This window comes from Streptomyces sp. ALB3 (assembly GCF_044385685.1).
Taxonomy (GTDB): Bacteria; Actinomycetota; Actinomycetes; order Streptomycetales; family Streptomycetaceae; genus Streptomyces.
Map to the genome: position 1 here is coordinate 1 of NZ_JBISCE010000006.1, position 57,671 is coordinate 57,671.

At 72.1% G+C, this 57,671-nt stretch carries 48 protein-coding genes and 1 pseudogene (1 of these 49 running past the window's edge); 35 read left to right on the forward strand and 14 right to left on the reverse strand.

Annotated elements, in window-relative coordinates:
- Together ACHFIV_RS06555 and ACHFIV_RS06560 are read left to right on the forward strand one after the other, a co-directional pair.
- Window positions 1-316, forward strand: a pseudogene (locus ACHFIV_RS06555) (iron ABC transporter permease); the annotation flags it as partial.
- Between the two features lie 2 nt (window positions 317-318).
- Window positions 319-1,344 carry an ABC transporter ATP-binding protein gene (locus tag ACHFIV_RS06560; protein WP_398964588.1) on the forward strand — a complete coding sequence of 342 codons (1,026 nt, stop codon included), beginning with the start codon at window positions 319-321 and terminating at the stop codon, window positions 1,342-1,344.
- A gap of 98 nt (window positions 1,345-1,442) precedes the next feature.
- Here the strand turns inward: ACHFIV_RS06560 and ACHFIV_RS06565 are convergent, their stop codons facing one another.
- The 5 genes from ACHFIV_RS06565 to ACHFIV_RS06585 form a co-directional block, all read right to left on the reverse strand.
- Window positions 1,443-2,561 (reverse strand): LOG family protein, encoded by a 1,119-nt coding sequence (locus ACHFIV_RS06565; RefSeq protein WP_398964590.1) that lies wholly within the window; start codon window positions 2,559-2,561, stop codon window positions 1,443-1,445.
- 34 nt (window positions 2,562-2,595) lie between these two features.
- On the reverse strand, window positions 2,596-3,759 hold the full coding sequence (locus ACHFIV_RS06570) for a hypothetical protein (RefSeq protein ID WP_398964592.1): 1,164 nt from the start codon (window positions 3,757-3,759) through the stop codon (window positions 2,596-2,598).
- Window positions 3,741-4,478: an ABC transporter ATP-binding protein gene (locus ACHFIV_RS06575; RefSeq protein ID WP_398964594.1), complete on the reverse strand. Its 738-nt coding sequence runs from the start codon at window positions 4,476-4,478 to the stop codon at window positions 3,741-3,743. The genes ACHFIV_RS06570 and ACHFIV_RS06575 overlap by 19 nt, the downstream gene beginning before the upstream one ends.
- 217 nt (window positions 4,479-4,695) lie before the next feature.
- Window positions 4,696-6,075, reverse strand: coding sequence for an aspartate aminotransferase family protein (locus tag ACHFIV_RS06580; protein WP_398964596.1), 1,380 nt, complete (start codon window positions 6,073-6,075; stop codon window positions 4,696-4,698).
- Window positions 6,060-6,551, reverse strand: a complete 492-nt coding sequence (locus ACHFIV_RS06585) for an Lrp/AsnC family transcriptional regulator (RefSeq protein WP_398964597.1) — start codon at window positions 6,549-6,551, stop codon at window positions 6,060-6,062. The genes ACHFIV_RS06580 and ACHFIV_RS06585 overlap by 16 nt, the downstream gene beginning before the upstream one ends.
- A gap of 177 nt (window positions 6,552-6,728) precedes the next feature.
- Between ACHFIV_RS06585 and ACHFIV_RS06590 the strand changes: the two genes are divergently transcribed.
- Together ACHFIV_RS06590 and ACHFIV_RS06595 are read left to right on the forward strand one after the other, a co-directional pair.
- On the forward strand, window positions 6,729-8,168 hold the full coding sequence (locus ACHFIV_RS06590) for a gamma-aminobutyraldehyde dehydrogenase (RefSeq protein WP_398964599.1): 1,440 nt from the start codon (window positions 6,729-6,731) through the stop codon (window positions 8,166-8,168).
- 256 nt (window positions 8,169-8,424) lie between these two features.
- On the forward strand, window positions 8,425-8,931 hold the full coding sequence (locus tag ACHFIV_RS06595) for a hypothetical protein (protein WP_398964601.1): 507 nt from the start codon (window positions 8,425-8,427) through the stop codon (window positions 8,929-8,931).
- Window positions 8,932-9,065: 134 nt separating this feature from the next.
- Here ACHFIV_RS06595 and ACHFIV_RS06600 read toward each other — a convergent pair whose 3' ends face one another.
- Genes ACHFIV_RS06600 through ACHFIV_RS06610 form a run of 3 tightly spaced genes read right to left on the reverse strand, consistent with a single transcriptional unit; the run spans window position 9,066 to window position 11,685 of the window.
- Window positions 9,066-9,872, reverse strand: a complete 807-nt coding sequence (locus ACHFIV_RS06600) for an SAM-dependent methyltransferase (protein WP_398964603.1) — start codon at window positions 9,870-9,872, stop codon at window positions 9,066-9,068.
- Window positions 9,873-9,923: 51 nt separating this feature from the next.
- Window positions 9,924-10,628, reverse strand: a complete 705-nt coding sequence (locus ACHFIV_RS06605) for a glycerophosphodiester phosphodiesterase (protein ID WP_398964605.1) — start codon at window positions 10,626-10,628, stop codon at window positions 9,924-9,926.
- Window positions 10,629-10,650: 22 nt separating this feature from the next.
- On the reverse strand, window positions 10,651-11,685 hold the full coding sequence (locus ACHFIV_RS06610; protein ID WP_398964606.1) for an adenosine deaminase: 1,035 nt from the start codon (window positions 11,683-11,685) through the stop codon (window positions 10,651-10,653).
- 119 nt (window positions 11,686-11,804) lie between these two features.
- Here ACHFIV_RS06610 and ACHFIV_RS06615 point away from each other — a divergent pair, with 119 nt between their 5' ends.
- Window positions 11,805-12,509, forward strand: coding sequence for a DUF4190 domain-containing protein (locus ACHFIV_RS06615; RefSeq protein ID WP_398964608.1), 705 nt, complete (start codon window positions 11,805-11,807; stop codon window positions 12,507-12,509).
- A 68-nt stretch (window positions 12,510-12,577) separates the two neighbouring features.
- Here ACHFIV_RS06615 and ACHFIV_RS06620 read toward each other — a convergent pair whose 3' ends face one another.
- Window positions 12,578-13,132: an NADAR family protein gene (locus ACHFIV_RS06620; RefSeq protein ID WP_398964610.1), complete on the reverse strand. Its 555-nt coding sequence runs from the start codon at window positions 13,130-13,132 to the stop codon at window positions 12,578-12,580.
- 203 nt (window positions 13,133-13,335) lie between these two features.
- Here ACHFIV_RS06620 and ACHFIV_RS06625 point away from each other — a divergent pair, with 203 nt between their 5' ends.
- The 8 genes from ACHFIV_RS06625 to ACHFIV_RS06660 all read left to right on the forward strand — a co-directional run bounded on the left by ACHFIV_RS06625 (window position 13,336) and on the right by ACHFIV_RS06660 (window position 23,071).
- Window positions 13,336-14,850, forward strand: coding sequence for a gamma-aminobutyraldehyde dehydrogenase (locus ACHFIV_RS06625; RefSeq protein ID WP_398964612.1), 1,515 nt, complete (start codon window positions 13,336-13,338; stop codon window positions 14,848-14,850).
- A 48-nt stretch (window positions 14,851-14,898) separates the two neighbouring features.
- A complete protein-coding gene (locus ACHFIV_RS06630; protein WP_398964614.1) occupies window positions 14,899-16,146 on the forward strand; it encodes a spermidine/putrescine ABC transporter substrate-binding protein in 1,248 nt (415 codons plus the stop codon).
- 49 nt (window positions 16,147-16,195) lie between these two features.
- A complete protein-coding gene (locus ACHFIV_RS06635; protein ID WP_398964616.1) occupies window positions 16,196-17,347 on the forward strand; it encodes an ABC transporter ATP-binding protein in 1,152 nt (383 codons plus the stop codon).
- Entirely contained in the window at window positions 17,344-18,267 is a 924-nt protein-coding gene (locus ACHFIV_RS06640; RefSeq protein WP_398964618.1) for an ABC transporter permease, read from the forward strand. Before ACHFIV_RS06635 ends, ACHFIV_RS06640 begins: the two co-directional genes overlap by 4 nt.
- Window positions 18,267-19,070 carry an ABC transporter permease gene (locus ACHFIV_RS06645; RefSeq protein WP_398964620.1) on the forward strand — a complete coding sequence of 268 codons (804 nt, stop codon included), beginning with the start codon at window positions 18,267-18,269 and terminating at the stop codon, window positions 19,068-19,070. Before ACHFIV_RS06640 ends, ACHFIV_RS06645 begins: the two co-directional genes overlap by 1 nt.
- A 21-nt stretch (window positions 19,071-19,091) precedes the next feature.
- Window positions 19,092-20,507, forward strand: a complete 1,416-nt coding sequence (locus ACHFIV_RS06650) for an NAD(P)/FAD-dependent oxidoreductase (RefSeq protein WP_398964622.1) — start codon at window positions 19,092-19,094, stop codon at window positions 20,505-20,507.
- Window positions 20,508-20,699: 192 nt separating this feature from the next.
- Window positions 20,700-21,149, forward strand: coding sequence for a hypothetical protein (locus ACHFIV_RS06655; RefSeq protein ID WP_398964624.1), 450 nt, complete (start codon window positions 20,700-20,702; stop codon window positions 21,147-21,149).
- Between the two features lie 83 nt (window positions 21,150-21,232).
- Window positions 21,233-23,071 (forward strand): chitinase, encoded by a 1,839-nt coding sequence (locus ACHFIV_RS06660; RefSeq protein WP_398964626.1) that lies wholly within the window; start codon window positions 21,233-21,235, stop codon window positions 23,069-23,071.
- Here ACHFIV_RS06660 and ACHFIV_RS06665 read toward each other — a convergent pair.
- Window positions 23,056-23,592 (reverse strand): phosphatase PAP2 family protein, encoded by a 537-nt coding sequence (locus tag ACHFIV_RS06665; protein WP_398964628.1) that lies wholly within the window; start codon window positions 23,590-23,592, stop codon window positions 23,056-23,058. The genes ACHFIV_RS06660 and ACHFIV_RS06665 overlap by 16 nt on opposite strands.
- Before the next feature lie 409 nt (window positions 23,593-24,001).
- On the reverse strand, window positions 24,002-25,342 hold the full coding sequence (gene gabT / locus ACHFIV_RS06670) for a 4-aminobutyrate--2-oxoglutarate transaminase (RefSeq protein WP_398964630.1): 1,341 nt from the start codon (window positions 25,340-25,342) through the stop codon (window positions 24,002-24,004).
- A 244-nt stretch (window positions 25,343-25,586) separates the two neighbouring features.
- On the opposite strand from gabT, the gene ACHFIV_RS06675 reads away from it, so the two are divergent.
- The 13 genes from ACHFIV_RS06675 to ACHFIV_RS06735 all read left to right on the forward strand — a co-directional run bounded on the left by ACHFIV_RS06675 (window position 25,587) and on the right by ACHFIV_RS06735 (window position 43,909).
- Window positions 25,587-27,956 (forward strand): ATP/GTP-binding protein, encoded by a 2,370-nt coding sequence (locus ACHFIV_RS06675; protein WP_398964632.1) that lies wholly within the window; start codon window positions 25,587-25,589, stop codon window positions 27,954-27,956.
- Between the two features lie 147 nt (window positions 27,957-28,103).
- On the forward strand, window positions 28,104-29,681 hold the full coding sequence (locus tag ACHFIV_RS06680) for a PucR family transcriptional regulator (protein ID WP_398964633.1): 1,578 nt from the start codon (window positions 28,104-28,106) through the stop codon (window positions 29,679-29,681).
- 155 nt (window positions 29,682-29,836) lie between these two features.
- Complete coding sequence (locus tag ACHFIV_RS06685) at window positions 29,837-31,282, forward strand: aldehyde dehydrogenase family protein (protein ID WP_398964635.1); 1,446 nt, start codon at window positions 29,837-29,839, stop codon at window positions 31,280-31,282.
- 256 nt (window positions 31,283-31,538) lie between these two features.
- Entirely contained in the window at window positions 31,539-31,763 is a 225-nt protein-coding gene (locus ACHFIV_RS06690; protein ID WP_398964636.1) for a hypothetical protein, read from the forward strand.
- Window positions 31,764-32,277: 514 nt separating this feature from the next.
- Entirely contained in the window at window positions 32,278-34,224 is a 1,947-nt protein-coding gene (locus ACHFIV_RS06695) for an acyl-CoA dehydrogenase family protein (protein ID WP_398964638.1), read from the forward strand.
- A 79-nt stretch (window positions 34,225-34,303) separates the two neighbouring features.
- Complete coding sequence (gene aroA / locus ACHFIV_RS06700) at window positions 34,304-35,545, forward strand: 3-phosphoshikimate 1-carboxyvinyltransferase (RefSeq protein ID WP_398964640.1); 1,242 nt, start codon at window positions 34,304-34,306, stop codon at window positions 35,543-35,545.
- 232 nt (window positions 35,546-35,777) lie between these two features.
- Window positions 35,778-36,548 (forward strand): hypothetical protein, encoded by a 771-nt coding sequence (locus tag ACHFIV_RS06705; RefSeq protein WP_398964642.1) that lies wholly within the window; start codon window positions 35,778-35,780, stop codon window positions 36,546-36,548.
- A gap of 61 nt (window positions 36,549-36,609) precedes the next feature.
- On the forward strand, window positions 36,610-37,863 hold the full coding sequence (dxr, locus tag ACHFIV_RS06710) for a 1-deoxy-D-xylulose-5-phosphate reductoisomerase (RefSeq protein ID WP_398964644.1): 1,254 nt from the start codon (window positions 36,610-36,612) through the stop codon (window positions 37,861-37,863).
- Window positions 37,860-39,170, forward strand: coding sequence for a M50 family metallopeptidase (locus ACHFIV_RS06715; protein WP_398964645.1), 1,311 nt, complete (start codon window positions 37,860-37,862; stop codon window positions 39,168-39,170). Before dxr ends, ACHFIV_RS06715 begins: the two co-directional genes overlap by 4 nt.
- 181 nt (window positions 39,171-39,351) lie before the next feature.
- Complete coding sequence (gene ispG / locus ACHFIV_RS06720; RefSeq protein WP_398964647.1) at window positions 39,352-40,509, forward strand: flavodoxin-dependent (E)-4-hydroxy-3-methylbut-2-enyl-diphosphate synthase; 1,158 nt, start codon at window positions 39,352-39,354, stop codon at window positions 40,507-40,509.
- Window positions 40,510-40,648: 139 nt separating this feature from the next.
- Window positions 40,649-41,494 carry a GNAT family N-acetyltransferase gene (locus ACHFIV_RS06725; protein WP_398964649.1) on the forward strand — a complete coding sequence of 282 codons (846 nt, stop codon included), beginning with the start codon at window positions 40,649-40,651 and terminating at the stop codon, window positions 41,492-41,494.
- Window positions 41,495-41,524: 30 nt separating this feature from the next.
- The gene (locus ACHFIV_RS06730; RefSeq protein ID WP_398964651.1) at window positions 41,525-42,100 is read left to right on the forward strand and encodes a GNAT family N-acetyltransferase; all 576 of its coding nucleotides are present in this window, start codon (window positions 41,525-41,527) and stop codon (window positions 42,098-42,100) included.
- 108 nt (window positions 42,101-42,208) lie between these two features.
- Window positions 42,209-43,909: a proline--tRNA ligase gene (locus ACHFIV_RS06735; protein WP_398964653.1), complete on the forward strand. Its 1,701-nt coding sequence runs from the start codon at window positions 42,209-42,211 to the stop codon at window positions 43,907-43,909.
- Window positions 43,910-43,975: 66 nt separating this feature from the next.
- Here ACHFIV_RS06735 and ACHFIV_RS06740 read toward each other — a convergent pair whose 3' ends face one another.
- The 3 genes from ACHFIV_RS06740 to ACHFIV_RS06750 are packed head-to-tail and all read right to left on the reverse strand — an operon-like array spanning window position 43,976 to window position 45,936.
- A complete protein-coding gene (locus ACHFIV_RS06740) occupies window positions 43,976-44,890 on the reverse strand; it encodes an aminoglycoside phosphotransferase family protein (RefSeq protein WP_398964655.1) in 915 nt (304 codons plus the stop codon).
- A 36-nt stretch (window positions 44,891-44,926) separates the two neighbouring features.
- Window positions 44,927-45,421: a ferritin-like domain-containing protein gene (locus tag ACHFIV_RS06745; protein WP_398964657.1), complete on the reverse strand. Its 495-nt coding sequence runs from the start codon at window positions 45,419-45,421 to the stop codon at window positions 44,927-44,929.
- Complete coding sequence (locus ACHFIV_RS06750; RefSeq protein ID WP_398964658.1) at window positions 45,418-45,936, reverse strand: hypothetical protein; 519 nt, start codon at window positions 45,934-45,936, stop codon at window positions 45,418-45,420. Before ACHFIV_RS06750 ends, ACHFIV_RS06745 begins: the two co-directional genes overlap by 4 nt.
- A 171-nt stretch (window positions 45,937-46,107) precedes the next feature.
- Between ACHFIV_RS06750 and rimP the strand changes: the two genes are divergently transcribed.
- From rimP to ACHFIV_RS06795, 9 genes are all read left to right on the forward strand, one after another.
- Window positions 46,108-46,605, forward strand: coding sequence for a ribosome maturation factor RimP (gene rimP, locus ACHFIV_RS06755; protein ID WP_398964659.1), 498 nt, complete (start codon window positions 46,108-46,110; stop codon window positions 46,603-46,605).
- A 2-nt stretch (window positions 46,606-46,607) separates the two neighbouring features.
- Window positions 46,608-47,648, forward strand: a complete 1,041-nt coding sequence (gene nusA / locus ACHFIV_RS06760; protein ID WP_398964661.1) for a transcription termination factor NusA — start codon at window positions 46,608-46,610, stop codon at window positions 47,646-47,648.
- Window positions 47,649-47,780: 132 nt separating this feature from the next.
- Window positions 47,781-48,059 (forward strand): YlxR family protein, encoded by a 279-nt coding sequence (locus ACHFIV_RS06765; protein ID WP_014153747.1) that lies wholly within the window; start codon window positions 47,781-47,783, stop codon window positions 48,057-48,059.
- A 148-nt stretch (window positions 48,060-48,207) separates the two neighbouring features.
- Complete coding sequence (gene infB / locus ACHFIV_RS06770) at window positions 48,208-51,324, forward strand: translation initiation factor IF-2 (protein ID WP_398964664.1); 3,117 nt, start codon at window positions 48,208-48,210, stop codon at window positions 51,322-51,324.
- 166 nt (window positions 51,325-51,490) lie between these two features.
- A complete protein-coding gene (locus tag ACHFIV_RS06775; protein ID WP_203182771.1) occupies window positions 51,491-51,787 on the forward strand; it encodes a DUF503 domain-containing protein in 297 nt (98 codons plus the stop codon).
- A 23-nt stretch (window positions 51,788-51,810) separates the two neighbouring features.
- Window positions 51,811-52,272, forward strand: a complete 462-nt coding sequence (rbfA, locus tag ACHFIV_RS06780; protein WP_398964665.1) for a 30S ribosome-binding factor RbfA — start codon at window positions 51,811-51,813, stop codon at window positions 52,270-52,272.
- The gene (gene truB / locus ACHFIV_RS06785; protein ID WP_398964667.1) at window positions 52,269-53,168 is read left to right on the forward strand and encodes a tRNA pseudouridine(55) synthase TruB; all 900 of its coding nucleotides are present in this window, start codon (window positions 52,269-52,271) and stop codon (window positions 53,166-53,168) included. Before rbfA ends, truB begins: the two co-directional genes overlap by 4 nt.
- A gap of 278 nt (window positions 53,169-53,446) precedes the next feature.
- Window positions 53,447-57,001 (forward strand): serine protease, encoded by a 3,555-nt coding sequence (locus tag ACHFIV_RS06790; RefSeq protein ID WP_398964669.1) that lies wholly within the window; start codon window positions 53,447-53,449, stop codon window positions 56,999-57,001.
- 43 nt (window positions 57,002-57,044) lie between these two features.
- On the forward strand, window positions 57,045-57,671 hold the 5' portion of the coding sequence (locus tag ACHFIV_RS06795; protein WP_398964670.1) for a bifunctional riboflavin kinase/FAD synthetase. Its footprint extends 327 nt past the window's final position; the window shows 627 of its 954 coding nt (coding positions 1-627); it begins with the start codon at window positions 57,045-57,047; its stop codon lies beyond the right edge, outside the window.

Genomic DNA, 57,671 nt, shown 5'->3' on the forward strand with positions numbered 1-57,671 from the left:
GCGCGAGGCCGCCGCGGTGCTCGGCGCCTCGCCGCTGCGGGCCTGGCGCGAGGTGGACCTCCCGCTGGTGCGGCGGGCGGTGCTGGTGGCGGCGGGCTTCGCCTTCGCCGTGTCGCTCGGCGAGTTCGGCGCGACCGTGTTCATCGCACGTCCCGACAACCCCACCCTTCCGGTCGCCGTCGCCAGGCTCCTGGGACGCTCCGGGGAGCTCAACTACGGCCAGGCCATGGCCCTCAGCACGATCCTGATGCTCGTCTGCGCGGTGTCGCTGCTCCTGCTCGAACGTATCCGTACCGACCGATCCGGGGAGTTCTGAAGATGCTGGCGGTGGAGTCGGCCACGGTCCGGTTCGGGAAGCGCACGGCGCTCGACGCCGTGGACCTGGAAGTGGCGGACCACGAGATCGTCTGTGTGCTGGGGCCGAGCGGCAGCGGGAAGTCGACTCTGCTGCGGGCGGTGGCCGGCCTGCAGCCCCTGGACGGAGGCCGGGTGCTCCTCGACGGCGCCGACCAGGCGCCCCTGCCCGTGCACCGGCGTGGGGTGGGCCTGATGTTCCAGGACCACCAGCTCTTCCCGCACCGCGACGTCGGCGCCAACGTGGCCTTCGGGCTGAGGATGCACGGCGTCCCACGGCACGAACGCGACCGGAGAGCCGCTGAACTCCTCGACCTGGTCGGCCTGCCGGGCGCCGGCCGGCGGGCCGTCGCCGCGCTGTCCGGTGGCGAACAGCAGCGGGTGGCACTCGCCCGGGCCCTGGCGCCCCGTCCGAAACTGCTGATGCTGGACGAACCCCTGGGTCAGCTGGACCGGAGTCTGCGCGAACGGCTCGTCGTCGAACTGCGCGCGCTCTTCGGCCGGCTCGGCACCACCGTCCTCGCCGTCACCCACGACCAGGGCGAGGCCTTCGCGCTCGCCGACCGCGTCGTGGTCATGCGGGACGGCCGGATCGCCCAGGAGGGCACACCGCTGGAGGTGTGGAGAAGCCCCGCTTCGGCCTTCGTCGCCCGTTTCCTCGGCTTCGACAACGTGGTGGCCGCCACGGTCACGGGTACGGCCGCCGACACGGTCTGGGGCAAGGTGCCGGTGCCGGAGGGCTCGCCGCAGGGCGAGTGCGAGCTCCTGGTGCGGCCGGGCGGCGTCCGGACAGGCGCCGCGAGGGACGGCTTGCGGTGCACGGTGGGCGCGCGCACCTTCCGCGGCCACCACGTCACCGTCCTCCTGCACCCCGACGACGGACCGGCGCTGGCGGCGGAGTGCGGTCTGAGGGACACCCCCGACGAGGGAGCGGTGGTCGGTGTGACGTTCGATCCGCAGGAGACGGTGGTCCTTCCCCCGGCGGGCTGACGCCGAGCCCCGGAGCCGCGTGGGCACGGCCCGCCGGCCGCCCCGACGCCTTCGCCGGCGCCCCCGGGGCCCGACCGCCCGCCGAACCGGCCGAGGGCTCAGTCCGTCAGGCGGGCCAGCGCCCCGGCCGCCTCCTCCACCGTGTCGACGAGCGCGATCCGGGACTCCATCGCCCGGTCCGCGGCGAGCGCGCTCAGCAGTGGCCAGGCGGGCAGCTTCTCCGTCCAGTGCGCGCGGTTCACCAGCACCATGGGCGTGGGCGCGGAACGCGACTCGTAGTAGTTCGGCGTCGCGTTGTCGAAGATCTCCTGCACGGTCCCGGCGGCACCCGGCAGGAAGATCACACCGGCGGTCGAGCGGGCCAGCAGCCCGTCCTCGCGCAGGGCGTTCGCGAAGTACTTGGCGATGTGGTCCGCGAAGGCGTTCGGCGGCTCATGGCCGTAGAACCACGTGGGGATGGCGACCGACGAGCCCCCGTCCGGCCACCGTTCCCGTACGGCGAAGGCGGCCGACGCCCAGTCGGTGACCGACGGGTCGAACGACGGCGTCGACGCGAGCATCTCGCAGGCCTTGACCAGCATCGCGTCGGAGTGCGGAGCCGCGTACGCGCCGAGGTTGGCCGCCTCCATGGCCCCGGGGCCGCCGCCCGTCGCCACGGTCAGACCGCTGCGGGCCAGCTCCCGGCCGAGCACGGCCGCGCCGCGGTAGGCCTCGGACCCGCGGGTCATCGCGTGGCCGCCCATCACACCCACCACGCGCGCCCCGACGAGGTGCTCGTCCAGGGCGTCGGACACCGCGTCGTCGTGGAGTGCCCGGAGCATCGAGGCGAAGACGTCACCGTTCGCCTTGGTCAGCTGGAACCAGCCGTACGCCCGCGCGTCCGGTGTCGCCCCGTAACCGCCCTCCGCCAGGCCCTCGTACAAACCGTCGGGGGTGTAGAGCAGCCCGCGGTACGGGTCGAAGGGGAGACCGGGCACCGGCGGGAAGACGAAGGCCCCGTCCGCGCGTATCTTCGCCTCCGCGCGGGGCTCCATCCGGCAGCCGAGGAAGACGGCGCCCCGGGTGCCGGTCGTGAGCAGCGCGTCACCCCGGTCCGTCAGGTCGACCGCCTGGACGCGGTGGCCGGCCAGCGATCCGGCCGACACCGCCTGGTCGAACGCGGTGAGCGTCTCGATCTCGGTGCCCGGCGCGTAGGTGTACTCGTCCGTGTTCTCCACGCCGCCATGCTACGGACCGGTCCGCCACCGGGTGTCACCCCGTCAGCGGCAGAGCCGCCAGCTCCGCGATCGCCCAGGTCAGCGGAGCGAACACGGCCAGCAGCACCAGGGCACGCAGGGCCGCGGCGGCGCGGAGCGCGGAGGCGGGGGCGCCGAGCCGCAGCAGGGTCCTGGCCGTACGGGCCCGTGCCTGCCTGGCCTCCAGCGCCGTGGTCAGCAGGGTCGCGGTGGTGCAGCCGACGACGAGCACGGCACCCAGCGCGGTGAGCGGGCCGAAGGGGCGGGGCCCGCCGGTGTAGAGCACGGAGGCGGCGATCGCCCCGGACACCACCGCGCAGACGATGCCCAGGGGGCGGCCGATCCGGGTCGCCTCGTCCATCAGCACCCGGCCCGCCAGCAGCCGTACGGCTCCCGGGCGCGCGGCCTGCAGGAGCCGGCCGCACAGATGGGTGAGGCCGGGCCCCGCCATGGCCAGGCCGATCGCGGTGAGGATCCAGCCCGCGAGCACGGCGGCGGGAGTCGAGTCCAGGCGCCCCGGCAGCGGGAAGGGACTGCCCGCCGAGCCGCGGCTCGTGTACGCCTCGACGGCGAGCCCGGCCGCGGCGAGTGCGACTCCCCAGGGCAGCCCCGTCGGCGTCGGGGCGGGCACGAGGTCGTCCTCGGCCTCCTGCGCCTCGGACGGTGCGACCGGCCTGGAGCGCAGCGCCAGTCCGCCGGCCACGGAGGAGGCCAGCGGAACCAGCGCCAGCAGCGTCAGCGCCGCGCCCAGGGGGAGCGGGCTGCCCGCGCCGAGGAACTCGGCCGCTCCGCCGTCGAACGGCAGCCCCGTCAGGTCACCGCGGAGGTGGAGGAAGAAGAGCAGCGCGACCACCGATCCCAGCGTGGTGGAGACGGCCGTCGAGATGGTCGCGAGAACGGCGAGCCGGGCCGGCCCGAGACCCGCGGCGAAGAGCCCGGGCCGGGGCCGGGTGCTCGGATCCGTGCGCGCGACCGCCACCGCGAACTGGACGGTCGCGGCGAGCGGGACGGCGCACCACAGCAGCCGCAGTACCGAACTCGACGCGTTCGCCGGGTGCCCGGAGGCGTACCCCAGGGTGCACAGGAGCAGGAAGCCCACGCCGGCCGACGCGGCGGCGAGGAGCAGACGCCGCATCAGGACCAGGGGGTGCGAGCCGCGGGTCAGACGGAGAGCGAGCACGCCGAGCGGCCTTCCGTATCGGTCGCGGCGGGCAGGGGGACGCTGGTGACGCGGCGGCCGTCCAGCATGCCGACCACCCGGTCGGCGAGCGCGGCGACCTCCGCGTCGTGGGTGGCGAGCACGACGGTGATCTCGTGGGAGCGCGCCGCCGTGGTGAGCGTGCGCAGGAGCTGGGCGCGTTCGGCGTGGTGCAGTGTCGCGGTCGGCTCGTCCGCGAAGATCACGGCAGGCGACGCGGCGAGCGCGCGGGCCACGGAGATCCGCTGGCGCTGCGACTGGAGCAGGGAGTGGGGACGCTTCCTGGCGAGCGGGCCGATGTCCAGGCGCTCCAGCCACTCGGTGGCGGCCTTCTTCGCCGTCCGGTGCGAGACCCCCCGCAGCAGCAGCGGGAGGGCGGCGTTCTCCCAGGCGCTGAGCTCGGGCACGAGCTGCGGCTCGGCCGCGATCCAGCCGAACCTGTCGCGGCGGAGCTGTTCGCGCAGCCGGGGGCCCATGGTGTGCACGGGCACGCTGTTGAACCAGACCTCGCCCTGCTGGGGGACCAGCTGGCCGGAGAGGCAGTGCAGCAGAGTCGTCTTGCCGGACCCGCGGGGCCCGGTCACGGCGAGGACCTCGCCGTCGCGGACACCGAGCGAGACACCGTCGAGCCCCGGCGAGCCGTTGTGGGAGTGGTGCAGGGAACGTGCCCAGATCACGTCGTTGTCGGGCGGGGCCACCATGGCGTACACCTCGGTTCGGATCAGTTTTCCCGTCCCCCGTACGGGGGAACGAAGTCAATGCCGATCGGTCACTCGGCACGCTAGGCAGCCGGAGCGGGGTGTCGGGACAGTACGCGGCCCGGATGCCCCCCTTCTCACTCGAACGGGTGCATCCGGGCCGTGTGGTCCGCAGGGGGTGACTGCCGGAAGCCGTGTCGGCGGCAGCCGGTGGCGTCGGTCAGAGCTTCGTCCAGGCCTCCGTCAGCACGGTGCGCAGGATGCCCTCGATCTCGTCGAAGGTCGACTGGTCGGAGATCAGCGGCGGCGCGAGCTGGACGACCGGGTCGCCGCGGTCGTCGGCCCGGCAGTAGAGGCCGTTCTCGTACAGCGCCTTGGAGAGGAAGCCGTACAGGACGCGCTCGGTCTCCTCGTCGGTGAACGTCTCCTTGGTCGCCTTGTCCTTGACCAGCTCGATGCCGTAGAAGAAGCCGTTGCCGCGCACGTCGCCGACGATCGGCAGGTCGTGCAGCTTCTGCAGGGTCTTCAGGAACGCGCCCTCGTTGTCCAGGACGTGCTGGTTGAGGCCTTCACGCTCGAAGATGTCGAGGTTGGCGAGACCGACAGCGGCGGATACCGGGTGGCCGCCGAAGGTGTAGCCGTGCAGGAAGGTGTTGTCGCCCTCGTAGAACGGCTCGGCGAGGCGGTCGGAGATGATGCAGGCGCCGATGGGGGAGTAGCCCGAGGTCATGCCCTTGGCGCAGGTGATCATGTCCGGCACGTAGCCGAACTTGTCGCACGCGAACATCGTGCCGAGGCGGCCGAAGGCGCAGATGACCTCGTCCGAGACGAGCAGCACGTCGTACCGGTCGCAGATCTCCCGCACCCGCTGGAAGTAGCCGGGCGGCGGCGGGAAGCAGCCACCGGCGTTCTGCACGGGCTCCAGGAAGACCGCGGCGACGGTGTCCGGGCCCTCGAAGAGGATCTGCTGCTCGATCTGGTCCGCGGCCCAGCGGCCGAAGGCCTCCGGGTCGTCGCCGAAGAGCGGCGCGCGGTAGATGTTCGTGTTGGGCACCTTGTGCGCGCCGGGGACCAGCGGCTCGAACGGGGCCTTGAGAGCGGGCAGACCGGTGATCGACAGGGCGCCCTGGGGGGTGCCGTGGTAGGCCACGGCGCGCGAGATCACCTTGTACTTGGTCGGCTTGCCCTTGAGCTTGAAGTACTGCTTGGCCAGCTTCCAGGCCGTCTCCACCGCCTCGCCGCCGCCGGTGGTGAAGAAGACCTTGTTGAGGTCGCCCGGGGCGTGGTGGGCGAGACGCTCGGCGAGCTCGACGGCCTTCGGATGGGCGTAGGACCACACCGGGAAGAAGGCCAGCTCCTGCGCCTGCTTGTACGCGGTCTCGGCGAGCTCGTGGCGGCCGTGTCCGGCGTTGACCACGAAGAGGCCGGAGAGGCCGTCGAGGTAGCGCTTGCCCTTGTCGTCGTAGATGTAGGTGCCTTCGCCACGCACGATGGTGGGAACGGGCGCGTTCTCGTAGTCCGACATGCGGGTGAAGTGCATCCACAGGTGGTCGTACGCGGTTCGGCTGAGGTCCTTGCTCACGGCTATCGGGTTCCCCACATATAGGTCTGCTTCTTGAGCTTGAGGTAGACGAAGCTCTCGGTGGAGCGCACTCCGGGTATCGCCCGGATGCGTTTGTTGATCGTCTCCAGCAGGTGGTCGTCGTCCTCGCAGACGATCTCCACCATGAGGTCGAAGGAGCCCGCGGTCATCACCACGTACTCGCACTCGGCCATGGCCGACAGGGCCTCGGCCACGGGGTCGAGGTCGCCCTCGACGTTGATCCCGACCATCGCCTGGCGCCGCAGCCCCACGGTGAGCGGGTCCGTGACGGCGACGATCTGCATCACGCCCTGGTCGAGCAGCTTCTGGACGCGCTGGCGTACGGCAGCCTCGGAGAGGCCCACGGCCTTGCCGATCGCGGCGTACGGCCGGCGCCCGTCCTCCTGGAGCTGCTCGATGATTGCGAGGGACACGGCGTCGACCGCTGGGGACGACCCGTTCCCGGTCCTGGAGTCTGCGTTGCGACTGGCCACGCCCCCACTCTGCACCCCGCCTCGTCTGTCTGGCAAGCCCGAATCGATGAAATTCGTTGTCTGGGAGTCCCGATCTGACTGAATCCGAAGTTCGCGGCGGTTGGGTATGTCGAAAGCGTCACCCAACGGTTTAGGGTGGAAGTCTCACCCATCGGACAGTCGACAGGAGGGGTGGTTGTGACCACCGAGGTGCGCCGTCTGCGCAACTACATCAACGGAGAGTTCCGGGACGCCGCGGACGGGCGGACCATCGACGTGGTCAACCCGGTGACGGAAGAGGTCTACGCGACCTCCCCGCTCTCCGGACAGGCCGACGTCGATGCCGCCATGTCCGCCGCGGCCGCCGCGTTCCCCGCCTGGCGTGACGTGACGCCCGCCGAGCGCCAGAAGGCACTGCTGAAGATCGCGGACGCCTTCGAGGAGCGGGCCGAGGACCTGATCAGGGCGGAGTCGGAGAACACCGGCAAGCCGCTGGAGCTCACCCGTACCGAAGAGATCCCGCCGATGGTGGACCAGATCCGGTTCTTCGCGGGTGCCGCCCGGCTGCTGGAAGGCCGCTCGGCCGGCGAGTACATGGAGGGCCTCACCTCCATCGTCCGCCGTGAGCCGGTCGGTGTCTGCGCCCAGGTCGCGCCGTGGAACTACCCGATGATGATGGCCGTGTGGAAGTTCGCCCCGGCGCTCGCCGCGGGCAACACCGTCGTCATCAAGCCGTCCGACACCACGCCGGCGTCGACCGTGCTGATCGCCGAGATCATCGGGCAGATCCTTCCCAAGGGCGTCTTCAACGTCGTCTGCGGCGACCGCGAGACCGGCCGCGCGATGGTCGAGCACCCGGTCCCGGCGATGGCTTCCATCACCGGCTCGGTGCGGGCCGGCATGCAGGTCGCCGAGTCGGCCGCCAAGGACGTCAAGCGGGTCCACCTCGAGCTCGGCGGCAAGGCTCCCGTCGTCGTGTTCGAGGACTCCGACATCGCCAAGGCCGTCGAGGGCATCTCCGTCGCGGGTTACTTCAACGCGGGCCAGGACTGTACGGCCGCCACCCGTGTCATGGTCCACGAGTCCATCCACGACGAGTTCGTCACCGCGCTCGCCAAGGCGGCGGCCGACACGAAGACCGGGCTGCCGGACGACGAGGACGTGCTGTACGGCCCCCTGAACAACGCCAACCAGCTCGCGCAGGTCAGTGGGTTCATCGAGCGCCTCCCCGCGCACGCGAAGGTCGAGGCGGGCGGCCACCGGGTCGGCGACAAGGGATACTTCTACGCCCCCACCGTCGTCTCCGGGCTCCGGCAGGACGACGAGATCATCCAGCACGAGGTCTTCGGGCCCGTCATCACCGTCCAGTCCTTCACGGACGAGGCCCAGGCCGTGGAGTACGCCAACGGCGTGGAGTACGCCCTGGCCTCCTCGGTGTGGACCAAGGACCACTCCCGCGCGATGCGGATGTCCAAGAAGCTCGACTTCGGCTGCGTGTGGATCAACACCCACATCCCCCTCGTCGCCGAGATGCCGCACGGCGGATTCAAGAAGTCCGGCTACGGCAAGGACCTCTCCGCGTACGGCTTCGAGGACTACACCCGCATCAAGCACGTCATGACGTCGCTCGACGACTGACCCGTCCAGCGGAGACCACGGCCCCGGGCCCACGCCCGGGGCCGTTCGCGTGCGTCGGCCGCTCCGGAGCTCGCCGAGGACCCCCTGGTCCTCCCGACGGCGCCATGTGTGAACGGCCGTCCGTCGCCCGCGACATCACCCCCGAGGGGTGACCGGGCACGCGAGGAGGCGGAACTCCGTCGTCGGCCTCCGGGTGGGTGCCGAGCGCACCCGACCCGCTTTTTGAACGTGTTCATGATGGGCGTACGCTGCGGCCATGAGCGAGCGAGCCCTCTTGCGGCGCATACGCGTATGGTTGGTCGTCTTCATCGTCTGTCTGGTGCTCAGCGGGCTGACCGCCTTCCCGCTGGTCACCGAACTCCGCCTGGCCGAGGACCTGTTGACCTCGTCGGCCTCTCCCTTCCCCGAGCACTTCCCGGCCCTGACGGAATGGATCACCCGGGTCAGGAGCGGCCTCGACGAGGCCGACGCGAACTACCCCTTCGTGCTGTACGGCACCGACTGGCTGGCCTTCGCCCACCTCGTCATCGCGGTCGCCTTCTACGGCCCCTACCGTGACCCGGTCCGCAACATCTGGGTGATCGAGTTCGGGATGATCGCCTGTGCCGGGATCATCCCGCTCGCCCTGATCTGCGGGCCGATCCGGGACATCCCCTTCTGGTGGACCGTCATCGACATGTCCTTCGGTGTCTTCGGGGTCATCCCGCTGCTCGTCGTCCACCGCATGATCAAACGCCTGGAAGCGGTGACCGCGACGGCGTGACGCCCAGCCGGCCGGGCGGGGCCCCGAAGGGCGCCACCACGGACCCGGCGACGTGGGTCGTGTCCTGGCCCTTCGTGCCGGTGCGGGGAACTCCCCGCGAAGGGCCTCGGCGACGCAACTCTCCGCTGTCCCCGTCAGGGCTTGCGGCCCACCGCGCCGAACTGGGCGACCTCGGGAATCCGTCCGGCGGAACCCGCCCGCCACCGGGAGCACGACACGATGCCCGGCTCCAGGATGTCCAGGCCGTCGAGGAACGAGGCGAACTCCGAACGGCTGCGGGCGGTGATCGGCGGGGTGGCGTTCTCGTTCCAGAAGCGCATGGCGGCCTCGTTGCCCTCACCGCCCAGCTCCAGCGTGGGATGGGTGAGTACCAGGTGGCTGCCGGACGGCAGGGCGTCCATCAGCTTCGCCACGATGTCCCGCGCCTCGTCCGTGTCCAGGACGAAGTTGAGGATGCCCAGCATCATCACGGCGACCGGGCGCCGCAGATCCAGGGTCCGTCCGGCGGCGCGCAGGATCCGCTCCGGGTCCCGGGCGTCCGCCTCCACGTACTCGGTCGCACCCTCGGGCGAGCTGGTGAGCAGTGAGCGCGCGTGCGCCAGGACGATCGGGTCGTTGTCGACGTAGACCACACGTGCGTCGGGCGCGGTGTGCTGGGCGACCTCATGGGTGTTGTCGGCGGTCGGCAGCCCGGTGCCTATGTCCAGGAACTGGCCGGTCCCGACGTCACCGGCCAGGTGGCGCACCACCCGGCCGAGGAACGCCCGGTCGGCGCGGGCCACCTCGCCGATGCTCGGATACATGCCGGTGACCCGGTCGCCCACCACGCGGTCGACGGAGTAGTTGTCGCGGCCGCCCAGCCAGTAGTTCCACACCCGGGCGTTGTGGGCGATGTCGGCACGGACACGGGAGGGCGCGGTTCGGCGGCCGGGCTCGGTCACGTCTGCTCCTGGGATCACGGACTTCACTGACCGTCCATGATGCCCGACCGATCAAGAAGCTCCACGGGAGGGGAAGTTGCCCAGCTGGTCCCGTAGCGCGTCGATCCGGTTGGTGGTGATCGAGTCGACGCCGCACGCGAGCATCCGGCGCATCGTGCGCCGGGTGTCCACCGTCCAGGCCGAGACCAGCAGTCCGTCGGAGTGGACCCGGTCGGCCAGCTCGCGGCTCAGCAGGCCGAAACGGTAGTTGAGCCAGCGCGGCCGCACGGCGTCGAGCAGTACGGGACGCGGAGGTGCGAGGGTCGTCCAGGTCAGCGCGATCTCGGCGGACGGGTCGGCCGCGCGCACCCGCAGCATGGCGTGCGTGTCCGCGCAGTAGTACACCCGGTCCGCCGCCCCGCACTCCCGCACCAGGCCGACGATCTCGCGCACCGAGGCGTCGGTCGCGCCGGGGAGGTCGACCATGACCCGGCGGTCACCGGCGGCGGACAGCGCCTCGCGCAGGGTGGGCACCCCGCCGCCGGTCATCTCCACCACCTCCGCGTGTTCCAGCCGGTCGAGGCGGATCTCGCGGCCCCACAGGCGTTCCAGCGTGGAGTCGTGGAGCAGCACGGGCACCCCGTCCCGCGTGACGCGGACGTCGATCTCGACCGCGTCCGCCCCCCGGGCCACGGCTGACCGGATCGAGGGGAGCGTGTTCTCGCGGGCACGGTAGGGGTCGCCGCGGTGTGCCACGGCGGTGACGGTGGTGGTCATGCGGCCATTCTGACCGGCTCGGTCACCGGCCCGGCGCCGCCGGCCAGTTCGACGTGTACGTGTCGATCTCGGCAGCCAGCTTCCGTTTGCCTGCGGCGTCCAGGAAGGAGGCCTCCACGGCGTTCTTCGCGAGGTCCGCCACTCCGCGCTCGTCCAGGCCGAGCAGCCGGGCCGCCACCCCGTACTCGTTGTTGAGGTCGGTGCCGAACATGGGAGGGTCGTCGCTGTTGACCGTGACGAGGACGCCCGCCTCCACCATCTCCCTGATCGGGTGCCGTTCGATGTCCGCGACCGCACGGGTGGCGATGTTCGACGTCGGGCAGACCTCCAGGGCGATCCGGTGCTCGGCGAGATGGGCCAGCAGCTCCGGGTCCCGCGTGCTGCTGGTGCCGTGTCCGATGCGTTCGGCGCGCAGCGCGGTGAGCGCGTCCCACACGGTCTGCGGACCCGTGGTCTCCCCGGCGTGCGGCACCGAGTGCAGGCCCTCGGCGATCGCACGGTCGAAGTAGGGCTTGAACTGCGGACGGTCCACCCCGACCTCGGGCCCGCCCAGGCCGAAGGAGACCAGCCCCTCGGGCCGCAGGCCGACGGCGAGCCGGGTCGTCTCCTCGGCGGCCTCGAGACCGGCCTCGCCGGGGATGTCGAAGCACCAGCGCAGGACGACGCCGAGCTCGGTCTCGGCGGCCCGGCGGGCGTCCTCGATGGCCTCCATGAAGCCCTGCTCCGGGATCCCCCGGCGGGTCGAGCTGAACGGGGTGACCGTCAGCTCGGCGTACCGGATGTTCTGCCGTGCCATGTCCCGGGCGATCTCGAAGGTCAGCAGCCGGACGTCCTCGGGGGTGCGGATCAGGTCCACCACCGAGAGGTAGACGTCGATGAAGTGCCCGAAGTCGGTGAAGGTGAAGAAGTCCGAAACCGCCTCCGGGTCGGTGGGGACCTTCGAATCGGGGTGGTGGGCGGCCAGTTCGGCCACGATGCGGGGCGACGCCGATCCCACGTGGTGGACGTGGAGCTCGGCCTTGGGCAGCCCCGCGATGAAGGGGTGCAGATCGTTCATCGGATACTCCCGGGTCTTCGTCTCTCGGCCGGGCGTACCGGCTGCACCGATCATCGTAGGCGGGGCCCTGCGGCCGGAAGCCGGGCCGTAGCATGGCGGGACCACGATGGGGGAGGCCCATGTCAGACAACACACAGCAGCCCGGGGGCGAGGGCGCGCCGCGCGATCCGTGGGCTCCGCCGGACAACAGGGTCGACCTGGGCAAGCAGCCCGCGGACGCCGCCCCGCCCGCCGTGCACGACCAGCCCACGGTCACGTCCATGCCGGGTGCCGACTCGGGCACCGGGCCCATACCCGGCCCCGCCGGGTCGTTCGGGCCGCAGCAGCCCTCCGTCCCCGCGCCGCCGGTCGGACCGAACGGGCCAGGACACCACGACCAGTACGGTTACCCGGCCGCGCCGGCCGGCCCCTCGGCGTCGTACGGCTACCCGGCCGCGCCCGCCACGCCCTCGTACGGCTACCCCGGCTACCCCGGTTACGGCGGTCAGCAGCCCTGGGGCCCGGCGCCCGCGAACGGGCTGGGTATCGCGGCGATGGTCCTCGGCATCATCGCGGTGGCCGGCTTCTGCATGTGGGGCTTCGGCATCATCCTGGGCATCCTTGCCCTGATCTTCGGCATCATCGGCCGGGGCCGCGCCAAGCGGGGTGAGGCGACCAACGGCGGCATGGCGCTCGCCGGGATCATCCTGGGATCGGTCTCGATCGTCATCAGCGCGATCTTCCTCGGGTTCCTGATCTGGGCCGTCGCCAACGACGAGTCGGGCAGTGACTACGACTACGACGATCCGTACGCCACGTCACTGGTCGTCGGCACCTCCCGCTGACCCAGGGCGACCGGCCACCCGTGGCCGGGTCCGGGGCGAAGGCGCCCCGGACCCGGCCACGCGCCGTCTCACCCCGCGCGCAGCCGGGCCCGCGCCTCCATGAGCGCGAAGCCCAGCAGATTCAGCCCACGCCAGGAAGCGGGATCCGCGGTGCGCGGGTCGTCCCTGGTGAGCCCGATGCCCCAGATCCGGTCCATAGGACTGGCCTCGACGAGCACGCGGTCACCGGTGCCCAGCAGGTACGCCCGTAGCGCCGGGTCCTGACCGAACTTGTGGACGCTGCCCGCGACGACCAGGGCGAACCTCTCCCGGGCCCACACGGCCTCGTCGAACCCCTGGACGAGCCGGCCCACCTTCTTCGCCGCCGCGGGGCTGCCGGCCGCCACGGCCCTGGCCTCCGCCCCGGTGTCCCCGAAGAGCCGGGCCTTGCCCGCCATCATCCAGTGCTCGGCCGATGCGTAGGTCACCGCGTCGACCGTGAACGGCGCCGGCCACCACTGACTGAGACAGCTCTCCCCGAGCCGGCCGTCCGAGCGCGGCCGGTGCCCCCAGAAGGGCAGGTACTTCACGCTCTCCCCGCGTGCCGTGCGCGCCAGCAGGGCGTCCACCTGTTCCTGTCCCATGGCAGCCGAGTCTGGCATCCGCCACTGACACCCGGTACAGGGATTTCCGTACGCACGAGACACATCGTCGACAGATTCCGTCGCGTAACCAAAAGGAAACAACGGAATCACTTGTTGGTAGAGGTGCCCTCTGTCAGGATCGGCACTCAATTCGACAAGAAGCTACGCCGCCCCTGGTCACGGGGGCAGCGGAGGAGAACGTCATGGGCAACGCTTTCCAGGTGCGGGACCGCTTCGCCGAGGGTGCGCAGTACATCGGCGGACGGCTGCGTCCAGGTACGTCGGGACGCTTTCAGGACGTCGTCGACCCCGCCACGGGCGGAACGGTCCTGCGCTACGAACTGGCGGGCACCGACGACGTCGACGCCGCCGTGGCAGCCGCCCGCGAGGCGTTCCCCGGCTGGTCCGGACTGACCCCGGGCGAGCGGTCGGAGGCACTGCACCGGTTCGCCGCCGTACTCGACGGCCGGGCGGACGAGCTGGCGTACGCCGAATCCCTGCAGTGCGGAAAGCCGGTCAAGCTCTCCGCCGGGTTCGACGTCCCCGGCACGGTCGACAACGCCTCGTTCTTCGCCGGGGCCGCCCGCCACCTCGAGGGGAAGTCGGCCGGGGAGTACAGCGGCGACCACACCTCCTATGTGCGCCGCGAGGCCCTCGGAGTCATCGGCTCCGTCGCACCCTGGAACTACCCGCTCCAGATGGCCGCCTGGAAGATCCTCCCGGCTGTCGCGGCGGGCAACACCATCGTGCTGAAGCCCGCCGAGATCACCCCGCTGACCTCACTGATGTTCGCGCAGGCCGCTACGGAGGCGGGCATCCCCGACGGCGTGATCAACATCGTCTCCGGCGCCGGGAACGACGCGGGTGAGCACCTCGTCGGCCACCCCGACGTCGTCATGACCTCCTTCACCGGTTCCACCGCCGTCGGCAAGCGGGTCGCCGCGATCGCCACCTCCACCGTCAAGCGCCTGCACCTGGAACTCGGCGGGAAGGCGCCCTTCCTGGTGTTCGACGACGCCGATCTCGAAGCGGCGGTCCACGGAGCGGTCGCCGGCTCCCTCATCAACACCGGTCAGGACTGCACGGCGGCGACCCGGGCCTACGTCCAGCGCCCCCTCTACGACGCCTTCGTGAGCGGGGTCGCGGCACTGATGGAGAGCGTGCGGCTCGGTGACCCCTTCGACCCCTCGACCGACCTGGGACCGCTGATCAGCTTCCAGCAGCGCGACCGGGTCGCCGGATTCGTCGACCGCGCCCGTGCCTACGCCACCGTCGTGACGGGCGGCGAGGCTCCCGGAGGAGATCTCGCCGGCGGTGCCTACTACCGGCCCACCCTCATCACGGACGCGGCCCAGGACAGCGAGATCGTCACCTCGGAGATCTTCGGCCCCGTGCTGGTCGTGCTGCCCTTCGACACCGACGACGAGGGCCTGCGCCTCGCCAACGACACCCCGTACGGACTGGCCGCCTCCGCCTGGAGCACCGGTCTCCAGCGGGCCAACCGCGCCACCCGCGAGATCAGGGCGGGCTGCGTGTGGATCAACGACCACATCCCGATCATCAGCGAGATGCCGCACGGCGGATACGGGGCCAGCGGCTTCGGCAAGGACATGTCGTCGTACTCCATGGAGGAGTACACGCAGGTCAAGCACGTCATGTTCGACAACACCGCGGTGGCCGCGAAGGGCTGGCACCGCACCGTCTTCGGGGACCGATAACAGCGGCCGCCGCCCGGCGGCCCCACCCACCCGGAAGGGCACACGCGTATGGAGCAGTACGAGCCCGAGCGCCTCTCCGCGCCACAGCTGGCCGCCATGAGGCGCAGCCTCAGAGACGGCAGGGGCGCCCTCACCCGCCGTTCCCTTCTCCGGGCGTCGGGCACGGCAGCCCTCGCGCTCGGAGGCCTGGGAGCACTGAGCGCGTGCGGCATCCCTCCTGCCGCGCGGGCAGGGGACGCCACGGCATCCGACGACCACTCGGCCGCGGAGAAGAGGATCAACTTCTCCAACTGGACCGAGTACATGGACGTCAGTGAGGACGAGAAGAGCCGTCCGACCCTGGAGGCGTTCACGAAGCGCACCGGGATCGAGGTCAGGTACACCGAGGACATCAACGACAACGTCGAGTTCTTCGGCAAGATCAAGCCCCAGCTCGCGGCGGGACAGGACACCGGCCGCGACCTGATCATCGTGACGGACTGGCTGGCCGCACGCGTCATCCGGCTCGGCTGGGCACAGAAGCTCGACCCCGCGAACCTCCCGCACGCCTTCGCGAACCTGTCCGCCCAGTTCCGCACGCCCGACTGGGATCCCGGACGCGCCTACTCCTACCCCTGGACCGGTATCCCCACCGTCATCGCCTACAACGAGAAGGCGACCGGCGGCCGGAAGGTCGACTCCGTCACCCAGCTCCTCGACGACCCGCGGCTCAAGGGAAAGGTCTCCTTCCTCTCCGAGATGCGCGACTCGGTGGGCATGACGCTCCTCGACATGGGCAAGGACCCCGGATCGTTCACCGACGCGGACTTCGACGCGGCCATCGGCCGGATGCAGAAGGGCGTCGACACGAAGCAGATCCGCCGCTTCACCGGCAACGACTACACCGCCGACCTCAGCAAGGGCGACATCGCGGCCTGTGTGGCGTGGGCGGGCGACATCATCCAGCTGCAGGCGGACAACCCGGCGATCAAGTTCTCGATCCCGTCCGCCGGCTACATCACGTCGAGCGACAACATGCTGATACCGGCGAACGCGCGGCACAAGACCAACGCCGAGAAGCTCATGGACTACTACTACGAGCTTCCGGTAGCGGCGCAGCTCGCCGCCTACATCAACTACGTCTGCCCCGTGGACGGTGTCGCCGGTGAACTCGCGAAGATCGACGAGGCGATGGCCTCCAACACGCTGATCCTCCCCGACAAGGCGATGGCCGCGAAGTCGCGGGCCTTCCGCTCCCTCAGCTCCGAGGAGGAGACGGCGTACGAGGAGAAGTTCGCCGCGCTCATCGGTGCCTGACCGGCCAGCCCATCTCCCGCTCTCCTCCGACACACCGGGACCGCGACCCATGACACAGCAGCAGACGACGGGCGGCGACGTCCGTCTCACCGGGATCAGCAAGACCTACGGCACCTTCACCGCGGTGCACCCACTCGACCTCACCGTCCCGCAGGGCTCCTTCTTCGCGCTGCTGGGAGCCTCCGGCTGCGGCAAGACCACCACCCTGCGGATGATCGCGGGCCTGGAGGAGGCCACCACCGGCACGGTCTCGCTCGGCGGCCGCGACATCACGGACCTGCCCCCGTACAAGCGGCCGGTCAACACCGTCTTCCAGAGCTACGCACTCTTCCCGCACCTCGACGTCAGCGAGAACATAGCCTTCGGGCTGCGCCGCCGCGGCATCAAGTCCGTCAGGAAGCAGGTCGGCGAGATGCTGGACCTCGTCCAGCTCGGCGACTTCGCCCGGCGCAAGCCGCACCGGCTCTCCGGCGGCCAGCAGCAGCGCGTCGCCGTGGCCCGCGCCCTCATCAACCACCCCCAGGTGCTGCTCCTCGACGAGCCCCTGGGCGCCCTCGACCTCAAGCTGCGCCGCCAGATGCAGCTCGAACTCAAGCGGATCCAGACCGAGGTCGGCATCACGTTCATCCACGTCACGCACGACCAGGAGGAGGCCATGACCATGGCCGACACGGTCGCGGTGATGAACAAGGGCCGCGTCGAACAGCTCGGCGCCCCCGCCGACCTGTACGAGAACCCCCGGACCACCTTCGTGGCGAACTTCCTCGGCACCTCCAACCTCATCGAGAGCGAGATCGTGGCCACGGGCACGGACGTCGTCGTCTCGGCCGGGGGAGGGAGGCTCGGACTGCCCGGCGGGCGGTGCTCGTCCCCTGCGCGGAAGGGCGGGAAGCTGCTCGTCGGCGTACGCCCCGAGAAGATCTCCCTCACCCACACCGACGACGCGGACGCGATACCCGACGGCCGCAACCGGGTCACCGGCCGCATCACCGACTCCAGCTTCATCGGCGTCTCCACGCAGTACGTCGTCGAGAGCCCGGCCGGCACGGCGCTCCAGGTCTACGAGCAGAACATCGAGCGCGACGGCCGGCTCGTACCCGGTGCCGAGGTCGTCCTGCACTGGAACCCCGAGCACACCTTCGGGCTCGACGCCGACCAGTCCATCGACGCCGGCACGGAAGGCCTGGAGGAGACGGCGTGAGCGTCACGAAGGCGCCACCCGCGCCCCCCGCGGAGGCCGGGATCCGCAAGCCGTCCACCCGCAGGCGGCTCGTCCCCTACTGGCTGCTGCTCCCCGGCATCCTGTGGCTGGTCGTGTTCTTCGCGCTGCCGATGGTCTACCAGGCGTCGACCTCCGTCCAGACGGGCACCCTGGAGAAGGGCTTCGAGGTCACCTGGCACTTCCGGACGTACTGGGACGCCCTCGCCGACTACTACCCGCAGTTCGTGCGGTCCCTGCTGTACGCGGGCACCGCCACACTGCTGTGCCTGATGCTGGGCTACCCGCTCGCCTACCTGATCGCCTTCAAGGCCGGACGCTGGCGCAATCTGGTGCTCGTCCTCGTGGTCGCCCCCTTCTTCACCAGCTTCCTGATCCGGACGCTGGCCTGGAAGACGATCCTCGCGGACGGCGGCGCGGTCGTCGACGCGCTGGACACCCTGCACGTCCTCGACGTGACCGCCTGGCTCGGCTGGACCGAGAACAACCGGGTGCTGGCCACCCCCATGGCCGTCGTCTGCGGACTGACCTACAACTTCCTCCCGTTCATGATCCTGCCGCTCTACACCTCGCTGGAACGGATCGACGGCCGGCTGCACGAGGCCGCGGGCGATCTGTACGCCACCCCCGCCACCACCTTCCGCAAGGTGACGCTGCCGCTGTCCATGCCCGGAGTCGTCTCCGGCACCCTGCTGACCTTCATCCCGGCCAGCGGCGACTACGTCAACGCCGAACTCCTCGGCTCCACCGACACCAAGATGGTCGGCAGCGTCATCCAGAGCCAGTTCCTGCGGGTCCTGGACTACCCGACGGCTGCCGCGCTCTCGTTCATCCTCATGGCGGTCGTCCTGCTCGTGGTCACCGTCTACATCCGCCGCTCCGGGACGGAGGACCTGGTCTGATGCCCGTACTCCGCCTGCTTCGCCGGAACCTGGTCGTGATCGCGGGTCTGCTGACCCTCGCGTACATGGTCCTGCCCAACGTGGTCGTGCTGGTCTTCTCCTTCAACCGGCCCGTAGGACGCTTCAACTACGCCTGGCAGGAGTTCTCCCTCGACGCCTGGAAGGACCCCTGCGGAGTCGCCGACCTCTGCGGTTCCCTCTCGCTCTCCCTGCGCATCGCCTTCTGGGCGACCGCCGGCGCGACCGCACTCGGCACGATGATCGCCTTCGCGCTGGTCCGCTACCGCTTCCGGGCCCGCGGCGCGGTCAACTCACTGATCTTCCTGCCGATGGCGATGCCCGAGGTCGTCATGGCCGCCTCGCTGCTCACACTCTTCCTCAACATGGGCGCCGAGCTCGGCTTCTGGACCGTGCTCATCGCCCACATCATGTTCTGTCTCAGCTTCGTGGTGACGGCCGTCAAGGCGCGTGTGATGTCCATGGACCCGAGGCTGGAGGAGGCCGCCCGCGACCTGTACGCGGGACCCGTGCAGACCTTCGTCCGGGTGACCCTCCCCATCGCCGCCCCGGGGATCGCCGCGGGAGCGCTGCTCGCCTTCGCCCTCTCCTTCGACGACTTCATCATCACCAACTTCAACGCGGGCTCGACCGTGACCTTCCCCATGTTCGTCTGGGGATCGGCGCAGCGCGGCACACCCGTGCAGATCAACGTCATCGGCACGGCCATGTTCGTCATCGCCGTGGCGGTGGTCCTCGCCGGACAGCTCGTCGCGAACCGGCGGAAGAGCAACGCGGGAAACTAGAACCCGAAGGAGTTGGAAACCATGGCCCCGGATGCCATGCGTACGGCCGCACACTCACTCTCCGACGCACGTCCCGCGCCCTACTGGCTCGACGACCCGGGAAGGCCGGGGGCCCGCCCCGCGCTGACCGGCGACGAACGCTGCGACCTCCTGGTCGTCGGCGGTGGGTACAGCGGACTGTGGACCGCGCTGATCGCCAAGGAACGCGACCCCGGCCGCGACGTCGTCCTCATCGAGGGCCACGAGGTGGGCTGGGCCGCTTCGGGGCGCAACGGCGGATTCTGCGCCGCCTCGCTGACCCATGGCCTCGCCAACGGCCTGGAACGCTGGCCGGACGAGATCGGGGCACTGGAGGAGTACGGCGCGCGGAACCTCGACGCGATCGAGGCCGCGGTCGCCCGCTACTCGCTCGACTGCGACTTCGAGCGCACCGGCGAGATCGACGTGGCGACGCAGCCCCACCAGCTCGACGAGCTGCGGGAATGGCATCGCAGGACGCAGCAGCTGGGATTCACCGGACTGGAATACCTGGACCGGGACGAGGTGCGCGCGGAAGTCGACTCACCGACGTTCCTGGGGGGACTGCTGGACCGGCGCGGCGTCGCCATGCTGAACCCGGCCAAGCTCGCCTGGGGCCTGAAAGAGGCCTGCCTCGGTCTGGGCGTACGGATCTACGAGCACACCCGCGGTCTCGAACTCGTCCGGTCGGGGGCCGGTACGGCGGTGCGCACCCCGTACGGCCGGGTGTTCGCCCGCGACGTCGCCCTGGGCACGAACATCTTCCCCTCACTGGTGAGGCGGGTGCGCCCGTACACGGTTCCGGTGTACGACTACGCGCTGATGACCGAGCCCCTGGACGCGGACCAGCTCGCCTCGGTCGGCTGGCGGAACCGTCAGGGACTCGGGGACGCCGCCAACCAGTTCCACTACTTCAGGCTCTCCGCGGACAACCGGATCCTGTGGGGCGGGTATGACGCCGTCTATCCGTACGGCGGCCGGCTGGACCCCTCGCTCGATCAGCGGCCGGAGACCTTCCTGAAGCTGGCCGGGCAGTTCTTCGAGTGCTTCCCCCAGCTGTCCGGAGTGCGTTTCAGCCATGCCTGGGGCGGCGCGATCGACACGTGCTCCCGCTTCTCCGCGTTCTTCGGCACGGCCCACGGCGGACGGGTCGCGTATGCCGCCGGATACACCGGGCTGGGCGTCGGGGCCACGCGTTTCGGTGCCGAGGTCATGCTCGATCTGCTGTCGGGCCGGGGGACCGGCCGGACGGCTCTGCGGATGGTCAGGTCCCGGCCGATGCCCTTCCCGCCCGAGCCGTTCGCCTGGGCCGGGATCGAGCTGACCAAGAGGTCCCTCGCCCGGGCGGACAGCCGTGGCGGACACCGGAACCTGTGGCTGCGGACCATGGACCGGCTGGGGCTGGGCTTCGACAGCTGAACGCGGAGCGGCGCCCGGCTGCCACCGGTCGGGGCGGCCCGGGCCGCCAGGGTCCCGGCTGCCGCGGCCCGGGTGACCCAGGTCACCCCGGCCGGTGGCCGAACCCGCGTCATGATCCGGGGCCGGCCCTCTCTCTCCTGTGAACGCACCGGCAGGACCCTGCCGGTGCCCGCCAGGAGAGGGAGGCAGTCCATGACCGGCACGGGGGCGAAAGCCGCGGTCGCATGGCTCGCATCGGTGGCACCTGATCCGCGTGCCTGCCGGAGGGAGTGGGAGCGCGACCCCCGGGGGATGGCGCTCCTCCCCGCCGGCAGGCGCTGGGACGTGCTGATCGTCCCAGGGGAGCTGGGGCATCCGACCCTCGACGTGCTCACCCGGCTCATCGACAGGCCGGGGCCCGTCCTCGCGGACTTCGGCGACTCCCGCATGGGCTTCTTCGTCGCCCCGGGGACGGCGGCCCGCTGGGTCGGGACCGGTATCCGCGGGGTCGGCGGCGGGGCGTGGATCGTCGTCCCCCGGCCCGGCAGCACCGTGGGCCGGGTGCGATGGCTGATCCCGCCGGACGGCTCGGGCACGCTCACCGACGCGGCCCTCCTGGAGCTCGCCCTGCACGAGGCCGCTGCCGCCCGAGGGGAGCGCTGAGGCGTTGCCAGAGGTCTTGACAACCGCATTGGTCTGGACCATGTTGTGCGCACCGCTCAATTCCCCCCTGCACGGAGGCTGTTGTGGCACGCACCCGATCCCGCACCGGGCCACCCGTCCGCTTCTCCGGACTCCTGGCCGCCTTCTCGGCCGTCCTGCTCTCTGCCGGGGCTCTCGCCGCCACGGCGCCGGCTGCCGGAGCGGCCGACGCCGACCTGGCGCGCAACGGCGGCTTCGAGGCAGGGCTCGACGGCTGGAGCTGCACCGGCGGGAGCGGCGCAGCCGTCAGCGCCCCCGTGCGAAGCGGAAGTTCGGCACTCAGGGCGACACCGGCGGGCAGCGACAACGCCCGGTGCTCCCAGACGGTGACGGTGAGACCCGACTCCTCCTACACGCTCGGCGCGTGGGTGCAGGGCAGCTACGTCTACCTCGGGGCATCCGGCACCGGGACCACCGACGTCTCCACGTGGACCCAGTCCGCCGGAGCGTACAAGCAGCTCACCACCACCTTCAGGACCGGCCCGGCGACCACCTCGGTGACCGTCTACACGCACGGCTGGTACGGCACCCCCGCCTACTACGCCGACGACCTGACCCTGACCGGCCCCGGCGGCGACCCCGTCACCGTGCCCGCCACTCCGACCGGGCTGCGGGCCGGTACGGCCACCGCGTCCTCCGTGCCGCTGTCCTGGGCAGCCTCCGCCGGAGCCACCGGCTACCGCGTGTACAGGGGCGGTGCGAAGGTCCTGGACACCGCCGCCACCTCGGCGACGGTCACCGGGCTGGCCGCGTCGTCCGCCCACAGCTTCCAGGTCAGCGCCGTCAACGCGGCGGGGGAGTCGGCGAAGTCGGCAGCCGTCGAGGTCACCACGGCCGCGGCCGGCGGAGGCGGGAACGACGGGGGCCTGCCGGCGCGCGCCCTCGTCGGCTACCTCCACTCCAGCTTCGCGAACGGCTCCGGCTACACGCGGATGGCCGACGTGCCCGACTCGTGGGACGTCATCAATCTCGCCTTCGGCGAGCCGACGTCCGTCACCTCCGGGGACATCCGGTTCTCGCTCTGCCCGGTCGCGGAATGCCCGAACGTCGAGAGCGAGGCCGAGTTCAAAGCGGCCGTCAAGGCCAAGCAGGCCGCGGGCAAGAAGGTCCTGATCTCCATCGGCGGCCAGAACGGGCAGGTGCAGCTCGCCTCCACCGCCGCCCGCGACACCTTCGTCTCGTCGGTCTCCAGGATCATCGACACCTACGGCCTCGACGGGCTGGACATCGACTTCGAGGGGCACTCGCTCTCGCTGAACACCGGGGACACCGACTTCCGCAGTCCGACGACCCCCGTGATCGTCAACCTGATCTCCGCGGTGAAGTCGCTCAAGGCCCGGTACGGCGACGACTTCGTCCTCACCATGGCCCCCGAGACCTTCTTCGTGCAGCTCGGCTACCAGTACTACGGATCGGGCCCCTGGGGAGGCCAGGACCCGCGCGCCGGCGCCTACCTCCCGGTCATCCACGCCCTGCGCGACGACCTCACCCTGCTCCACGTCCAGGACTACAACTCGGGACCCGTCATGGGCCTGGACGGCCAGTACCACTCCATGGGCGGCGCCGACTTCCACATCGCCATGACCGACATGCTGCTCACCGGCTTCCCCGTAGCGGGTGACCGGACCAAGGTCTTCCCGGCCCTGCGCCCCGAACAGGTCGCCTTCGGCCTTCCGGCGTCCACCCAGGCGGGCAACGGGCACACCTCTCCGGCCGAGGTCACCAAGGCGCTCAACTGTCTGACGAAGAAGACCGACTGCGGTTCGTACAGCACGCACGGCACCTGGACCGGGCTGCGCGGGCTGATGACCTGGTCGATCAACTGGGACCGCTTCAACAACTGGGAGTTCTCCAGGAACTTCGACGCCTACTTCGGGCGCTGACCTCTCCCGGCGCCCGCCCGCAGGGCGATCAGCAGCATCCCGGCGACACACCAGCCGGCCACCACGTCCAGAGGCCAGTGGTAGCCGCGCAGCACCAGACCGGCGCTCGTCGCCGCCGTCAGCAGGGCGGCGGCGGCGAGCGCCATCCATGACCGCTTCAGGTGCGGGGCGAGCAGCAGGGCCGCGGCACCGTACGCCACCATCGCCGTGGTCGTGTGCCCCGAGGGGTAGTAGCCCGTCGCCTCGGTGAGCGGGCCCTGACGGTCCGTCCACAGCTTCAGCGGTACGACGAGCGCCGGAACGGCCGCCATGGCCAGGACGGCGTACGCCGCTGCCCGGCGGGCACGACGGAACCAGGCCACGAGTACCGCGCACGCCAGCACCGGAACGGCGACCTGCGGGTTGCCGAGGTCGGCGAAGAGCTCGGCGAGCGGGGCCGGCCCGCGCCCCGCCAGCTCCAGACCGAGCCGCTCGTCGGGACCCAGCAGCGGGCCGTCGGCCAGCACCTGCCAGGTGATCACCAGGAAGAGAGCCGTCAGCGCCGCGGCCAGGGGAACGGGAAGGACCGGCCACCGGGGAACAGGGGGGATTGTTCCGAGGTGGCCGGTCGGACCGGTTTGCCGCGCGCCCCGGGGGGTGTGGGGCGGGCGGCCATCCGATCGGTGAGGAGTCCCGGAGCCCGAGGCTCCAGCGGTGTGCGCGATGGCACGGCCGGGACGGCGCTGGGGGAGCTCCGGCCCGGCATCACCCGCAGTCCCCTGCGGGCGGGGTGTTTCTCTCATCTGGGAAAACCGTACGTCGGGGAGGCGGGCACCGGAAGTGGCAACGGTATCCCGCCATGGCCCCCGCACACCTTCTTCACACGCCCACACCCGGACGCCGGCCGGCGCCGGGTGAACGGCCCCCCGGCGGCCGGGTGGTTCGCACGCGTCAGACCCGCGCGAACGCCTGCTCGATGATGTCCAGGCCCTCGTTCAGCAGGTCCTCGCCGATGACGAGCGGCGGCAGGAAGCGCAGGACGTTGCCGTAGGTGCCACAGGTCAGCACCAGCAGTCCCTCGGCGTGACAGGCCTTGGCCAGCGCCCCCGCCATGGCGGCGTCGGGGTCCTTCGTGCCCGGCTTCACCAGCTCGATCGCGATCATGGCGCCCCGGCCACGGATGTCCCCGATGGCGTCGCCGTTCGGGAGCTTCGACCGCATCTCGGCGAGGCGCCCCTTCATGACCTCCTCGATGCGCTTGGCCTTGCCGTTCAGGTCCAGTTCGCGCATCGTCTCGATGGCGCCGAGCGCGCCCGCGCAGGCCACCGGGTTGCCGCCGTACGTGCCACCGAGGCCGCCGGCGTGCGCGGCGTCCATGATCTCGGCGCGGCCGGTCACCGCGGAGAGCGGCAGGCCACCCGCGATGCCCTTGGCCGTGGTGATCAGGTCGGGCACGATGCCTTCGTCCTCGCAGGCGAACCACTGGCCGGTCCGGCAGAAGCCCGACTGGATCTCGTCCGCGACGAAGACGATGCCGTTGTCCTTCGCGAACCGCGCGATGGCCGGGAGGAAGCCCTTGGCCGGCTCGATGAAGCCGCCCTCGCCGAGTACCGGCTCGATGATGATCGCGGCGACGTTCTCCGCGCCGATCTGCTTGGTGATCTCGTCGATGGCCTGCGCCGACGCCTCGGCCCCGGCGTTCTCGGCGCCGGTCGGCCAGCGGTAGCCGTACGCCACCGGCACGCGGTAGACCTCGGGCGCGAACGGGCCGAAGCCCTGCTTGTACGGCATGTTCTTCGCGGTCAGCGCCATGGTGAGGTTCGTGCGGCCGTGGTAGCCGTGGTCGAAGACCACCACCGCCGTGCGCTTGGTCCAGGCGCGGGCGATCTTCACCGCGTTCTCGACGGCCTCGGCACCCGAGTTGAACAGCGCCGACTTCTTGGCGTGGTCGCCCGGCGTCAGCTCGGCGAGCTGCTCGCAGACCTCGACGTACCCCTCGTACGGCGTGACCATGAAGCAGGTGTGGGTGAAGTCGGCGAGCTGCGCCGAGGCGCGGCGTACGACCGCCTCGGCCGAGGCGCCCACCGAGGTCACGGCGATGCCGGAGCCGAAGTCGATCAGCCGGTTGCCGTCCACGTCCTCGATGATTCCGCCGCCCGCCCGAGCGGTGAAGACCGGCAGCGTGGAACCCACACCTGCGGCGACCGCCGCGACACGGCGGGCCTGCAGCTCGGCCGACTTCGGACCGGGGATGGCGGTGACGACGCGGCGCTCCTGCGGGATGTCGGACATGCGGGGCTCCTGGGGGTGTTTCGGACGCTTCTGTTCCTGCAGGCTAGGGGCGGGTGCGGGCAGCGGTCATGCTCCGATCGGGAGTGATGGGGGCGTGTCCTTGTCCGTGGAGGACAGATGGCCCGGCGGGACCGTCGGCGGCGTCCCCGTCCGTCCTGCGGCCACATGGCTGGACTCCCGGTGCCCGGGCACTAGATTGGCCGGTGCAGAAGGCGGGACCTGGCTGGTCAGGGGGCAGCGGTTCATGGACACCGAAGGCACGTACGACGCACGCGGCACGGGCGCGCACCGGGCGGCCCACCGGGCCGGGCCGCCCCCCGCGGCGCCACCGCCCCCCGCCCACGCCCCGCGCCCCCGGCACCCCCCGGCGGGGGAGGCCGGCGTCGAGCAGTGGCTGCGCACCCCCCGCCCCATGCGGGAACCGGGCGTATGGCGTTACGGACACACCCCGCGCCCGCCCGAGGAACCCGACGGGGTGTCCGACCGCTCGCTGCTGGTCGGCGTGCTCATCTCCGTGCTCAGCGGACTGCTCCTGTGGTCCCTCTGGCGCAACGGGTACATCCCCTACCGGCTCGTCCCGCTCAAGCTGTTCACCCCGGGCGACTGGTGGTACGCCGGTACGTTCGGCGGGCCCCGGACCATCGAGGGCGCCGACGCCCTCACGGTCTACGAGGCCGTCCTCTTCGGGCTCCTCGTCTACGGATGCGGGCGGCTGGGCAACTGGACCGAGATCTTCCGGCGTCACGTCGCCGGCCGGGGCCGGCTCTTCCTCGGGCTGGCCACCGCCGCCGGGGCGGCCCTGGCCGAACTCCTCGTGTGGAAGGACGCCGTCCCGGTCGTCCGGCCCGTGCTGATCCTCGTCGCGTCCGTGGCGGGCGGCGAGATCTACCAGAGCCAGACCGTCGTGAACGTGATCTACGCACTCATCACCCTCGGCGTGCTCTGGCCGTTCGCGCGCCTCGGCCACTGGCGCCGACTGCTGGCCGACCGCCTCGGCAAGGGTGCCGCCACGCCGCCCAGGGCTCCTGCCGAGGCCCCGGACGCCCCCGCCCCCGAGCAGTGGCCCGAACTCCGCGCCGCCGGGCGGACCGACGCCGCGGACGCCTTGACCGCCGAAGTGCGTACCGGCCGGATGAACGACGTGGACGTCGCGCGCCTGCGCCATGCCTGGGACGTGGGCCAGGGGCACCCGGAGCGCCTCGCCGCGCTCGACGAGGCGGTCCTGCGCACCGGCGGCGCCGCCGCGCTCCACCCCTCAGGCGCCCGGGACCTGCCACGCCGCACCGCCCGGCACGACCTGCTCACCGGCCAGGTCCGTCTCGGACGGTGCGCCGAGGATCCGCACAACCCGTACGCCCGCCGCGGTTCGGGCGTCGCCCTGGAACCGGCGCTCCTGGGGACCTCGCTGCTGGCGGTCGGCCCCCCGGGGGCCGGCAAGTCGGCACGGCTGGTACGGCCGGTCGTCGAGTCGCTCGCCCTCCAGGCACTCGCCGGCCGTGCCGCGGTGCTCGCCGTAGGGGGTGCCGGAGGCGATCTCGGACCCGACGACGCCTTCGATGTCGTGGTGCGGATCGGCGATCCGGCCTCCGTGCACGACTTCGACCTGTACGGCGGGACGACCGACCCCGACGAGGCCGCGAGTGTGCTCGCGGAAGGACTGGTCGGCGATGTGGCCCACCTGGACAGCAGGCGCGCCGCCACCGTGCTGGCCCAGCTGCTCGGCCCCTACCGCGCCGTCCACGGGCGTTTCCCCGGGGTGCCCGCGCTCCGGGAGCTCCTGGACGGCGACCTCGCCGCGACCGACGCCCTGCGGGAGTCGCTCGCGGCGGGCGGGCACCAGGCCATGCTCCGCGAGCTGGAGGCCCGCACCCGGCAGAAGAACGGCACCGGGGACCCCGGACCGGTGCTCGCCGACCGGATCGCGCTGCTCGACCGGCCCGCGTTCGCGCCGTTCTTCTCCACCGGGCTGGAGGCCCGGCCCTTTTCGCTGCGGTCGCTCGAGCACCTGCCGCTCCGGGTCAGGATCGACCTTCCGGAGCGGGCGCACGCCGAGGCGTCGCGGCTGCTCGCCCGGCTCGTCCTCGCCCAGTTCACCGCGATCGCCGCCGCCCGCGCCGACCGGTCGCTCTTCGTATGCCTGGTCCTGGACGACGCCACGCACACCGTCACCGCGGAGACCGTCCGGGGCATCCGCCGTCTGCGGTCGGTCAACGCGGGAGCGGTCCTGACGCTGCGCACCGTCGACGACGTACCCGAAGGGCTGCACACCGCGCTGCTCGGGGCGGTCGGCTGCTGCATGGCCTTCAGCGGGGTCACCACCTGGGACGGCAAGCGGTTCGCCGAGGTCTGGGGCAAGGAGTGGGTCGAGACCCGGGAGGTCGCCCAGCACGCCGTCTTCGCCGACCAGCCGTTCACCCGCGCGCTGCACGGGCTGCGCAAGCTCGTCACCGGAAAGGCCGTGACGCGCGACGCCGTGACCGTGCGGCGGGTCGAACGGGAGCGCTGGTCCGCGTCCGAGCTGGCCTACCAGCTCCCCGCGGGTCACGCGGTCCTGTCCCTGACGACGGTGGAGGGTGAGCACGCGCCTCCGCTCCTGGTCGAGCTGAGCGGCTGAGCGCGAGGTTACGGGCACCCTGCCGCCCTGGCAGAATCGACCCCGACCGTCTGTACGGGGCGGCGCATTCGAGCCGTCCGAGCAGGCCGGCCCAATCGAGCCGTCCGCACGGTCGGCGCAATCGACTCCCAGAGGTCCGGCGGTCCCATGCCCCCCACTCTCGCCTCCCTCGTCCAGCACTCGGCGCTCAAGCTCGTCGTCCGGGCGGGCGCCGACCGGCTCGGCACGCCCGTCCGCTGGGCGCACGCCAGTGAGCTCGCCGATCCCGTCCCCTACATGGACGGCGGCGAGCTCCTGCTCGTCACCGCGACCAACCTCGACGCCAGGGACCCGGGGACGATGCGCCGCTACGTACAGCGGCTGGTCGGCGCCGGGGTCGCGGGGATCGGCTTCGGCGTGGGTGTCACCTACGAGGACATCCCGCCGGCCCTCGTGGACGCCGCCGAGGAGGCCGGGCTGCCGCTCCTGGAGGTGCCCCGGCGCACACCGTTCCTCGCGATCAGCAAGGCGGTGTCGGCGGCGATCGCCGCCGACCAGTACAGATCGGTCACCGCCGGTTTCGAGGCGCAGCGCGAACTGACCCGCGCCGCGGTCGCCGGAGACGGCCCGGGGGAGCTGCTCACCCGCCTCGCCGCGCACGTCGACGGATGGGCCGCGCTCTACGACTCCTCCGGTGCCGTCGTCGCCGCCGCGCCCGACTGGGCCGCCCGCCGCGCCGCGCGGCTCACCCCCGAGGTCGAGCGGCTGCGTGACCGCCCCGCCCCGGCCAGCGCGGTGGTCGGCGACAGCGACAGCGACGACCGCGTCGAACTCCAGTCCCTGGGCACCGGCCGCCGGAACCGCGGCGCGCTCGCTGTGGGTACGGGAGCGGCCCTGGGGACGGCCGAGCGTTACGCGGTCCACTCCGCGGTGGCCCTGCTGACCCTGACCACGGCCCGCTCCCGCGCCCTCCAGGGCGCGGAGCAGCGTCTCGGTGCCGCGGTGCTGAGAATGCTGCTGGCAGGTGAGTCCGACCACGCGCGGGCCGTCGCCGGCGACCTGTACGGCGGGCTCCTCGACGCCCCCTTCCGGCTGCTGATCGCCGAGGCACCGGCCCCTTCCGGGACCGACCTGCTCGCCGAGGCGATGGAGGCCGCGGCCTCCCGGTCCGGTGAGGCCATGCTGATGGTGCCCGACGGCGAACGTCTCGTGGTGCTGGCCGTGGACGGCGGCGCGGCGGTCGCGGCCTGCGCGGCACACGCCCACGCGACGGACGCCCGGCCGGTGCGCGAGTCCGGTGCGGACGAAGCCGACGTGGTCGTCGGGATGTCCGCCCCCGCCGGCCCGATCGCCGTCTCCGCCGCCTACAAGCAGGCCGAGCAGGCCCTCTCGGTCGCCCGCCGCCGGGGCAGGGCCCTGGTCGAGCACGAGGAGCTCGCGGCCGGCTCCGTCCTGCCGCTCCTCGCGGACGACGCCGTGCGGGCCTTCGCCGACGGGATGCTGCGCCCCCTGCAGGAACACGACGCGAAGGGCCGCGGCGACCTGGTCGCGTCCCTGGCCGCCTGGCTCTCCAGACACGGGCAGTGGGACGCCGCCGCCGCCGACCTCGGTGTCCACCGGCACACCCTGCGCTACCGGATGCGCCGGGTGGAGGAGATCCTGGGCCGCTCACTGGACGACCCGGACGTGCGGATGGAGCTGTGGCTGGCCCTGAAGGCGACGGCCGCCTCCTCGGGGGCCCAGTAGCCCCTGCGGCTACGACAAACCGGCGCACCGGACATCCGGTCCACTCCACGGCGGACAAGCCTCATCCGCGCCGGTGCGCCCTACGGTGAAGCCGAAGGGTGCCTTCGCGGTGCCCGGCGATCGTCGTTCACCACCCCCGAAGGGCCGGAACCGCCATGACTTCCACCCACGCCTTCTGGCTGGCCGGCCGCCAGGCCACCGGCGAGGACAGCTTCGACGTCACCAATCCCTGGGACGGCCGTCTCGTCGGCACGGTCGCCGTGCCGACCCACGACCAGGTCGAGGAGGCCGTCGCCGCCGCGTACGCCGTGCGCGAGGAGTTCGCCGCGACCCCGGCCCACGTACGGGCCGCCGCGCTCGACCACGTCGTGCGCCGCCTCACCGAGCGGACCGAGGAGATCGCCCAGCTGATCTCGGCCGAGAACGGCAAGCCGGTCAAGTGGGCCCGCGGCGAGGTCGGCCGGGCCGTCTCCGTGTTCCGGTTCGCCGCCGAGGAGGCGCGCCGCTTCAACGGGGGCGACGCCCAGCGGCTGGACACGGACGCGGGCGGGACCGGCCGTCTCGGGCTGACCCGGCGCTTCCCCCGCGGTCCGGTCCTCGGCATCGCACCCTTCAACTTCCCGCTGAACCTGAGCGCCCACAAGGTCGCCCCGGCCATCGCCGTCGGTGCGCCGATCATCCTGAAGCCCGCGCCGGCCACCCCGATCTCGTCCCTGGTCCTGGGCGAGCTGCTGGCCGAGACGGACCTCCCGGCCGGCTCCTGGTCCGTGCTGACCGTGCCCAACGACAGGATGCCCGCCCTGGTCGAGGACGAGCGGCTGCCGGTCATCTCCTTCACCGGATCCGGCCCGGTCGGCTACTCGATCATGGAGTCGGTGCCGCGCAAGCACTGCACGCTGGAACTCGGCGGCAACGGAGCGGCGGTCGTTCTCGGCGACTACTCCTCCGAGGAGGACCTCGACTGGGCCGCGACCCGCATCGCGACCTTCTCGAACTACCAGGGCGGCCAGTCCTGCATCTCGGTGCAGCGCGTCATCGCCGACGCCGCCGTGTACGACCGGCTCGTCCCGAAGATCGTCGCGGCCGTCGAGGCCCTGGTGACGGGTGATCCTTCCGACGCGGCCACCGACGTCGGCCCGCTGGTCAGTGAGGACGCCGCCCGCCGGGTCGAGTCCTGGGTCGACGAGGCCGTCGGTGCGGGTGCCACGCTGCTGACCGGCGGCAAGCGGGACGGTGCCACCTACGCGCCGACGGTCCTGACCGAGCTCCCCGGGACGACGACGCTCGCGGGCGAAGAGGTGTTCGGGCCGGTCCTGTACGTCCAGAGGACGGAGGGAGAGGCCGAGGCCTTCGCCGCCGTCAACGCCTCGAAGTACGGGCTGCAGGCGGGCGTCTTCACCCACGACCTGCAGACCGCCTTCCGCGCGCACCGCGCCCTCGAGGTGGGTGGCGTGGTCATCGGCGACGTGCCCTCCTACCGCGCCGACCAGATGCCGTACGGCGGTACCAAGCAGTCCGGCGTCGGCCGCGAAGGCGTGCGCTACGCCATGGACGACTACACCTACGAGCGGGTGCTGGTCCTCACCGGCCTGGCCCTGTAGGCGCCCGGAACCCCCGCGAGAACCGGCCGGAGCCCGCTGTGCGGGGGCTCCGGCCGGCCCCGTCCGGTCCGAGGGCCCGTCCGCGAGGTCGGGCCCGTGAGGCCTCGACGACGGCAGGGCGGGCCGCACCCGCCCCTGACCGGGCGCCTGGCCCTCCGTCCCCCTACGGATGATCTCGCGTGACCTCGGGCCGGTGCGGGCGGTTGGGGTGATCAGCGGGTGAACACATCCGATGAGAGGAAGACGAGGTCATCACGTGAAATCACACCGGTCGCGGTCCCTGTTCCGGGGGCTCATCGGGTGCGGTGCCGTCCTGGTGGTCGTCGGGCTGTCCGCAGGAGCGGCGTACGCCGACGAGACGCACACCGACTCCCACAACGCGCCCCGCGTCGGCCTCGTCCAGACCGGGCAGATCGACGACCCCCTGGAGGACGTGCTGGAGCACGCGGCGGTCCTGGGAACCACCTACGTCTTCGACTGACCCCCTCCGGGGGCGCCGCCCACGTGCCCGGCCCCGGGGGTTCACGTCGGCCGCGGCCACGGGCGGCAGGACTCCCGGCCGTGCGCGCTCCCGGCGCCGGCTGCCTCCGCCTCCCTGCCCTGCGGGGCCGGATCCGTGCCCCGGCAAGAACCCGCCCGTGGCTGCGGCGGCCGGTCCGGCACGCGGTGCGTAGGACAGTCCTACGCACCCCGTGCTCCCCGGCCGGAACCGTCGGTGGACGAGAGGGGCGGGGTAGCCCGACCGGCGGAGCCGTCCCGGCCGTCCCGCGGTGCCGGACCGGGGCCCGGCAGACCGTGCCGTGCCGGCCGGGGGGACAGCGGGCACTTCCCCGCCGGGCGCCCGCGCGACGGCTCCGACCGTCCCCACCACCCGTGCGGGAGCCCGCCGCAGGGGTGGTGGGGGCGGCGGGTATCGGGTAGATACGGACGAGTGGTACCGATCGGCACGCGTACGGCCCGACCCCTACCCCGACTCGCGGCGAGGTGAGCTCCTCATGTCCGCCCCATCCGACATTCCCCAGGCCCCCAAAGTCACCGAGCGCGAAGCACGGCAGGTGGCGGAGGCCGCCCGCGAACAGGACTGGCGCAAGCCGAGCTTCGCCAAGGAACTCTTCCTCGGACGCTTCCGGCTGGACCTGATCCACCCCCACCCCCAGCCGGCCCCGGACGACGTACGGCGCGGCGAGGCCTTCCTCGCCCGGCTGCGCGACTTCTGCGAGACCCGGGTCGACGGCGCCCGGATCGAGCGCGAGGCCCGGATCCCCGACGAGGTGATCGACGGTCTCAAGGAGCTCGGCGCCCTCGGCATGAAGATCGAGACCAAGTACGGAGGCCTGGGGCTGACCCAGGTGTACTACAACAAGGCCCTCGCGCTGGCCGGTTCGGCGAACCCCTCCATCGGCGCGCTGCTCTCCGCGCACCAGTCCATCGGCGTACCGCAGCCGCTGAAGATGTTCGGCACCCAGGAGCAGAAGGACGCCTTCCTGCCCCGGCTCGCGCGCACGGACATCTCCGCCTTCCTCCTCACGGAACCCGACGTCGGCTCCGACCCGGCCCGGCTCGCGACCACGGCCGTGCCCGACGGCGACCACTACGTCCTGGACGGTGTGAAGCTCTGGACGACCAACGGCGTCGTCGCCGACCTGCTCGTGGTCATGGCCCGGGTCCCCGGGTCCGAGGGCCACAAGGGCGGCATCACCGCCTTCGTCGTCGAGGCGGACTCCCCGGGCATCACCGTGGAGCACCGCAACGCCTTCATGGGGCTGCGCGGCATCGAGAACGGCGTGACCCGCTTCCACCAGGTCCGCGTCCCCGCGGCCAACCGGATCGGCCCGGAGGGCGCCGGCCTCAAGATCGCCCTCACCACACTCAACACCGGCCGCCTCTCGCTGCCCGCCATGTGCGTCGGCGTCGGCAAGTGGTCGCTGAAGATCGCCCGTGAATGGTCGGCGGTCCGCGAGCAGTGGGGCAGGCCGGTCGCACGGCACGAGGCGGTCGGCGCGAAGATCTCCTTCATCGCCGCCACCACCTTCGCCCTCGAAGCGGTCGTGGACCTCTCCTCCCAGATGGCCGACGAGAGCCGTAACGACATCCGCATCGAGGCCGCCCTCGCCAAGCTGTACGGCTCCGAGATGGGCTGGCTGATCTCCGACGAACTCGTCCAGATCCGCGGCGGACGCGGCTTCGAGACCGCCGCCTCCCTCGCGGCCCGCGGCGAACGCGCCGTCCCCGCCGAGCAGATGCTCCGCGACATGCGGATCAACCGCATCTTCGAGGGCTCCACGGAGATCATGCACCTGCTGATCGCCCGCGAGGCCGTCGACGCCCACCTCAAGGTCGCCGGCGACATCATCGACCCCGACAAGCCGCTCTCCGACAAGGCGAAGGCGGGCGCCAACGCCGCCGGCTTCTACGCGCGCTGGCTGCCCAAGCTCGTCAGCGGCCCCGGCCAGCTGCCCAGCGCCTACGGCGAGTTCCGCGTCCCCGGGCACCCCGACCTCTCCGTGCACCTGCGGTACGTCGAACGCTCGGCCCGCAAGCTGGCCCGCTCCACCTTCTACGCGATGTCGCGCTGGCAGGGCCGCATGGAGACCAAGCAGGGCTTCCTCGGCCGGATCGTCGACATCGGCGCCGAACTCTTCGCGATGAGCGCCGCCTGTGTCCGGGCCGAGCACCTGCGGGCCGACGACGACCACGGGCGCGAGGCGTACCAGCTCGCCGACGTGTTCTGCCGGCAGTCCCGCATCCGCGTGGAGGAACTCTTCAACCGGCTCTGGACCAACACCGACGACATCGACAAGCGCGTCGTCGACGGAGTCCTCTCCGGGACCTACACCTGGCTGGAGGAGGGCGTCATCGACCCCAGCGGCGACGGTCCCTGGATCGCCGACGCCACCCCCGGCCCGGCCACCGGGGAGAACGTCCACCGCCCCGTCCGCTGAACCCGGTGGCCCCGCGGGGCGCGTCCACGGCCTGGACGCGCCCCGCGGGCGCGCCCGCCCCAGGGCACAATGGGCGCCCGTGACCGTCATCGACATCCCCGGATCCAAGTCCGTCACCGCCCGCGCCCTGTTCCTGGCCGCGGCGGCGGACGGCACCACCACCCTCCTGCGTCCCCTGCACTCGGACGACACCGAGGGGTTCACCGAGGGGCTGACCCGCCTCGGATACGGGGTCAGCCGTGAGCCGGACCGGTGGCACATCGAGGGACGCCCCTCAGGACCCGCCGTCGCGGACGCCGAGGTCCACTGCCGCGACGGCGCCACCACCGCGCGTTTCCTGCCGACGCTCGCCGCCGCCGCGGCCTCCGGCACCTACCGCTTCGACGCCTCCGCACAGATGCGCCGCCGCCCCCTCGCACCCCTCACCGAGGCCCTGCGCTCCCTCGGCGTCGACCTGCGCCACGAGGGCGCCGAGGGCCACCACCCGCTCACCGTCGAGGCGTCGGGCGTCAAGGGCGGCGAACTCACGCTCGACGCGGGGGAGTCGTCGCAGTACCTCACCGCGCTGCTCATGCTCGGACCGCTCACCGCCGAAGGCCTCCGGATCGACGTCACGGAGCTGGTCTCGGCGCCGTACATCGAGATCACCCTCGCGATGATGCGGGCGTTCGGCGTCGAGGTCGCACGCGAGGGGAACACCTTCACCGTCCCCCCGGGCGGCTACCGCGCCACCACCTACGCCGTCGAGCCCGACGCGTCCACCGCGAGTTACTTCTTCGCCGCGGCGGCCCTCACGGGCCATGAGGTCACCGTCCCCGGCCTGGGAACGGACGCGCTCCAGGGCGACCTGCGCTTCACCGACGTGCTGCGCCGGATGGGCGCCGACGTGCGTACGACCGCGGAAGCCACGACCGTACGGTCCTCCGGCCGGCTCTCCGGCCTCACCGTCAACATGCGTGACATCTCCGACACGATGCCGACCCTCGCGGCGATCGCGCCGTTCGCCACCTCGCCCGTGCGGATCGAGGACGTCGCCAACACCCGGGTGAAGGAGTGCGACCGGCTGGAGGCTTGTGCGGAGAACCTGCGGAACATGGGTGTCACCGTGCACACCGGACCCGACTGGATCGAGATCCACCCCGGCACCCCGCGCCCCACCGAGATCGTCACCCACGGCGACCACCGCATCGTGATGTCGTTCGCCGTCGCCGGACTGCGCACGCCCGGGATGAGCTACGACGACCCCGGCTGCGTACGGAAGACCTTCCCCCGCTTCCACGAGGAGTTCGCGGACTTCGTGACGAGGACCGCCCGGCCGTGACGAGGGGCGTGCCCCCGCACGGTGGCGGATCGCGGTGGCCCGCCCGGTGTCCCGGGACGACGCCGAGCGGTCAGGCGCTGCTCCACCGACCCGCCGGGCGCGGGGCGGACACGCGGCGGCCGAGGGAGAAGTCGGGCATCGACGCGACCTTCTGACCCCGGATGCCGCACAATCGAGCCTCGGCCGCGCTCGGGGACGGGACGCGGCTCGTCAACGGGAGACAGGGGCGGGGATGTTCGGGTTGCACGGAGCGGGCGGCGGGCGGGGCGCCGTCGCGACGGGATGCGTGGTGGTGGCCCTCGTGGGCCTGGCGGGATGCGGCGGCGGGGACGACGGCAGCGACAAGGGCCGGGCCGACAGGAGCCCCACCGCCTCGCGCCCGGCGGCCACGGCCGCTCGGGGCGACGGTCTCACCGAGGCGCAGCTCACCGCCGTCGCCCTCACCGACGGGGAGCGGGCCGGCACCCTCACCGCGTCCGAGTACACGCTGGACGGCCCCCTGGGCGACGCCTACACCGCCGACCCCGCCGTCTGCCAGCCGCTCGTCAGCCTCGCCGGTGACGTCAGCGACCACGACCCCGTGGCCCAGGTGCAGCGCAAGGCGGACAAGCCCGAGGAGATGCTCGGGGTGACCGTCGACGTGACCCTGCGCTCGTACGGCGACGGCGAGGCCGAAAAGGTCATGGACTCGCTGGACAGAGCCGGCCGGGAGTGCGCCGGGGGCCTCACCGAGGAGCGGGCCGTCGCGCGCGCCAGGTACGAGAAGGTCGAACCGGCCGCCCTGCCCTCCTTCGCGGGTGAGGCCGACGAGGCGAAGGCCTTCCGCTTCACCGTTCTCGACGTGAAGGGGAAACTGAAGCTGTACGAGTACCTCACGGTCCTGCGGTCCGGCTCCACCACGCTCGCGTTCCGTGGCGAGATCCTGGGCACCGAGGACATCGGCGGGGTCCCGCAGGACGTCATGGCCGCCCAGTGGAAGAAATTCCGTGCCGGAAAGGTCTGAGGCACGCGCCGACGGGGGCGCCCTGTCGGAGCGCACAGCGGATGCGGCGACAATGGGGGCCATGAGCGACAGCCCCTCACCCCTGGCCGACCCGCATCTCGTCTTCGACGCGGCGGTAGGCCGCCGGGATCTGGTGATCCTCGGCTCCACCGGGTCCATCGGCACCCAGGCCATCGACCTGGTCCTGCGCAACCCCGGCCGCTTCCGCGTCACAGCGGTCTCCGCCGCGGGCGGCAGGGTCCGTCTCCTCGCCGAGCAGGCCCGTCAGCTGCGCGTGCGCACGGTCGCGGTCGCCGACGGGGACAAGGTCCCGGCGCTCCGCGACGCCCTGCGCGACGTCTACGGGGCGGGGGAGCCGCTCCCGGAGATCCTGGCCGGGCCCGACGCCGCCACGGACCTGGCGGCGAGCGACTGCCACACCGTGCTGAACGGGATCACCGGCTCGATCGGCCTCGCCCCCACGCTCGCCGCCCTGAAGGCGGGCCGCACGCTCGCCCTCGCGAACAAGGAGTCGCTGATCGTCGGCGGCCCGCTGGTGAAGGCGCTCGCGGCCCCCGGCCAGATCATCCCGGTCGACTCCGAGCACGCCGCGCTCTTCCAGGCCCTCGCGGCGGGGAAGCGGGCCGACGTCCGCAAGCTGGTCGTGACCGCGTCCGGTGGCCCGTTCCGCGGACGTACGCGCGACGAGCTGGCCGGGGTGACCCGGGAACAGGCCCTGGCGCACCCGACCTGGGCCATGGGCCCGGTGATCACGGTCAACTCCGCGACCCTGGTCAACAAGGGCCTGGAGGTCATCGAGGCGCACCTGCTCTACGACATCCCGTTCGACCGGATCGAGGTCGTGGTCCACCCCCAGTCCTACGTTCACTCGATGGTGGAGTTCACCGACGGCTCCACCCTCGCCCAGGCGACACCGCCCGACATGCGGGGCCCCATCGCCATCGGACTCGGCTGGCCCGAGCGGGTCCCGGACGCGGCCCCGGCCTTCGACTGGACGACCGCCTCCAGCTGGGAGTTCTTCCCGCTCGACGCCGAGGCGTTCCCGTCCGTCGGGCTCGCCAGGCACGTCGGCACCCTCGGCGGCACCGCGCCCGCGGTGTTCAACGCGGCCAACGAGGAGTGCGTGGACGCCTTCCTGTCAGGACGGCTGCCCTTCAACGGAATCATGGATACGGTCACAGCGGTGGTGGCCGAACACGGCACCCCCGCCACGGGAACTTCACTGACGGTCGCGGACGTCCTCGAGGCGGAGACCTGGGCCCGGTCCAGGGCACGCGAACTCTCGGCGGAAGCGACAGCGGAGGCGCACGTATGAGCACGACGACGATCCTGATGACGATTCTGGGTATCGCCATCTTCGCCGTGGGTCTGCTGTTCTCGATCGCCTGGCACGAACTGGGCCACCTGTCGACGGCCAAGCTCTTCGGCATCAGGGTGCCCCAGTACATGGTCGGCTTCGGGCCGACCCTCTGGTCGCGCAAGAAGGGCGACACCGAGTACGGCATCAAGGCCATCCCCGCCGGCGGCTACATCCGGATGATCGGCATGTTCCCCCCGGGGCCCGACGGCCGGATCGAGGCGCGCTCCACGTCACCGTGGCGCGGCATGATCGAGGACGCCCGGTCCGCGGCCTTCGAAGAGCTGGAGCCGGGCGACGAGACGCGCCTCTTCTACACGCGCAAGCCCTGGAAGCGCGTGATCGTGATGTTCGCCGGACCCTTCATGAACCTGGTCCTCGCCGTCGCGATCTTCATGGGCGTGGCGATGACCTTCGGTTTCCAGACCCAGACCACCGAGGTCGCGGGCGTCCAGCAGTGCGTGATCGACCAGAGTGAGGACCGCGACGTCTGCAAGGCGTCCGACCCGGTCTCGCCCGCCAAGGCCGCGGGGCTCAAGGAGGGCGACAGGATCGTCGCCTTCAACGGGCAGGGGATCGACGACTGGGCCACCCTGTCGGACAGGATCCGGCAGACGACCGGCCCCGCCACCATCACCGTGCAGCGCGACGGCCGGGAACAGACCCTGAACGCCGTGCTCGAGAAGAACGCCGTGGCCAAGAAGGACGCCGACGGCGAGGTCGTGCCGGGTGAGTTCGTCGAGGCCGGGTACCTGGGCTTCGCCGCCAGGACCGAGATCCTGCCGCTCTCCTTCGGCGACTCGGTCGTCCGCATGGGCGACATGATCGAGAACGGCGTCGATTCGATCATCGCCCTGCCCTCCAAGATCCCCGACCTCTGGAACGCGGCGTTCAGCGACGGTGAGCGCGCCGACGACTCACCGGTCGGCGTGGTCGGCGCGGCCCGGATCGGCGGCGAGGTGATGAACCTGGACGTCCCGGCCCAGAACCAGATGGCGATGATGCTGTTCCTGCTGGCCGGGTTCAACCTCTCGTTGTTCCTGTTCAACATGCTGCCCCTGCTCCCGCTCGACGGCGGGCACATCGCGGGCGCGCTGTGGGAATCGCTTCGCCGGAACGTGGCCAAGGTCTTCAGGCGGCCCGATCCCGGCCCCTTCGACGTGGCGAAGCTCATGCCGGTCGCCTACGTGGTCGCGGGGATCTTCATCTGCTTCACGCTGCTGGTGCTGGTGGCCGACATCGTGAACCCGGTGAAGATCACCTGACGTCCCGCACGTCCCGGAGGTCGCGGCCGGTCACACGAGTGGTGTCCGGCCGCACACCGGAGAGTGGTCCGACGGCATGGGTGCGCCCCGTTCTTCCGCGGTGCCGTAACCTCGAAGCCTGGAGTCCGCCGTTCTCGGGACCTCGATCCACACTGATCCACACCTTGGGGATGCTCAGCGCATGACTGCGATTTCTCTCGGAATGCCGGCCGTTCCGACCAAGCTCGCCGACCGACGGGTCAGCCGCCAGATCCAGGTCGGCACGGTCGCGGTCGGCGGGGACGCACCGGTGTCGGTGCAGTCCATGACGACGACGCGCACGTCCGACATCGGCGCGACGCTGCAGCAGATCGCGGAGCTGACGGCCTCGGGCTGCCAGATCGTGCGTGTGGCGTGTCCGACGCAGGACGACGCGGACGCGCTGGCGACCATCGCCAGGAAGTCGCAGATCCCGGTGATCGCGGACATCCACTTCCAGCCCAAGTACGTCTTCGCGGCCATCGACGCGGGCTGCGCCGCGGTCCGGGTCAACCCGGGCAACATCAAGCAGTTCGACGACAAGGTCAAGGAGATCGCCAAGGCGGCGGGGGACGCGGGCACCCCCATCCGCATCGGCGTGAACGCCGGCTCCCTGGACGCGCGGCTCCTGAAGAAGTACGGCAAGGCGACGCCCGAGGCGCTCGTGGAGTCGGCCCTGTGGGAGGCGTCACTCTTCGAGGAGCACGGCTTCCGGGACATCAAGATCTCGGTCAAGCACAACGACCCGGTCATCATGGTGAACGCCTACCGCCAGCTGGCCGCGCAGTCCGACTACCCGCTGCACCTGGGTGTGACGGAGGCCGGCCCGGCGTTCCAGGGGACGATCAAGTCCGCGGTGGCGTTCGGCGCGCTTCTCTCCGAGGGGATCGGGGACACGATCCGGGTGTCGCTGTCCGCTCCTCCGGCGGAGGAGGTCAAGGTCGGACTGCAGATCCTGGAGGCGCTGAACCTCAAGCAGCGGCGGCTGGAGATCGTGTCGTGCCCGTCGTGCGGCCGGGCGCAGGTGGACGTCTACAAGCTCGCGGACCAGGTGAGCGCGGGTCTGGAGGGCATGGAGGTCCCGCTGCGGGTCGCCGTGATGGGCTGTGTCGTCAACGGCCCCGGCGAGGCCCGCGAAGCGGACCTGGGCGTGGCCTCCGGCAACGGCAAGGGCCAGATCTTCGTGAAGGGGGAGGTCATCAAGACCGTCCCGGAGTCGAAGATCGTGGAGACCCTCATCGAGGAAGCCATGAAGATCGCGGAGCAGATGGAGAAGGACGGCATCGCCTCGGGCGAGCCCCAGGTCTCCATCGCGGGCTGACCCCCGGCGTCCTCGGGCCCCGCAGGCGGACCTGCGGGGCTCAGCCGTGTCCGCGGCCACCGCTTTCCGTACGGGGGCGGCACCCCACAGCCATGTTGGGTACAGTGCGGACATCAGCAGACCGTTCGGTGAGGCCCCAGTGTTGACGCAGACCACTACCCGGGTCCTCGACCCCGGCGAGCTCCCCGCCGCGCTCGCCATCCTCGAGAGCGAACCCGTGGACAACGCGTTCGTCACCTCCCGCGTGCAGGTCGCCGGACTCGATCCCTGGCGTCTCGGCGGCGAGATGTGGGGCTGGTACGCCGACGGCCGCCTGCGCTCGCTCTGTTACTCCGGCGCGAACCTCGTGCCCATCTGCGCCACCCCCGAGGCCGTCCGGGCCTTCGCCGACCGTGCCCGGCGGGCCGGCCGCCGCTGCTCCTCGATCGTCGGCCCGGCCGGCCCCACCGCCCAGCTGTGGCGCCTCCTGGAACCGAGCTGGGGCCCGGCCCGCGAGGTCCGCCCCCACCAGCCGCTGATGGTGACCGACCGCCCCTCGGCGGAGGTGGTGCCCGACCCGCTCGTGCGCAGGGTCCGCAAGGAGGAGATGGACGTCCTCATGCCGGCCTGCGTGTCCATGTTCACCGAGGAGGTCGGCATCTCCCCGCTCGCCGGCGACGGCGGTCTCCTCTACCAGGCGCGGGTCGCCGAACTGATCACCGCGGGCCGCTCCTTCGCCCGTATCGAGGACGGCAAGGTCGTCTTCAAGGCGGAGATCGGCGCGGCCACCCCCCGGGCCTGTCAGGTCCAGGGGGTCTGGGTCGCTCCCGAGGCCCGTGGCCGGGGGCTCTCGGAAACGGGCATGGCGGCCGTCCTGCGCCACGCGCTCAGTGACGTCGCACCGGTCGTCAGCCTGTACGTGAACGACTACAACACCGCCGCGCGCAGGGCCTACAGCCGCGTCGGCTTCCGCGAGACCGGCGCGTTCATGAGCGTGCTGTTCTGACCGGGCGGCACGGACAGTAGGGTTCCCCGCATGGCAGCAGCAACCCCCACGTCCCCTTCGGGCTCCGGCACACCCGGCATCGTGGTCGGACCGCTCGACCTCGCCGCCCGTGTCGACGAGGCCCTCGCCGTGCAGGCCCTCGCCTTCGGCCTCACCCAGGACGAGATCGACGTACGCCGCCACATCGTGCTGCGCCACCTCGACCACCCGCGGGCCCGCGCCCTGGGCGCCACCGCCGCCGACGGACGGCTCGTCGGATTCGTCTACGGACTGCCGAACGACCGGACGCACTGGTGGTCCACCGTCGTCGAACCGTATCTGCGCGCCACCGGATCCGAGGACTGGCTCGACGACTCCTTCGTGATCACCGAACTCCACGTCCACCCGGGCTTCCAGCAACGCGGAATCGGCCGCAGCCTGATCACCACCATCACGGACGCCGTCGAACTGCCGCGGTCCATCCTCTCCGCGATCGACACCGAGAGTCCCGCCCGCGGCCTCTACCGCGCCCTGGGTTACCAGGACCTGGCCCGGCAGGTGCTCTTCCCCAGCGCGCCCAAGCCGTACGCGGTGATGGGCGCGCCCCTGCCGCTGCGCCGAGGCTGAGCCGGGCCGGCCGCCCCGGTGGACCGGCTGGCCCGGGCAATCGATTTCCGCCCGCGCGGGCCCCCCGGCTAACCTCGGGCCCACCACCCTTGCGAGCAGGAGTTCACCATGGCCCAGGTCCAGCGCATGTCCCGATTGATGATCAAGACACTGCGCGACGACCCGGCGGACGCCGAGACGCTCAACCACAAGCTCCTCGTCCGCGCCGGTTACGTACGCCGCACCGCGGCCGGCATCTGGTCCTGGCTGCCGCTCGGCAAGAAGGTCCTCGAGAACGTCACCCGCGTCGTACGCGAGGAGATGGACGCCATCGGCGGCCAGGAGGTCCTGCTCCCCGCGCTGCTCCCCAAGGAGGCGTACGAGGCGAGCGGCCGGTACGACGAGTACGGCGACCTGCTGTTCAGGCTCAAGGACCGCAAGGGCGCCGACTACCTCCTCGGACCCACGCACGAGGAGGTCTTCACCCAGGTCGTCAAGGACATGTGCTCGTCCTACAAGGACCTGCCCGTGATCCTCTACCAGATCCAGACCAAGTACCGCGACGAGGCCCGCCCCCGCGCCGGTGTGCTGCGCGGACGCGAGTTCCAGATGAAGGACTCCTACTCCTTCGACACCACCGACGAGGGCCTGGCCGAGGCCTACCGGCTGCACCGCGCCGCGTACATCCGGATCTTCGAGCGCCTCGGCCTCGACCACCGCATCGTCTCCGCCGTCTCCGGCGCCATGGGCGGATCCGCCTCCGAGGAGTTCCTCGCCCCCGCGCCCGCCGGCGAGGACACCTTCGTCGACTGCCCGAACTGCGACTACGCCGCCAACACCGAGGCCGTGACCTTCAAGGCCACCGCTGCCGACGCCTCGGCGGCCGGCCCGGTCGAGGTGCTGGACACCCCCGACACCCCGACGATCGAGACCCTCGCCGCCCACCTCGGCGTCCCGGCCTCCGCCACCCTGAAGAACCTGCTGGTCAAGGTCGACGGCGAGATCGTGGCCGTGGGCGTACCCGGCGACCGCGAGGTCGACCTCGGCAAGCTCGGCGAGCACCTCGCCCCCGCCGTCGTCGAACTCGTCACCGCCGAGGACTTCGTCGGCCGCCCCGACCTGGTGCGCGGCTACGTCGGCCCGCAGGGCCTGGAGAAGGTCCGCTACATCGCCGACCCCCGCGTCGCCTCGGGCACCGCCTGGATCACGGGTGCGAACCAGGAGGGCAAGCACGCGCGGAACGTCGTCGCGGGCCGCGACTTCGAGGTCGACGACCACCTCGACGTCGTCGTCGTCGAGGCCGGGGACCCCTGCCCCAACTGCGGCACCGGCCTCCAGGTGGACCGGGCGATCGAGATCGGCCACATCTTCCAGCTCGGCCGCAAGTACGCGGACATCTTCTCCCTCGACGTCCTCGGCCAGCAGGGCAAGCCGGTACGGGTCACGATGGGCTCCTACGGCATCGGTGTCTCCCGCGCGGTGGCGGCCCTCGCCGAGCAGACGGCCGACGACAAGGGCCTGTGCTGGCCCCGTGAGATCGCCCCGGCCGACGTGCACGTCGTCGCCGCCGGCAAGGCCCTCCAGACCGAGCTGGCCCTCGACGTCTCCGAGAAGCTCAACGCGGCGGGCCTGAGGGTCCTCGTCGACGACCGGGCGGGCGTCTCACCCGGTGTGAAGTTCACCGACTCCGAGCTCATCGGGGTCCCGCAGATCCTCGTCGCCGGCCGCCGTTCGGCCGAGGGCGTCCTGGAGCTGAAGGACCGTCGCACGGGCGAGCGCGAGGAGCTCACGGTCGACGAGGCGATCGCCCGTCTGACGGACCGGGGCTGACCGGCCGGACGGCGAAGAAGAGGGCCCCGCGCACCGCGCGGGGCCCTCTCGTGCTTCCCGCGCCGACTAGAGCCAGGCCGCGAACTCCAGCGACAGTTCGCCGTCCTGCCTGCGTCCCACGGTCAGCGCGCGCGTGCCCGACTCGACGGCCCGGAACAGGGTCCAGCCGCGCAACCGCGCCTGGTCGACCTCCAGGGACTCGGCGAGCTTCTTGACCCGGCGACGGGCCGTCGCGGCGCCGCCGGGCGAGGCGATCAGGTCCTCCACCCGGTCCCGCACCAGCCGCGCCAGGTCGTACGCCCGCTCGCCGGTCAGCGGCTCCGGTCCGACCGCCAGCCAAGGGGCGCGCTCACCCGACAGGACCTTGCTCTGCCGGAAGTTGCCGTGCAGAAGCAGGAGTTCCGGGGGCTCGTCGACGAGGTCGCCGCGGGCGGCGAGTGCCGCCGAGACGAGCGGTTCGAGCGCGGGTTCCCGCGCCGCCGCCGCCCTCATGGGACCCACCTGCCGGGCGGTGCGCTCCGCCACGGTCTCGAAGGCGTGGCCCGGCGGCGGCTCCACCCACAGCCGCCGCACCGTGCCGGCGGCCTCCAGCAGGGCCTTCGCCTCGGGAAGGGACCGCAGGGACACCTCGTGGTGCAGCCGCTCCAGCAGGAGGGCACCTTCGGGCACCGCCGCCCCGGGAGCGTCCAGGAGCTCGACGGCACCCCAGCCGTGCCAGTGCGTGAGCGCCGCCCGCTCGAGCGCGGGGCCGGCGCCGGAAGGCGCGAGCTTCAGCACGCCGGGCGTGCCGTCAGCCCGGCGCACCAGGAGGACGAGGCTGCTGCGCCCGCCGGGAGCGCACACCCGGTCGAGGGAGACCGCGTGCGCGGACAGCGCCTCGTCGGTGAGCGCGGGGAGCTGTCCGAGCCACTCGGCGGCGGCCGCGTCCCCGTACGTCTCGCCGAGCGCTCGCACCAGACGCTGCGGCGGTTCGAAACCCATACGTGCCTTGTTCCCTTTCAGAGCCTGCTCAGTTGCTCAGTGCGTGGCACCCGTGGCGCCGGCCTCCGCCGTGTCCTGCGGCGGTGCGGCCTTCTCCACGAGCCCAGGAAAGGCTACGCCGGTGCCGCGCCAGCGCACCGCGCGCACCGCGGCCTCCCGGAGCGCGCCCGCGGCGTCCTGCCGCAGCGCCCCTCCGGCGGCCCGCACGAGATCGGAGTACACGTGCGCGACCCGGTCCTCCAGCACGGCGGCGAGCCGCGTCGCGGAGGCCGTATCCCGCACCGCGAAGGGCAGAGCGTACGCCGCGTCCGCCACCACCGGCGTACCGCCCAGGTCACGGACCGTCCGGGTGAGCGCGTCACGCCGGGCCCGGTGGGCGTCGCAGGCGGCCGTCGCGTCGCCGCGGCGCCCTCCGTCCAGCCGGCCGCCCAGGGCGCCGTACCCGTACACAGCGGCGTGCTCGGCGGCGAGCGCGGCCTGCGCGGCCCGCAGCGTGCCCTCCGTGTCGTCGCTTCCGGCCTCGTGTCTCATGCCGGGGTCTCCTTGGCCAGTTCGGTCAGCAGATACGCGTGGGCCGCGCCGGCCGCGGCGATCGAGGCCAGCAGCCTGGCCAGTTCGGGGTCCGCGGTGAGCAGGGCCGCGGCGCGGCCGTCCGCCACCCGGCGCTCCTCGGCCGCCAGCTCCCTCAGGGCCGCCCGCGCGTCCGCGGGGCCGGCCGGGGGCGCCGGGGCGGGGGAGCCGCCTGCGGCCCCGGCCCGCCCGCCCAGGGCCGCCAGGTGCTCCCGCACGGTGGCGCTCAGCGGCGCGAGCCCCGCCTCCGTCACCGGGTGGGCGGCCGCGACCTGTTCGTAGCGGGAGAGCAGTGAGGCGCTGTCGCGGGCACCCGCCGCCCGCAGGGCACCTGCCCGGAGCGACGCGGCCCGGGCGTCCGCGCCCCCGGGGCCCGTCCGTGCCTCCGGCTCCCCGCAGCCCGTCAGCACCGCGCCCAGGGCGAATGCTCCCGTAGCGGTGAGCGCACCCCTGCGCGTCGTCCCCGTGCGGCGCACTTGTCTCCTTCAGCCTGGTTTCTGACAGTTACTGACCTGAAGTGATCACCGGAGGCGAGCGTACCCGCGGCCGGGCAGGAGGCGGACGGCAACACCCCTGCGGACCGGATACCCTTTGACCTGACACGCGACGATCCCCACAACAGCACACGCGGCCGAGGAGTCACCCGGATGAGCACCACCCAGAGCGACAGGCTGCGCGAACTGCTGGAGCCGCTCGTCGGCGCCAAGGAGCTGGACCTCGAGGAGATCGAGGTGTCCCGGGCGGGCCGCCGCAGGGTGCTGAGGGTCATCGTGGATTCCGAGGACGGTGTCGAGCTCGACACCTGCGCGGAACTCAGCCGCAGCATCTCCGAGACGCTGGACGAGACCGACGCCATGGGTGAGGGCGAGTACGTCCTCGAAGTGAGCTCTCCGGGCGCCGACCGCCCGTTGACCGAGCACCGCCACTACGTACGCGCCACCGGCCGGCTGGCCAAGCTCACCCTGGGCGAGGGCGACGAGCTGGTGGCCCGCATCCTCGCGGTGGACGACGAGGGCCTCGATCTGGAAGTGCCCGGCGTCAAGGGCCGCAAGCCCACGTCGCGCCGAGTGGCCTTCGGTGACATCGCCAAGGCGCGCGTGGAGATCGAATTCAACCGCAAGGACAAGAAGGAAGAGGAGGCGTAGCCGTGGACATCGATGTGAAGCTTCTGAAGGGCTTGGCGCAGGACAAGGAGATCCCCTTCGACGTGCTCGTCGGGGCGATCGAGTCGGCCCTCCTCATCGCGTACCACCGCACCGAGGGCAGCCACCGCCGTGCGCGCGTCGAGCTGGACGCCGGCGGGCACGTCACGGTGTGGGCGAAGGACGACCCGGCCGAGCTCGAGGAGGGCCAGGAGGCCAAGGAGTTCGACGACACACCGTCCGGCTTCGGGCGTATCGCCGCGACCACCGCCAAGCAGGTCATCCTGCAGCGGCTGCGCGACGCCGAGGACGACAGGACCTTCGGCGAGTACGCGGGCCATGAGGGTGACGTCGTCACCGGCCTGGTGCAGCAGGGCAAGGACCCGAAGAACGTCCTGGTCGACATCGGCAAGCTGGAGGCGATCCTGCCGGTGCAGGAGCAGGTGCCGGGTGAGGAGTACACCCACGGCCTGCGGCTGCGCACCTACGTCGTCCGGGTGGCCAAGGGCGTTCGCGGGCCCTCCGTGACGCTGTCGCGCACGCACCCGAACCTGGTGAAGAAGCTCTTCGCGCTGGAGGTCCCGGAGATCGCGGACGGGTCGGTCGTCATCGAGGCCATCGCCCGCGAGGCGGGCCACCGCACCAAGATCGCCGTACGCTCCACCCGGGCCGGCCTGAACCCGAAGGGCGCCTGCATCGGCCCCATGGGCAGCCGTGTGCGCAACGTCATGGCCGAGCTGCACGGCGAGAAGATCGACATCGTCGACTGGTCGGACGACCCCGCCGAGATGGTCGCCAACGCGCTGTCACCCGCACGGGTGAGCAAGGTGGAGGTCGTGGACCTCGGGACCCGGTCCGCCCGGGTGACCGTGCCCGACTACCAGCTGTCCCTGGCGATCGGCAAGGAGGGGCAGAACGCCCGTCTGGCCGCCCGCCTCACGGGCTGGCGCATCGACATCCGCCCGGACACCGAGACCGACGCCGAGCGGGACGTGGCCGACCGCGAGCGTGCCGAGCGCGCCCGGGAACGTTCCGAGCGCGGCTGAGCCCGGCCGGCCCGGACAGCACGGGCCGGCCGCAAGGAATAGATCCGGGCGCCGGAGCGCTTGGATCACGACAACATCCGTTCGATTTGTGCCCCCAGCGGGTGAGGTCGGTGCGGGGAGGTAGACTTAGCCGTGTCTGGCCGGACGCACGCCCGCGCTTGCCCCGAGCGAACCTGTGTGGGATGCCGGGAGCGAGCGGCCAAGAGTGAGCTGCTGCGCATCGTGGTGGACGAGGGTGAAGTTGTCCCTGATCCACGCGGTACGCTGCCCGGCCGGGGTGCGTATGTTCACCCCGCCTCCGTCTGTCTGGACCTGGCGGTTCGCCGTCGGGCCTTCCCCCGGGCCTTCAAGGCCAAGGGGCCGTTCGATTCCGCGGCACTGCAGCGGTTCGTCGAGCGGGTGACACCGTAAGAAAGTGAACGGCACGGGACCCCGTGCGGTCAGGTACCTCGCGAGTTGGAAGTAGGTCGAGATTGCGATGAGCACTCGATGAGTACGCGATGAGTACGCCCATGAAGTAGCGACGGTCCGGCGGTAACCCGGACCTAAAAGGAGCGAAGTGGCTAAGGTCCGGGTATACGAACTCGCCAAGGAGTTCGGAGTGGAGAGCAAGGTCGTCATGGCCAAGCTCCAAGAACTCGGTGAGTTCGTCCGTTCGGCGTCCTCGACGATCGAGGCGCCGGTTGTACGCAAGTTGACTGACGCACTGCAGGGTCCCGGCGGCAACGCCGGCAAGTCCGCTGCAAAGCCTGGCGCGCCCCGCAAGGCCGCCCCCGCGAAGCCCGGAGCGCCCTCACCGGCCGCTGCGGCACGTCCCGCTGCCCCGAAGCCCGGCGCCCCGGCCCCCAAGCCGGCCGCCGCGGAGACCCCGGCGAGCAGCACCCCCGCGGCGCCGTCCGCGGGCCCCCGTCCGGGCCCCAAGCCCGCGCCGAAGCCCGCCCCGGTCACCCCGGTGCCCGCCGCGGAGTTCTCCGCCCCGGCCCCGGCCCAGCAGCCGGCCGCGCCGCAGCAGCAGCCCCAGGCCCCGCGTCCCGCGGGCGCCACCCCGGGTCCCCGTCCCGCCCGTCCGGCTCCGGCCGGCGGTCAGCGTGACGGCGGCCGCGACGGTGGTCAGCGTGACGGCGGCCGTGGCGGCGAGCGTGGCGGAGACCGTCCCGCACGTCCCGCGGGCCAGGGCGCGGCGCGTCCCGGCGGCGCACGTCCGGCCGGTCCCCGTCCGGGCAACAACCCCTTCACCTCCGGCGGCTCCACCGGCATGGCGCGCCCCCAGGCGCCCCGTCCCGGCGGTGCCCCGCGCCCCGGCGGCGGTCAGGAGCGCCCCGGCGCCCCGCGCCCGCAGGGTGGTCCCGGCGGCGCCCCGCGCCCGCAGGGCCAGGGTGGCGCACGTCCGTCCCCGGGCGGCATGCCCCGTCCGCAGGCTCCCCGTCCGGGCGGTGCCCCCTCGGGTAACCGTCCGAACCCCGGCATGATGCCGCAGCGTCCCGCTGCGGGCCCGCGTCCCGGCGGTGGCCCCGGCGGCGGCCGTGGTCCCGGTGGCGGCGGCGGTCGCCCCGGTGGCGGCGCCGGTCGTCCCGGTGGCGGCGGCTTCGCCGGCCGTCCGGCAGGTCCCGGTGGCGGTGGCGGCGGCTTCGCCGGCCGTCCCGGTGGTCCCGGCGGCGGTGGCGGCGCAGGCCGTCCCGGTGGTGGCGGCGGCTTCGGCGGTCGTCCCGGCTTCGGTGGACGTCCCGGTGGCCCCGGTGCCCGTGGTGGCACGCAGGGCGCCTTCGGCCGCCCCGGTGGTCCCGCGCGTCGTGGGCGCAAGTCGAAGCGTCAGAGGCGCCAGGAGTACGAGGCCATGCAGGCCCCGTCGGTGGGCGGCGTCATGCTGCCTCGCGGCAACGGGCAGGCTGTCCGGCTGTCGCGCGGTGCGTCCCTGACCGACTTCGCGGAGAAGATCAACGCCAACCCGGCGTCGCTCGTCGCCGTGATGATGAACCTCGGCGAGATGGTCACCGCCACGCAGTCCGTCTCCGACGAGACGCTGAAGCTCCTCGCGGACGAGATGAACTACGTCCTCGAGATCGTCAGCCCGGAGGAGGAGGACCGCGAGCTGCTCGAGTCCTTCGACATCGAGTTCGGTGAGGACGAGGGAGGCGAAGAGGCCCTGGTCTCCCGCCCGCCGGTCGTCACCGTCATGGGTCACGTCGACCACGGTAAGACCCGGCTGCTGGACGCGATCCGCAAGACGAACGTCGTCGCGGGCGAGGCCGGCGGTATCACGCAGCACATCGGTGCGTACCAGGTCTCCTCCGAGGTCAACGGCGAGGACCGCCGTATCACCTTCATCGACACCCCGGGTCACGAGGCGTTCACCGCCATGCGTGCCCGTGGTGCGAAGTCCACCGACATCGCGATCCTCGTGGTCGCGGCGAACGACGGTGTGATGCCCCAGACGATCGAGGCGCTGAACCACGCCAAGGCGGCCGAGGTGCCGATCGTGGTCGCGGTCAACAAGATCGACGTCGAGGGGGCCGACCCGACCAAGGTGCGCGGCCAGCTCACCGAGTTCGGTCTGGTGGCCGAGGAGTACGGCGGCGACACGATGTTCGTCGACATCTCCGCCAAGCAGGGCCTCAACATCGAGGCACTGCTGGAGGCCGTCGTCCTCACCGCCGACGCCTCGCTCGACCTGCGGGCCAACCCCGACCAGGACGCGCAGGGTATTGCGATCGAGTCCCACCTCGACCGCGGCCGCGGTGCCGTCTCGACCGTCCTCGTCCAGCGCGGCACGCTGCGCATCGGCGACACGATGGTGGTCGGCGACGCGTACGGCCGTGTCCGGGCGATGCTCGACGACAACGGCAACAACGTCCAGGAAGCGGGTCCCTCGACCCCCGTCCTGGTGCTGGGTCTCACCAACGTCCCGGGTGCGGGCGACAACTTCCTGGTGGTGGACGAGGACCGTACGGCCCGTCAGATCGCCGAGAAGCGTGCCGCTCGCGAGCGCAACGCCAACTTCGCCCGCAAGGGTGTCCGGTTCTCCCTGGAGAACCTGGACGAGGCGCTCAAGGCCGGTCTGGTCCAGGAGCTCAACCTCATCATCAAGGGCGACGCGTCCGGTTCGGTGGAGGCTCTCGAGTCCTCCCTGCTCCAGCTCGACGTCGGCGAAGAGGTCGACATCCGGGTCCTGCACCGAGGTGTGGGTGCGGTCACCGAGTCGGACATCAACCTGGCGACCGGCTCCGACGCCATCGTGATCGGCTTCAACGTGCGCGCCGCGGGGCGTGCCGAGCAGATGGCCGAGCGCGAGGGTGTGGACGTCCGGTACTACTCGGTCATCTACCAGGCGATCGAAGAGATCGAAGCGGCCCTCAAGGGCATGCTCAAGCCGGAGTACGAAGAGGTCGAGCTCGGCAAGGCGGAGATCCGCGAGATCTTCCGCTCGTCCAAGCTGGGCAACATCGCCGGTGTGCTGGTCCGCTCCGGCGAGGTCAAGCGCAACACCAAGGCGCGCCTGCTGCGCGATGGCAAGGTCATCGCGGAGAACCTCAACATCTCCGGTCTGCGTCGCTTCAAGGACGACGTCACCGAGATCCGCGAAGGCTTCGAGGGCGGTATCAACCTCGGAAACTTCAACGACATCAAGATCGACGACGTCATCGCGACGTACGAGATGCGCGAGAAGCCGCGAGGCTGATCAACGGGATTCCCGGGGGGCGACCCCCGGGCTCTCCTTCACAGTCGGGGCCGGTCGACGGGACGTATTTCCGTCGATCGGCCCCGGCCGTTCCGTGTACGGTTCTGGTGTCCCCGCCAAGCGATGGCGGGGCGCGACCCCGAACCGGCGGGACATCCGGACATACATGTATGTGGGGACTCTGTCCTTCGATCTGCTCCTCGGCGACGTACGGTCGCTGAAGGAGAAGCGCTCCATCGTCCGCCCGATCGTCGCCGAGCTGCACCGCAAGTTCGCGGTGAGTGTCGCGGAGACGGGCGGGCAGGACCTCTACCGCAGGGCCGAGATCGGCCTTGCCATGGTTTCCGGGGACACCGGGCACCTCACGGACGTACTCGACCGGTGCGAACGCATGATCGCGGGCCGGCCGGAAGTGGAACTGCTGTCCGTACGACGGCGGCTGCACAGCGACGAAGACGATTGAGCAAGGCTTAAGGAGACGGACCAGTGGCCGACAACGCGCGGGCGAAGAAGCTGGCGGACCTCATCCAGGTGGTGGTCGCCGAGAAACTGCAGCGCGGTATCAAGGACCCGCGTCTGGGCACGCACGTGACCATCACGGACACCCGTGTCACCGGCGACCTGCGGGAGGCCACGGTCTTCTACACGGTCTACGGCGACGACGAGGAGCGGGCGAGCGCGGCGGCCGGGCTGGAGAGCGCCAAGGGCGTCCTGCGCTCGGCGGTCGGCGCGGCGGCGGGGACTAAGTTCACCCCGACCCTGGCCTTCGTCGCCGACGCCCTGCCGGACAACGCCAAGGCGATCGAGGACCTGCTCGACAGGGCGCGGGCCTCGGACGCCAAGGTCCGGGAGGCGTCCTCCGGCGCCGCCTACGCGGGCGACGCCGACCCGTACCGCAAGCCCGAGGACGAGTCCGACGAGAACGGCGAGGGCTCACCTTCCGCATGACACAGCAGAACAGGACGCCGGACGGCCTCGTCATCGTCGACAAGCCGTCCGGCTTCACCTCGCACGACGTCGTGGCCAAGATGCGCGGCATCGCCCGCACCCGGCGCGTCGGCCACGCCGGCACCCTGGACCCGATGGCGACCGGAGTCCTCGTCCTCGGAGTCGAGAGGGCGACCAAGCTGCTCGGCCATCTCGCGCTGACCGAGAAGGAGTACCTGGGGACGATCCGTCTCGGCCAGGACACCGTCACCGACGACGCGGAGGGCGAGATCACCTCGTCCACCGACGCCTCCGGAGTCACGCGCGAAGGCATCGACGCCGGGGTCGCCGCACTGAGCGGCGCGATCATGCAGGTGCCGTCGAAGGTCAGCGCCATCAAGATCGACGGCAAGAGGTCCTACGCCCGGGTGCGCGGTGGCGAGGACTTCGAGATCCCCGCCCGTCCGGTGACCGTCTCGTCCTTCCGCGTCTACGACGTCCGGGAGGCGGTCGCGCAGGACGGTACCCCGGTCGTCGACCTGGTCGTCTCCGTCGTGTGCTCCTCCGGTACGTACATCCGCGCGCTGGCCCGTGACCTCGGCGCCGGGCTGGGCGTCGGCGGGCACCTGACCGCGCTGCGGCGCACCCGCGTCGGGCCGTACGGCCTGGACGCGGCACGCACCCTCGACCAGCACCAGCAGGAGCTGACCGTGATGCCGGTCGCCGAAGCCGCGGCGTCGGCGTTCCCGCGCTGGGACGTGGACGAGAAGCGCGCGAGACTGCTGCTCAACGGCGTGCGCCTGGACATGCCGTCCTATCCGCCGGGGCCGGTCGGGGTCTTCGGGCCCGACGGGGCGTTCCTGGTGCTCGTCGAGGAGCAGAAGGGCAAGGCCAGGAGTCTCGCCGTCTTCGCCTGACCAGGCCGTCGGGCGAGGGTCTCCTCCTGCCAGGCCCTCAGCGGCGCGGGCCTCCACGCCCGCGCCTCGCGCGGACTCCGCGGGTGCGTCCATCGTGGAGCGGGCAGCCCCCCTGGTGCGCGCCCGCTCCACGATCCCCCTCCCAGGACCATCCCTCTCCACGAGAACCCTCCGATTCACCCTGATGGGTGGGCGCTCGGAGTGACTGGGGGGTGTGAGGGGGGCGCTTCGGCCTTCCGCGCTTCCGGTGTCCGTCGCCCGGGACCTACCGTCGGACCATGGGCAGCGGGGACCGGTCGAGACTGGTGAGAATCTGCGATCAGGCCGGCCGGCCGCGGGGAACGGGGTTCGTCGCGGACGACCGGGGCACGGTCGTCACCAGCCACCAGGCCGTCGCGCGCTCCGTGCCACTGACGCTGCACGCCGCCGACGGAGGCAGTTGCCGGGTCGGCCCCGACGACATCACCGCGCTGCCCGCCCTCGGGCTGGCCCTGCTGCGCACCGGCGGCCCCGGGACCCTGGGCGTGGAGCCCCTCCCCATCGCCGTGCGCGAGGAGGTCGGCACGGGCGCGTACGTGCGGATCGCCGCCCACGGCTGGCGGGAGGCGCGGGTGCTCGGGGCGACTCCGGCGACGTACTCCGAGGGCGGGCGCGACCACCCCGTCCCCGAAGCGCTGGAGCTCGCCCTCGGCACGGACGGCCGTGACGCGCTGCGTTCCGGCGGGGCCGCGGTCGGCGGGCCCGTGACGGACCCTCGCACCGGGGCGGTCCTGGGCGTCCTCTCGACCGCGCTCAGGGCCGGACACGAGACGGCCGGACTCGCGGTGCCGCTCACCCCCCGGGACGTCCCGGAGCCGCTGGCCGAGGTGCTCCGGCGCAACGCCGCCGGCGTCCCGGGGTACGGACGAGACCTCAACCTCGCGGGGGCACTGCAGCTGACCGCCACCTCGCTCGGCCACGCCGACGCCCGCCCCTGCGGCACCGAGGTGGTCGAACGCCCCGACGTCAGCGCGGAGTTCACCGCCTTCGAGACCGGGACGGGGCCGGTGCTCGGCCTGGTCGGAGCGCCCGGGACCGGCCGCACCACGGAACTCGCCGCCCTGGCCGCCCGCCGTGCCCGCGGCCCGGTGCCCGCCCTCACGCTCTGGCTGCGCGGAGCCGATCTGCGGGCCGAGGACACCTCGGTCACGGACGCGATGGCCCGGGCCCTGCGGCGCTCCGGGAAGATCGTCTCCGCCGCCGGGGCCCGGGGCGACATGGAGGCCGCCACGCCCGACCGGGTGGCCCGGCTCGCCGCGGTGTCCGGGAACCCGCTCCTCGTCGTCGTTGACGGACCGGAGGAGATGCCTCCCCTGCTGGCCCACCGGCTCGCCGGATGGGCCGAGGCGACCGCCGGGTGGCTCCTGGCCCACGAGGTGCGGATGGTCGTCGCCTGTCGTCCCGAGCACTGGGAGACCGCCGGCGCGCTGTATCCGCCGGGCGCCCTGCACCGGCCCGAGCGGCCGGCCGGGCATCTGCCGTCCGCAGTCCGCCTGGGCGACCTCACGGCGGAGCAGGCCGCGCGCGCCCGGGAACGCTACGGCATCCCGCCCGGCACCGTCGCGCCCGGCCACGACCGGCATCCCCTCACCCTGCGCCTCCTCGCCGAGGTGCGGGCGGCGCTGCCCCCCGACGTGCCGGGCAGGCCCGGGACGGAGGAGGTCTTCGCCGCCCGTCTCGACCTCGCCTGCGTCCGGATCGCGGTCCGCATCGGGGCCCAGGCCGAACCCCGGCTCCGGGGCGCGGCGGTCGGCAGGCTGGCGGCGAAGGTGGCCGGCCAGGTCCACGAGGCCGCCAGGCGCTGCCTGGGCCCGGGGCAGGGAGAGCTCGACCGGGCGGCGTTCGAGGAGCTCTTCCCCTGGCGCACGGGGTGGGCCTCGGCCGTCCTCACCGAAGGGCTGCTGGTCCCCGCGGGCGCGGGCTACCGCTTCGCCCACGAGGAGCTGGGCGACTGGGTGCAGGGCGCACACCTCGACCTGGACGCGGCCCTTCACTCACTGGTCCACCGCTGGCACGCGGACGGGGCGCCGCCTCCACCCGCCCCGCAGGACCCGGCGGAACCCCGCAACCTCCCCGTGCCCCGCCACCGCATCGGCCCGGTGCTCCAGGCGATGCTCCTGCTGGAGCGGCGCCAGGGGAACGCTGCGCTGGCCCACCGGATGGCGGACCTGATCGAGGCGATGGACCGCCTGCCCTCCGGGCCGGGCGTGGAGCAGCGGCTCACCGACGCGGTCTGGTGGGCGGCCCGCCTGCTCCGCGAGAGCCTGCTCAGGGTGCCCGACGCGCGGCCCTTCCTGGGTGTGCTGCGTGTGCTCGCCGGACGGATCACCCGGCGTTCCCTGACCGGTGGCGGCCCTGACGCACTCGGCCCCTACGCCGACTTCGGGCCCGGGTTCTGGTGCCGGACGCGGCTGCCCGAGGAGGACCGGATCGATCTGCTGCGCCGCCTGCTGCCCGCCGACGGCGCACCCCGCCCGGACGGAGGCGAACGGTACCTGGACGCCGTGTCCCGGTGCCTGGCCGCCCGGCCGGCGACCGTCCAGGTGCTGCTCTGCCGCTGGTTCACCGACGAGAGCCCCCTGCCCTGCGAGGACGGCGTGCCGATGCGGCTCACCGTGGCCGCCGCCGCGCAGGCCCTCCTGTACGCCCGCCGGGACCTCGCCGTCGACGACCTGACCGAGGCACTGGCGGACACCGCCCACCCGCGCGCCGCCGAACTCCTCGCCGCCCTCGCCGAGGACGAGCCGGCCGCTCTCTGCAGAGCCGTCGACCGATGGGCGCGTGACGAGGAGAGGCCCGCGAGGCGGGCCGCCGCGGCCGTCCACGCCCCCCTCGCCGCGGCCCGCGCGCTGTCCGCACCCGACCGTGCCCTGCTGCGCGGCGCGATGCTCACCCTGCTGGGCCGGCCGGACGACGCGGTCCTGCACGCCCAGGCGCTCACCGTGCTCGTACGGGACCCCGCGACGGGAGGCCGCCACCTGCCGCAGGCCCTGCGCCTCTTCGCCGGGGGAGACCCACGGCTGCCGGTGGCCCTGCTCACGGAGGTGTTCCCCGGGCACCCGGAACCCGTGCTCGCCGCGCTGCGCGCCCGACTGGCACTGCCCGGGGAGGCTGCCGACGGCGTGCTGCGGGAACTGGCCGCCCTGGACACCCCCGCTCTGGCACTGCACGCACCGGGTCTCCTGCGCCACTACATCGAAAGCCGCGGCCGGTCGGGCGAGGACGCCGGAGCGCAGGCCGCCGCCTACGTGGACCACAGGCTCGAGCTCGGCCCGGCCGCCCGGGCGCTGCTGCGGCCCCTGATGGCCGGACTGCTGCGGGACCGCCCCGCCCCGCCGTCCGTACGCGCCGCGCTGGCGCGGACGCTCGCCACCGGGGGGAGCGCCGCGTCCAGGCCGCTGCGCGCCGAGCTGCTGGAAGTCCTGCTGGACTTCGAGCAGGACACGGGCGGGGACCCGGAGGTCCTCGACGCCCTGCTGCGGGCCGCCGCCGCGGGATCCGGCCGCCGTCCCGAAGCCCGCACCCGGGCTCTGGTGCACCGCACCGGCACACTCCTCGTGCGGACGCCCGAAGGCGCGGCCCGCTTCGACCACCGGCTGGCAGAACTCGCCCGGGACGTCCCCGGCTTCGGGGCCCTCGTCACCCGGTGGCTCGCGGACGCCCCGCAGGAGTGGGCGGAGGTGTTGGGCCCCGGCGCCCGGCGGGCGACGGAGTCGCCGCACGGGGCACGGCCGGTGATCCCGGTGCCGATGCAGGCCGTGGGACGTGAGCATGGCAGTCTTAGACCTGCGTAATGGACACACACACGTACACAGGTTCGGGCGAGGAGCGGTCACAGTGCACTGCTGGCGTGGCTTGGAGGACATCCCTGAGGGCTGGGGGCGCAGCGTCGTCACCATCGGCTCCTACGACGGGGTGCACCGCGGACACCAGCTGATCATCGGCCGTGCCGTGGAGAGGGCGCGGGAGCTCGGTGTGCCCTCCGTCGTCGTCACCTTCGACCCGCACCCCAGCGAGGTCGTCCGCCCCGGTACGCATCCGCCGCTGCTCGCACCGCACCACCGGCGTGCCGAGCTCATGGCCGGCCTGGGCGTGGACGCGGTGCTCATCCTGCCGTTCACCGCCGAGTTCTCCCAGCTCTCGCCCGCCGACTTCATCGTGAAGGTGCTCGTCGACAAGCTGCACGCGCAGCTGGTGATCGAAGGCCCCAACTTCCGCTTCGGACACCGGGCCGCCGGCGACGTCGCCTTCCTCACCGAACTCGGCCGCACCCACGACTACGAGGTCGAGGTCATCGACCTCTACGTGAGGGGGGACGCGGGCGGCGGCGAGCCCTTCTCCTCCACCCTCACCCGCCGGCTGATCGCCGAGGGAGACGTCCGGGGGGCCGCGGAGATCCTCGGCCGTCCGCACCGCGTCGAGGGTGTCGTGGTGCGGGGCGCCCAGCGGGGCCGCGAGCTCGGT

Bases quoted from the DNA above. Each gene is read 5' to 3' on its own strand.
- rimP (WP_398964659.1), top strand. From the start codon at position 46,108: ATGAGCACCACCCAGAGCGACAGGCTGCGCGAACTGCTGGAGCCGCTC.
- dxr (WP_398964644.1), top strand. From the start codon at position 36,610: ATGAGCGACAGCCCCTCACCCCTGGCCGACCCGCATCTCGTCTTCGAC.
- ACHFIV_RS06625 (WP_398964612.1), top strand. From the start codon at position 13,336: ATGGGCAACGCTTTCCAGGTGCGGGACCGCTTCGCCGAGGGTGCGCAG.
- ACHFIV_RS06655 (WP_398964624.1), top strand. From the start codon at position 20,700: ATGACCGGCACGGGGGCGAAAGCCGCGGTCGCATGGCTCGCATCGGTG.
- ACHFIV_RS06705 (WP_398964642.1), top strand. From the start codon at position 35,778: ATGTTCGGGTTGCACGGAGCGGGCGGCGGGCGGGGCGCCGTCGCGACG.
- truB (WP_398964667.1), top strand. From the start codon at position 52,269: ATGACACAGCAGAACAGGACGCCGGACGGCCTCGTCATCGTCGACAAG.
- gabT (WP_398964630.1), bottom strand. From the start codon at position 25,342: ATGTCCGACATCCCGCAGGAGCGCCGCGTCGTCACCGCCATCCCCGGT.
- ACHFIV_RS06595 (WP_398964601.1), top strand. From the start codon at position 8,425: ATGAGCGAGCGAGCCCTCTTGCGGCGCATACGCGTATGGTTGGTCGTC.
- ACHFIV_RS06740 (WP_398964655.1), bottom strand. From the start codon at position 44,890: ATGGGTTTCGAACCGCCGCAGCGTCTGGTGCGAGCGCTCGGCGAGACG.
- ACHFIV_RS06650 (WP_398964622.1), top strand. From the start codon at position 19,092: ATGGCCCCGGATGCCATGCGTACGGCCGCACACTCACTCTCCGACGCA.
- ACHFIV_RS06675 (WP_398964632.1), top strand. From the start codon at position 25,587: ATGGACACCGAAGGCACGTACGACGCACGCGGCACGGGCGCGCACCGG.
- ACHFIV_RS06620 (WP_398964610.1), bottom strand. From the start codon at position 13,132: ATGGGACAGGAACAGGTGGACGCCCTGCTGGCGCGCACGGCACGCGGG.
- ACHFIV_RS06635 (WP_398964616.1), top strand. From the start codon at position 16,196: ATGACACAGCAGCAGACGACGGGCGGCGACGTCCGTCTCACCGGGATC.
- ACHFIV_RS06615 (WP_398964608.1), top strand. From the start codon at position 11,805: ATGTCAGACAACACACAGCAGCCCGGGGGCGAGGGCGCGCCGCGCGAT.
- ACHFIV_RS06735 (WP_398964653.1), top strand. From the start codon at position 42,209: ATGGCCCAGGTCCAGCGCATGTCCCGATTGATGATCAAGACACTGCGC.
- ACHFIV_RS06680 (WP_398964633.1), top strand. From the start codon at position 28,104: ATGCCCCCCACTCTCGCCTCCCTCGTCCAGCACTCGGCGCTCAAGCTC.
- ACHFIV_RS06630 (WP_398964614.1), top strand. From the start codon at position 14,899: ATGGAGCAGTACGAGCCCGAGCGCCTCTCCGCGCCACAGCTGGCCGCC.
- ACHFIV_RS06610 (WP_398964606.1), bottom strand. From the start codon at position 11,685: ATGAACGATCTGCACCCCTTCATCGCGGGGCTGCCCAAGGCCGAGCTC.
- ACHFIV_RS06645 (WP_398964620.1), top strand. From the start codon at position 18,267: ATGCCCGTACTCCGCCTGCTTCGCCGGAACCTGGTCGTGATCGCGGGT.
- ispG (WP_398964647.1), top strand. From the start codon at position 39,352: ATGACTGCGATTTCTCTCGGAATGCCGGCCGTTCCGACCAAGCTCGCC.
- ACHFIV_RS06790 (WP_398964669.1), top strand. From the start codon at position 53,447: ATGGGCAGCGGGGACCGGTCGAGACTGGTGAGAATCTGCGATCAGGCC.
- ACHFIV_RS06730 (WP_398964651.1), top strand. From the start codon at position 41,525: ATGGCAGCAGCAACCCCCACGTCCCCTTCGGGCTCCGGCACACCCGGC.
- ACHFIV_RS06605 (WP_398964605.1), bottom strand. From the start codon at position 10,628: ATGACCACCACCGTCACCGCCGTGGCACACCGCGGCGACCCCTACCGT.
- ACHFIV_RS06715 (WP_398964645.1), top strand. From the start codon at position 37,860: ATGAGCACGACGACGATCCTGATGACGATTCTGGGTATCGCCATCTTC.
- ACHFIV_RS06745 (WP_398964657.1), bottom strand. From the start codon at position 45,421: ATGAGACACGAGGCCGGAAGCGACGACACGGAGGGCACGCTGCGGGCC.
- ACHFIV_RS06560 (WP_398964588.1), top strand. From the start codon at position 319: ATGCTGGCGGTGGAGTCGGCCACGGTCCGGTTCGGGAAGCGCACGGCG.
- ACHFIV_RS06695 (WP_398964638.1), top strand. From the start codon at position 32,278: ATGTCCGCCCCATCCGACATTCCCCAGGCCCCCAAAGTCACCGAGCGC.
- ACHFIV_RS06575 (WP_398964594.1), bottom strand. From the start codon at position 4,478: ATGGTGGCCCCGCCCGACAACGACGTGATCTGGGCACGTTCCCTGCAC.
- ACHFIV_RS06685 (WP_398964635.1), top strand. From the start codon at position 29,837: ATGACTTCCACCCACGCCTTCTGGCTGGCCGGCCGCCAGGCCACCGGC.
- ACHFIV_RS06775 (WP_203182771.1), top strand. From the start codon at position 51,491: ATGTATGTGGGGACTCTGTCCTTCGATCTGCTCCTCGGCGACGTACGG.